We start from the raw sequence: 57671 nt of genomic DNA, 5'->3' as shown, positions 1-57671 counted from the left end.
CCCACAGGTGGAATTACAACCATTGTTTTTCAAATTAGTGCAAATAGTTTACCTTCACCAAATCCAATTCAAAATAGTGCTGCACTACAATATAGCTTTATCGCAGATCCAAATTTACCTGCTGTTGTTAGAAATGCCACTAGCAATATCGTAACGACACAAATTAACACCGCAAATCTTGTTGCTACGAAACTAACAAGTACAAATTTCGCTGATGTTGGCGATGTCATAACTTATGCAACAATTTTAACGAATAACGGCAATATCCCTGCCACTAATGTAACGTTTACAGATATCATTCCAGATGGTACCATCTTTCTTCCTAATACTGTAACGATTAACGGTGTCCCTATAGCAAATGCAAATCCTGCTAACGGCATTTTGATCGGTACGATTGTGGCAAATTCATCACGTACCGTTTCATTCCAAGTTTTTGTACCAACTATTCCTGCTGTAAATCCAATTACGAATCAATCAGGCACTACATTCCAATACACGTACGATCCATCCAAACCAGCCATCATGCAGATGGTTGCTTCTAACACTGTACAAACAGCTATTAATAACGCTACGATTACCTCTGCAAAATCTGCTGATAAACAGTTTGCGAACGTAAATGATATTATTACGTATACGACTACTTTAACGAATATTGGGAACACACTTGCATCAAGTATAGTATTTACAGATACCATTCCAAGCTTGACATCTTTTATTCCAAATAGCGTAACAGTAAATGGTACTACGCTCTCTAATGCAAATCCAGCAAATGGCATAGCAATTGATCCGATAAATCCTAATGCAAATACGACCATCTCGTTCCAAGTGCAAGTAAATTCCATTCCGAATCCGAACCCTATCCCGAACCAAAGTAACACAACGTACCAATATTTCGTAAATCCTAACTTACCTCCAACATCCTCCAATGCGTTAAGTAACGTAATAACAACTCAAATTAATAACGCTACAATCATCGCTACGAAATCAGTGAACACACCGACTGCTGCAATTGGAGATATCGTTACCTATACGATTGCAGTTACGAACACAGGAAATATTCCCGCTAGTGCAACTGTTTTAACGGATGGACTTGGCGCAGGGGCTTCATTTATCCAGAATTCTGTAACTATTAATAATGTTCCACAGCCAGGATTAGATCCATCACTTGGTATTCACTTAGCAGATATTCCTCCCGGAGATACTATATTCATTACTTTTCAAGCACAAATTTTAGCGATACCACCTAGTGGCACATTAACAAATAATGCTCTTGTAAATTATGAATATAACGTGAATCCAAACCAATCACCTGCTGTTGGTAGTACAATTACGAATACGACGGTTACTCCAATTATTGATGCTACTCTATCTATAAATAAAACTGTCAATTCAACATTCGCTACTATTGGAGATACACTCACTTTCACTTCTACCATTATTAATTCCGGGAACACTACCGCAAACAATGTTATTTTTACAGATTTAATTCCAGATGGTACGACGTTTATCCCAAATAGTTTCACAGTAAATGGAACGACTATTCCTAATGCTAATCCACAAAACGGTATCAATATTGGTAACATAAATTCAAATGCATCAGTTATACTCAGCTTTCAAATAAACATTACAACGATCCCAAATCCGAATCCAATTCCTAACAGCTCATCGCTTCAATATAGCTTTATTGTTGATATAAATGAACCGCCTGTTTCACGAACCGTTCAATCCAATAAAACTTTTACACAAGTAAATACAGCCTCCGTAATCGCAACAAAAACTGCAAGCAGTGCATTTGCTGCTGTCGGAGATACAATTACGTATACAACTACTCTCACTAATAGCGGAAATACTACCGCAAACACACCTGTTTTTATCGATATATTACCACCTGAACTTTCATTCGTTCCTGATAGCTTACAAATTAATACCATCCCAAAACTTGGATTTAGACCAGATAGCGGGATTTCTTTAGACCCCATTCCAGTTGGAGGAACAACAACAATTAGCTTTCAAGCTATCGTTGGCTCAATACCAGCTACAAATCCTACGTTGAATCAATCCAGTACGACATATTCTATCATTGTGGATCCTACCCAGCCGCCAGTGACAGAAACAGCTACAAGTAATCCAACTTTAGTGCAAATTAACGAAGCAATTATTCAAGCAACAAAAAGTGTCGATCGTCTATTTTCTGACATCGCACCCGGAAATTCATTTTTAACTTATACAGTTTTATTGGAGAATATAGGAAACACAACTGCTACTAATATCACTTTTACAGATCCGATTCCAAATAATACAGTATTTATAGAAGATAGCGTTCGAGTAGGTGGGGTTTTATTACCTGGAGTAAATCCGGCGAACGGGATACCAATTGGGGATATTATTGCAGGAGATTTTATAAACGTCACCTTTCGTGTGCAAGTGGTTAGCATCCCAAATCCTATTTTTACAATCGGACCTGGGGGACCAAACTCCCCCGTTGTAAACGGAGCTTCTATTAATTATCAATTTATGACAGGGCCTAATTTACCACTCGTTTCACGAAGTACAACATCTAATCCGGTTTCAACACAAATAAATTCCGGAGAAATTTTGGCAATTAAATCTGTAGATAAAACTTTTGCAAAGATCGGGGATACACTTTCCTATACAATTTCATTAAGCAACCCTGGAAATGTCACTTCACAAAATATACTTTTCACGGATATTTTGCCTGATGGAACGACATTTATATCTGGTACTCTTGTAAATGATTCTGGTGCTCAGCAAATTGGAAACCCCGCTAACGGAATTCAAGTTGGAAATATAAATCCTGGCAGTACGATTGCTATTACGATAAACGTACTTGTAACAAACATTCCAAGTATAAATCCAATTTCAAATTTTAGTTCTGTACAGTATTCACATGTGGTCGATCCTAGCCAACCTGCCGTATCACAAACGAATATATCTAATACTGTTTCGACAACTATTAATAGTGCTATATTAACTACTACAAAAAGTGCTGATAAATCCATTCTTTCTGTCGGAGATACGATTACGTATACAACTACTATTACAAATACAGGAAATACTGCAGCAACGAATATTACGTTCACAAGCGCTATTCCAGCCAACACTACATTTATACCAAATTCGGTCACAATCAATGGTATGCAGCAACTTGGTGCACGGCCAGCACTTGGAGTCAATATACCCAATATCGCTCCTGGCGAAACAGTAACCGTTACTTTCCAAGTAACTGTTATTTCTATTCCCCCTTCAAGTTCAATTATGGATAACGATACAATTTTATACTCTTATACCGTTGATCCAAGCGCAGCTCCTGTTACTACTTCTACTTCAACGAACAGCGTTACAAACCCTGTACTAGATGCTATGATAACGATGATTAAATCAGTTGATCAAACACTTGTAACACTAGGTGATACTATTACTTATACGACACTTTTAACGAATAGTGGGAATACAAATGCTACGAATATTACGTTTACTGACCTTATTCCAGACGGTACAACGTTCGTTTTGGATAGTGTCACAATAAATGGCATCACACAAACTGGTCTTAATCCTAATACAGGTATTACAATTGGATCAATTGCTCCTAACAGCTCAATAGCAATAGCATTTCAAGTTACCGCTACTTCTACTCCTGTTCAAAATCCTATTGCCAATTCGGCTAGTGCTTCTTACACATTTATCACTGACCCTAATGCCCCTATTGTTTCAAGGAATGTTACTTCAAACACAGTGTTCACTACAATTAACACAGCTATCATTCTTTCATTAAAACAAGTCGATAAATCCTTTAGTCGTATTGGAGACACACTCACCTATACTGTTACTTTAACAAACAATGGAAACTCATCTGCACAAAATGTTATTTTCTCAGATACAATGCCGAGCGGAACTACATTTATTGCAAACTCATTTTCTATTAACGGGGTTTCTCAAAGTGGTGCGGACCCATCGAACGGAGTAAATATTGGGCCTATAACAGCTGGGTCTACAGTAACTGTTTCATTCCAAGTAAACGTGGACTCATTACCAACTGAAAATACAATTGTAAACTTCTCATCGACATCGTACCAATTAGTCTCACCGCCTGATCCAGAAACTTCAATTAGTAATCCCGTTTCAACGCAAATTAAAGAAGCTATATTATCCATGACGAAAAATGAAAGTGTCTCCTTTGCAGATATCGGGCAAACTGCTTTTTATACTACGTCTATTTCGAATATAGGAAATACGGATGCAACTAATATTGTATTTACAGATGCATTACCAAGTGGACTCACATTTGTTCCTAACACATTAACTGTTGATGGTGTTTTACAACCTGACGCGAATCCAAATACAGGTGTAGTACTTGCAACACTTCCACCAAATGAAATATATAGTATCGTATTTCAAGTTACGGTTAACAGCATCCCACCTATTAACCCTGCACCAAATATAGCATCAACGACGTATGAGTTTACTGTTGATCCAGGGAATCCGCCAGTATCGAGTGCAGCTACCTCCAATACGACACTTCTTCAAATAAACAACGCAAATATTATTAGCACAAAAACAGCAGATCTTACTTTTGCGGATGTTGGTAATACAATAACATTTACACTTAACCTTCCTAATACCGGGAATGTGGCTGCAACTGATGTTACCGTTATCGATATACTTGATAGCAATTTAAGTTTCGTTCCAAACAGTTTCACAGTTAATGGGCAAACCATTCCAAACGCTGATTTATCTACTGGTGTAAATATCGGTTCAATTAATGGTGGAAACACATCAATTGTCACATTCCAAGCCATCGTTTCAACCCTGCCAATCAACAATCCTATTTCTAATTCGGCTCTTACCACTTACCGTTATATTGTTGATTCAGATCAGCCGTTCATTTCGCCTTCCAATCAATCTAATACAACGACAACACAAGTTAATAGCGCTATCCTTACTGCACAAAAAAATTCAAATGTGGAAACAGTAGATATTGGGCAAGATATTGTCTACTCAGTTACGATTACAAATAGCGGCAATGTTAGTGCGACGAATGTTATTTTTACCGACCTAATTCCAGACGGAACTTCCTTTGAACCGAATAGTTTTACACTTAACGGAACTACCATCCCAAATGCAGACATAATGACAGGCGTTCCAATTGGAGATATCGCACCAAACCAGTTTGTCATCGTAGCATTTCATATTAATGCCAATGAAATTCCACCTATAAATCCAATTACCAATCAAGCTATTGTTAGTTTCCAACATATCGTTAATCCAGCTAATCCTCCCGTTTCAAAAAATATTACTTCTACTACTGTTTCCACAAAAATCGAAAGTGCAATTTTAAACACAATTAAAATTGCAGATAAAGCTTTTGCAACGATTGGTGATACGATTACGTATACAACTACGATTACGAATACAGGAAATATTCCGGCTAATAACGTTATTTTCTCAGACCCGATACCATCGTGGACACAATTTGTGGCAGGATCAGTTATTGTTGATGGCACTCCATTACCATCTGCTTCTATCATTGATGGTGTTGGCATAAATACGATCACTCCAAATCAAACTGTAACAATCGTATTCCAAGTTCAAATTGTAAGCAACCCAACAACGTTCACACCTGAACTCCAAAACTTAGGATTTGTGAACTTCCAATATAACGTAGGAAATGCATTACAGGCTCAGCCTGGCAATGTGGAAACGAACGTCTTCGTTACTTCTATTAATTCAACAATACTTTCAGCCGTAAAAACTGCTAATACCGCCTTTGCAAACATCGGCGACACGATCACTTATACCGTTTTAATTCAAAATAGTGGCAATACAAACGCTACGAATGTAAATTTCTCAGATCCGATTCCAGCAGGAACAACTCTTGTTGAAAATAGTTTTACTGTAAATGGAAGTACCATTCCAGGTGCAAATCCAAATAACGGAGTGAATATCGGAACCGTTAACGCGGGTAGTTCCTTAACTGCTACTTTCCAAGTCATAGTTACATCTACTCCACCTTCGAATCCAATTACAAACGTTGCATCTATTCAATACGAATTTATAGTTGATCCGGCCTCTCCTCCTGTTACCGGCACAATAAATTCTAATAGTGCTTCCACACAAATTAATAACGCGACTGTTACAACTGTTTTAGAAGCAAATCGTACAATCGTATCTACCTTAGATATAATTACGTATACAGCAACATTAACGAATACTGGAAACTTCCCTGCAAATTCTGTATTACTCATTAACGGAGTTCCTGAAGGGGCATTATTTGTTCCAAATAGTGTCACGCTTAACGGGATTTCACTTCCAGATGCAAGTCCAACTCTCGGTATTCCAGTTGGTATTATCGCACCAGGTGATTCTGCTACTATTACGTTCCAATTTCTTGCAAGTTCTATTCCACCACAAGGAGCGATTATAAATCAAGCACTTACAAGTTACACTTATATTGTCGACCCAAGTCAACCTCCAGTTACAGCAACATCTTCATCTAATACGGTAAATACAGCTGTCGTTGATGCATCGCTATCTGTAATTAAAAATACAGATTCTCTCGTACAATCTACTGACGGTACAATCACTTACACGGTAGTGGTTCAAAATAACGGAAATACAACTGCAAATACAGTTACTTTAACAGATTTGGTCCCAGAAGGAACTGCATTTATTCCAAATAGCGTAACCATAAATGGCGTTTCAGCTCCGGGTGCTGATCCAAACGTAGGAATCTCCTTAAACGCCATTGCACCTTCAGAAATCGTCACCGTCACATTCCAAGTTATCGTTCAATCCATTCCAAACGTGAATCCAATTTCTAATATAGCCCATATTGACTATACTTTTATCGCCGATCCAACTGCTCCTATCATCTCTCGAACAATTACGTCTAATCCAGCTTTCACACAAATTTCGGATGCGAATGTTCTTTCTTTAAAAGCTGTCAATGCACAACAAGCAACAACCGGTGACATTTTGACCTATACGATAACGCTAGAAAATACCGGAAATATTCCAGCTACTAATCTCATATTTTCAGATACGATTCCAGAAGGGACTACATTCGTAGAAAATAGTTTTAAACTTAACGGAACAGCTATAATTGGTGCAAATCCAAATGCAGGTGTTACTTTGCCTAACCTAGTAGCAAACGCTACTCACCTTATTTCGTTCCAAATTCTTATTAACGATTCATTCTCGCAACAATCGATTACAAATCAATCTAATACAACATATACAATTCAACCAGACCCAGGACAACCGCCTATTACCGAAACATCTACAAGTAATATTGTCATTACAAATTTCGTGCAAGCACAATTGACAGTTACAAAAACGTCCAATCCAATAACTGTAGATATTGGCGGAACTATACTTTATATTTCTGAAGTTAAAAATATCGGCAACGTTGACGCAATAAATATTATTTTTACAGATTCTATTCCAGCTGGGACTACATTCGTTCCCTACAGTGTCACAATTAACGGTGTACTTCAGCCAGGTGTAAATCCAGAAAACGGAATACCAATTGGAACGATTACACCAAACAGTTCCAAAACAATACTATTTCAAGTACAAACAAATAATCCACCAACTGCAACCGAAATTGTAAATCAATCATCTGTAAATTACCAATATGTAAGTATTCCTACAGCTCCACCAGTGAATCGCTCTGCAAATTCTAATATCGTTACAACATCACTTCAAAATGCAAATATTATTTCTGTTAAACAGGCGGATGTTACTTTCGTAGCCATCGGGCAAAATATTACCTACACAAATACAATACAAAATATAGGAACTGTTCCAGCTAACAATACGGTGTTCATTGACAACTTTCCAGAAGGTACTATATTCATTGAAGATAGCTTATCAATAAATAATGTGATTCAGCCTGGTGCAAATCCTCAAAATGGAATAACTCTCGGCACGATACAACAAAATGAAACAGTCACTATTTCATTTCAAGTACAACTTACAAATATACCAGAGGGCAACACTGTCATTAACATTTCAGACACTTCGTATGAATACCAAATTGACCCTAGTTCTCCGATTGTTCAGCGTAGATCATTATCAAATGCAGTAAATACTGAAGTGCGGACGGCAAATGTTAGTGCAATTAAATCTGCTAACAGATCTATTACACGTATCGGTCAAATCATCACATATACAGTCGCAGTTACAAACGCTGGTACAGTACCTATTACAAATACTATCCTAATTGACGCAATTGCTGCTGGCACTACATTCGTTCCAAATAGCATCCTTGTAGACGGCATACCAAGACCTAACGAAAATCCAATTACCGGTATCAATCTTGGTATTATCCTTCCAAATAATACGATTATTGTTACGTTCCAAGTAAATGTAGTCTCTATACCTGCACAAAATACTATTAATAATATCGCTGTTATACACTATGAATATAAACCGGAACAAAGCGCACCACCAATTTCAGAAACAACCTCTTCCAATACTACAAATATACAATTTATTGATGTGATTCTTATCGCTACAAAATCTGCTAATAAAGTATTAGCTAATATTGATGACACCATTGAATATACAGTATTCATTCAAAATAACGGATCTACTACAACTAACTCCATCTTTTTTACAGATACTATAGAAGATGGAACAGTATTTATTCCGGGAAGTGTAACAGTTAACAACACTGTACTTCCTGCAGCAGATCCGAATATCGGCTTTTTCATTCCTAATATTGCGTCAGGGCAAGCGACTACAATAACGTTACAAGTTTCCGTTACGAATTTGCCAGCTTTAAATCCAACGCCTAATACTGCAAACATCGTCTACGACTTTATTTTCAATCCTGACTTTGCACCAATTCAAAAATCTACTACTTCCAATACTACTTTCGTCCAAATTAATGATGCTGATATCGTTTCACTGAAAACTGTTGATTTAACTTCTGTAACGATTGGTGACATTTTAACTTATACAACAACTTTAACGAATATAGGAAATGCAGATGCTACTACTGTTGTATTTACAGACAATATACCTGACGGAACAACCTTTATAGAAGGTAGCGTTTTAGTAAATAATATTCCTCAGCTTAACGCGAATCCAAGTACTGGTATACTTGTAGGAACGATTGCTCCTAACGTTTCTATCCCAGTCACATTTTCCGTTACTGTGGTAGCTCTTCCAGCTAGTGGTCGTATTCAAAATCAATCAACTTCTCGTTATACAATTAATAGCGAAGAACAAATATCGACTAGTAATATTACTATCACTGAAGTTATTTCTGCTCATGTAATTGCAACAAAAACAACACCTATCCAATACGCTGACCTACAAACGATTATCCCTTACACAATTTCCATCACGAACAATGGGAATATACAAGTTGAAAACATTATCGTTACAGATATTATTCCGGCGAATACGAGCTTTATAGATAATAGTGTTATTGTGAATGGAAACGCCCGTCCAAGTGACAATCCACTTAACGGGATACGAATTGATAACATTCCGCCTAATACGACAGCAACTATTCTATTTCAAGTACGGGTTACTTCGATTCCGCAAACAAATCCAATCTCTAACACGAGTACAATCGAATACCAATACACCATACCAAACCAGCCGCCTATTACCGAAACTATCATTTCATCAGCTGCCGTAACAGAAATTCATCACGCAAATTTAAATAGTAATAAAGCTGTTGACCGTGCATTTGCAACAGTCGGTGACACGTTAACTTATACGATTACACTCAATCAAACTGGTAATGTTGCAGCGAATAATGTAACCATTCAAGATATGATTCCTCAAGGTACTACATTTATAGAAAATAGCGTCATTGTAAACGGAGAAGCCCTTCCGGAAGTTAATCCAGTAAGTGGTATACCAATTGATACTATAACTGTCGGCGGAAACGCTGTCGCTTCATTCCAAGTAACCGTGACTTCTATCCCAACACCAAATGAATTGACGAACCAAGCCATTACTACTTTTAACTATATAGTCAATCCAAATAATTTACCTGTTACAAACACGACTACAACAAATACCGTCACAACAACTGTCCAAAATGATAATGTCGTTGCCATAAAGTCTGTTAATGCTTCGAATGCTTTACCTAGTCAAACTGTAACGTATACAATTACGATTACGAATAGTGGTAATGTAACGATTGAAGATATTATTGCCATAGACACCGCACCAGTAGATACAACCTTCGTTACAGGCAGCGTTACGATTAACGGAATCAATCAGCCTAATGAAAATCCTGAAAACGGTATTACATTAGGAAGCCTTACTCCTAATGAATCTACTATCCTTACTTTCCAAGTAACAATATCTCCTACAACTCTTCAACCAGCAATTAATAACGATGCTTCTGTTTCCTATACTGTTACCATTGACCCGAATGAACCACCTATTACAATTACAAAGCAAACAAATGTCGTTACAACAACAGTAGTTGATCCTATGGTTCGTATTAACAAAACAGCCGACACATCTATTGCCGTTATAGGTGATATGATTACATTCACATTAGAGGTATTGAACCATTCCCCGATTCCTACGATAAGTACTTCTATTTTAGATACCATTCCAACTGGTACAACATTTATAGAAAACAGCGTAACCATTAACGGCACTCCTGTTCTAAATGTCCGTCCAGACACTGGTATGAATATCGGTGCTTTACCAGCTGGCTCCGTAGCAAAGATAGCATTTAAAGTTCTCGTCACGTCTATCCCTTCAAACAGCACAATTATCAATTCTGCTTCCGTCACAGCCGCCTTCCAATTGACACCACAGGACCCAATTATTACTTTCATTGACAATTCAAATATCGTTCGTATACCAGTTCAATTTATAACTGCAACAGTAGTGAAAGATGCTTCCGTCAGCTCAGCTTATTTAAACCAATATTTTGATTATACGATGCGTATTACGAATACTTCTGATATTTCACTTTCAAATGTTTCATTACAAGATACCATTCCAGCAGGTTTACAATTTATGAACGGTACTGTCTTTATTAACAGCGAACGCTCTCCACTAGCGAATCCGAATATCGGTTTCCTAGTCGCTACTAATTTGGAACCAAACGAAACAATTATCGTATTATTCACAGTACAAGTGATAAGTCCACCTGTTAATAATGAATTTAAAAATACGGCGGATATTTCTTTACAACTTCAAGTCTCGCCTACCGATCCACCAATTACAGTAACCGTTACAAGCAACGAAAACATCGTCACTTTTATTCCGAAAAATCCTGATGAAACACTTCCAAATTTCAATTGTTTCTTTGACGGCGAACGTTTTATACGCATTACCCCTCGAAATATACGAAATTACTTTTGGACTTGGATTTGGTGGCGTTAATTTAAACAAAAAGAGATTGTAGTTTGGTTGAAACCAAATTACAATCTCTTTTTTATTCCCTTTATCGTAATACCTAATAACTCGTCCAAGCATTTACAACCAATCATCATCTCAAGTTATTTTAGTCGTAATAAGCTGACCAGCCTCATTAATTGTTACTTTCCATTTCGCTCCACTAGCAGTCTTCATAATGATACCTTTACTTGCTTCTATTTCAATATCTCCAAACATTCTTCCACCAGTTGTCGCTAACCAAGCATTCCCATTTTCCATCGAAGACCTTGCAAACATACGATTAATCCGAAAACGTTTATGGTCTTGAGAATAACCACTCAATGTAATTCTTACTTTATATAGTTGACTCGCCTTCATATTCGATATAATTGTATCGCCTACATTTAATGGAACATCCGATGCAACAACCCAATTTCCAGTTGCACTTAATGCATATTCAATTTTAATTTTCTGCGGGCTCTCTCCCCATCCAAAATACATTCCAAAACAATTTAACATTTGGATTGGATTTTTCGTAAAATCTAGCTCAATCACAACTGGATTACTATCTGGAACATCGATATAGTTTACACTTTGTTCATCTATTAAATTAAAGCAATTTACGAGATTCCCCCCGTAAGGTAATTTCCCACTTACTTGCTTAACAGTATACTTCTGCGGAGCGTTTACTAAAATATCATCTTGATTCCCTATTAAATGTGGTTTATTTAACGTAATCGGTAACTGAATTCGAAGAGATTCTTCATAGGTAGACGTACAAACATTGTATTGCCCTTTATCTACAATAGTTGTGGAAAGTAAATTTGAAAAAAGGTAGTTACGATGTGAATTAGAAGAAAATTCAATGACAATCTGTTCACTACTCATCCTGTACGTATCCCAAATCATACAATCAAATGTATTATAGGCACCCGTACAACGAATGACTTTTTTCGTTTGCTGTCTACATTGCACTTGAATATCCTGAAACGTATTTCCTGAACTTTCATTTGGTAAATCACTGTTTCCATCAACTTCTATCCCATACTGACATCCATCAATAAATATAGATTGAAATACATTTGCGTTAATCCAGCAAGGTGTATTTATATCATCTATATATTCTGTCTTCAAATGTATTGCAGTTTGAAAGTTTTTAATTTGAATAAAGTTAACTTGAAAGAAACTAATATAATCCCATGCTTTTTGACAATAAAAGTGTATAGCCTTACCTTTATATGACGACGTTGCATTTATTATATTAATATTTGATATAAGAGAGTGATTAGGAACTTCTATTTGTTGTGAACCGGAAACATAAATGACAGCAGATTGAAACACTGGATTTATAACTTGAACTGTACCACCTGTAATAGACGCATTTTGTTGCAGTTCAAACGCATTAAAATCTCCATCAATTTGCAACGTAACAGTAGGATCTAGCTCTAATCTTACATTTGATTTAATAACAATCGGTTTTACAATTTTGTACGTATTTATCCCTGTAATTCTAACCGTCGAAATTCGGTTCGCTACACAATAATTTATAGCTTGTTGAATTGCTAATGAGCTATCATTCCCTGAGTTCGGAACTGCACCAAAACAATCAATATGGACACTATTTTCTGGTGCACAATCTTCTTGGGAAGAAATATATTCTGACAAAATAAATTCACTCCTCATATTACCTTTTTCATATAATATGTGAGTTTTCTCTTAAAAGTTTCTCTAATAAAAAAAACAAACGACTTGCACGGTCATTTGTTTAATTCATATATACTTTTCGTTTCTTCTATCATTTTAGTTAATGAGAAATATCTCTCTGCTTTCTCTCGTGCTTTCAGTCTAATACGATTCACCTTTTCCTCATTTCCTTGTAGTTCCTCAAGCTCACTTGCAAACCCTAATTCGCAATATTCAGATACCAAAACACCTGATTCTCCATCTATTACCGCTTCATTTATTCCGCCAACATCTATTGAAACAATCGGTGTTCCTGTAGCCATTGCTTCAATTACCACCATTGGAAACACTTCACGAAAAGATAATAAAAGTAGGGCATTCATATTTCCTATAAACCTATGCGGCTCTGAAATATTCCCTAACATCTTTACACTTTGCTGCAATCCATACTTTTCTATTTCTTTCATAATAGATTCTTTTTCTGGTCCATCACCAGCAATATAAAACAAAAAGTCATCTCTTTTTTTCAACACATTTGCAATTCTTACAAATAATTGATGGTTTTTCTCCTTGGATAGCCTTGCTAATATCCCTATTTTATAAATAGATTCTGTCTTTTTCTGCTGGAATAAAAATCTTTCAATATCCACACCGTTATAAATTGTCTTTATTTTCTCTTCTGCTACATGCATTGAAATTAAATTATTTTTTTCAAACTCACTTACTGTAATAATATTATTCACATATTTATTTATAAGATAACGAAAAAGAGTTGGCATTTTCTTTTCTAATATCGTTACATTATGTTTCGTATACACGACTTTTATCTTTTTTTTCATGAACTTTTGAATTAAAAAGGCATATAATACCATTCGCAAACTATTTGCATGAATAAGTTCTATCTTTCGTTTACAAATTTCTTTTCGTAAGTAATGAATATTTCTCAAATGATTCCATCGACTAAGTAACATGAAATTTTCTTTTCTAGTAAGAGACTCATATAGTTCTCCCTCACCTGCAGCTGTATAAACCGTAAATTTCTCATCACGCAAATTGCTTTCCAATTTACAAAAATAACTCTCGGCTCCCCCAGTTATCAATTTATCTGTCATCAACAGTATATTCATAATTGCGTCTTCCCAACTACATTGATTTTATTTTTTCTATAGGCATGAAAAGCATACTTACTAAAATAGTAAAAGATTTGCAATGCATTCAGTCGTTTTTGTTCCCTTAATAATTTCCAATACCGAAAAGCCGCTCTAATTTTATTTCTCGAAACAGAATTTGCTACAATTCTATACTTCGCTAACACTTGCTGTATCCCTTTCGCTTCATGTCCTTCATCTAATAAGTTTAGCCATAGCGCTGTATCTTCCGGCTGGACACTAGGCATTTCAATATGCGGAATTTTTTCACGATCAATCATTACTGTTAAACAACCTATAATTGTATTTCCTGCCAAACGATGATAGTCAACAGATTTCGGTACATTCACTTCTCGATTTAATTCATTACCGTTTTCATCGATTAAACTATACGATGCATATGAAAAGGCCACATTCATTTCTTCCATAAATAACAATTGCGTCTGCAATTTATGTGGCAACCATATATCATCGCTATCTAAAAAAGCAATATATCTTCCTCTCGCCTCTTCAAACGCTAAATTCCGAGCTTTAGCAGCACCAACATTTTCTTTTAATGATAATAGTCTAATACGCGAGTCCCCTTCTATTATCTCTTTAATTTTTGCAAGAGATTGGTCCGTTGAAGCGTCATCAACGATAATCATTTCCCAATTTTCATATGATTGATTCTGTACAGATAAAATCGTCTCACCTATAAATCGTATACTATTATAAGAAGGTGTTATTACAGAAACATGAGGCGCATTATTATGTGCTGATAGACATTGTACCATCTACCTTTCCCCTTCCTTCATATATTGAAATGTACTTTACAACCATTGCTAAAAATAAAAAGAACGCTTCGTTAATAATGAGTGACAATGACATCATCTGAAATAAAAATGCAATCATAGTTAATAAAAGATACGGTTTTTCACGAAACAAAGTATACTGCGTTAACTTGAACATTAATATGCATAAAAAAGCGCTATATAAAAGAAAACCAATTGTACCCGATTCAGACAAAATTTCTAAAAATGTATTGTGCACATATAATTTTTCGTTAAATTGAAACTCATAATAATTCGAAAAATTAAACGCACCGATTCCGATATATGGATTGGATACATAATATTTAAAAGCAGCTTCCCATAATGTAAATCTTCCACTTCCATTATCATGCGAAAAATCAGAAATTCGTTTATTCAATATGTCATCCAATTGGCCACCCATTACACTATTCGATAAACAAAAAATCACTACACCAAACATTAGTAAACTCATTATTATTTTTATTTTTTTTGCAAAACTAGATGTACATACATATACAAAAACGACAAGCACAAGTGCTAATATTCCTCCCCTTGAAAAGGTTAATAAACTTGTCGTAACACATAAAATCAATCCTAAAATGTTCGTCATATTATGTAGGTTTGTCATATAATACATAAAAAATATTGTATTATAAAAAATAAAAATGTTAGGATCATCTAGCAAACCAATTAATCTTGGATATCCTCTATCAACTAATAGTCCAGCAAAAATTTCTCTTTCTTCTCCACCGTACAATTCAAAGTGCTGTAAACCGACTATATACAGTATTAGGCTTACAATATTAAATATGAATCCTACATAGACAATAGATGATTCAAGTGTTGCTATTTCAACATTTCCTAATAAATTTCTCATTATAAAATAACAACCTAAAACAAGTAGCACACCAAAAATCATACGAATACTAGCATTTAAATATATAGAAAGAATTCCACTGAAACAATAGATGAAATAAAATAGCAAAAATACAACTTCATGAAAATATAGCTTTTGAATATGAAAGTTTTTAACTGTTAAACAAAAATATATGACTAAAAAAATCATATATATCTTCAGCGAAAATCCAATATATATGTTGTATTTACTTAACATGACAAATAATATTAAGAGCATAATCCATTTCATCGATATTTTCATATTATTTTCCATAGGCTATATCCCCTGTTTCGTAATATAATCCTTTTTGCGTGTTTTTCTTATAAACGAAAGAAGAAGTTTTTTCAACTCATAATCATATAGGAATATACCCACTACTACGATTAACGTATTCAGAACGAGCGCAATGAAATGATATGTGTGCAATATATATTGCACTCCAATAAAAGTTACACCAAAATAAATTGTATACGGTATTACAATTTGGAATACAATTTTTTTCTTCACTACACTTACCGCTATATACCCAACTAAAGCCACAATTTCAAATAAAACCATAGCGTAAGCCGCTCCTATCACTCCACCAATACTACTAAAGCTATAAAGCATAACCCCACCTATCACTAACGCTATACATTGCACAACCGTTCTTTTATTTTGACGTCCACTCGTTGTTAAGCCGTCAGCTATAGCAATATTTAAACTTTGCAGCACAATGAGAAATGATAATATTTGGAGTGGCTCTACTGCATTTCTCCATTCTTCCTGAAAAAATATAGAAATAAAGTATGGCGCTAAATGATATAAACCTATCGTCATACATATTCCCACAATCGCCATTGATTTTATTTGAAGTAAGTTTAATTTCGTATGCTCTTCTAAATTATTCTGATTATAATGCTTAAAGAGCACTGGATAAAATGCACCTGCAATCACCCCTGGCACTTGATATAAAGCTGCTGGCATCCGATACGCCACTGCGAAAACACCTACCATACTTAATGGCAATGTATAGTTAAGTAAGATAGGTGCTAATTGTGGCGTACTCATTATTAAAAAACCACTAATAACAAAAGGTGTCAATTGCCAAAATAACGCTTTATGAATTACGACCTTCATATTCATACTCGTCTTTCTTTTCATTACATATATGCTGAATACACCACCGATCATATAACCAAATCCATATAAACGAGCAGTTATATAAACTGGTAACTCTCCGAAAATACAAAAACATGTAATGATAATGACAACTGCCGCTGATACAACTTTAATAAGCGCTATATACTTCATACGCTCCGTCAGCTGAAAGTAGGCAATCCCTATATTTTGCCAAGTTAATCCTATTAACATGAAAAACATTACGTTTATCATCATATAAATCAAATTTCTATCCGCATACATATAATGAATAGCAATATAGCCGATTATAGAAATAAAAATAAGTAGAATCATCCTTACTTTTATATACGACGATAAAATTGTCTCTAAGTCTACGCCATCTTTTGCCCCTTCTCGAAGAAACGTATTCGTAAGTCCTAAATCTGTAAAAAATAACATAACAAACGTCACTGCTATGGCAACACTAAACATCCCATAATTTTGTGCATTTAAAAAATTTGCTAAAACAATTAAACTCACAGCCTGAAGAAGATTAGCTAAAATTGTGCTATAAAATAGATGGATAATATTATTTAAAATAGATCTCCCCATACCTGCTCTCCTTTGCAAGCAACCTACTTACATATATTTATCTTGCACCATTACCGTTCAATACTATTAAAACAGTTTTACATAAAATCCGAATATCCATCTTAATCGTTTTCAATTCAATATACTCCATATCCAATTTCAACTTTTCTTTCGGATCAAGATTATATCCTCCATTTATTTGTGCCCATCCTGTCAACCCTGGCTTCACTATTAAACGATCCTTGAATTCTGGAATATACGTATCAAATTGTTTATAAAAATACTCTCTCTCTGGTCTTGGTCCGACAAAAGACATATCACCTTTTAAAATATTTAAAAGTTGCGGTAACTCATCAATTCTCGTTTTCCTTATAAACGATCCAACTTTAGTAATTCTTGGATCATTTTCATTTGCCCATTGTGGTCCATTTATTTCAGCATCTTTTACCATCGATCTTAATTTAAATACATTAAATTTCCTTCCATTAATCCCTAAACGTTCTTGAAAATAAATTGGAGCTCCTGCTGTTTCGAAAGCAATCATAATACAAAAGAACAACATAATTGGTAGCGTTAATAGTAACAATATGAGTGAAAATATAATATCAAACAAGCGCTTTATACTTCGATTCAAAATACTGGTCTTTTCTTGAGCCGGAATCGTATACAACTTGGCTTGATTTGTTTCACGAATCATAGATCGTTACCCCCACATTCAAGAATATAAAACTATACCTATTAATTCACATTCTTTCCTCTTTATATTTGCTATCACTTTTTGCACCTTACGTAGGGAATCTTTTCGCTTTTTGACTGCTAAGACCACTCCATCACATTTCCCTGCAATCATGTGCGTAGCAGGAAGCTCAAATACTTCAGAGGAATACAAGAAAATATAATCAAAATCTTCTTTCCACTTCGCCATTACATGATCAAATTCATCCGTAGCAACTAAAGGCGTTCCGGTGTGTACTGTTTTTTGGGCAGGAATACAATATAAGTATTTAGATAAATTACTAGAAAAAGATTCATAACTACAAGGGGAATCGTTTATTATATCGTTCACTGTTTTCGTATAATTGCTTTGTAATAGTAGATGTAGTTTAGGATCAGAAAAATTCACGTCGATAAGTAACACCTTTTTTTTCATCTCTGCAAACACTACCCCTAGATTTACTATAAGCGACGCGATAACACCTCTATCCTTCGTTGAAGTAACTGTGAACACTTGTTTCCCCGATTTTTTCAACTCGTGATACACCGTATAAAACTGCTCTTTCATAAAAGCATCATGCGGATTAAATGTCAGCTTTTTCTTTGTCTTAAACATCGACATGTTCACCTCGATATATAGATGATTGCGCATCAACTTCTATAGATTTCTTTTTTCTATTCGGTTTCATATTTATGTGACCAATAACAGATACTGTTGTTATTTTCTCTAAATCTTGTTCCACGTATATACGCTCATCAAAATAATCTCGAAATACAGCTAAACCTATCCCAACAAAAAAACTAACAATTAAAGAGATAGGAATGATAAGTTGAAATTTCGGAAACAACTTTTCAGCTTTTTCCTGTAACTCAGGGTCAGTTAATATTTTTATCCCCTGTACATTCGTATACTGTTGAAAACTTTTTTGAGATTGTTCTGCCAATGACTTTACAATTTCTTTGACGATTGTAGGATCCGAATCTTTTACTGTGACAGTAACGATTTGTGAGTTGTCCATATTCACCACTGAAATTTTTTGTGCTAATTCATAAGTTGATTGCTCTAATTTCAAATTTTTTTTAACCGTTGAAATAATGAGTGGACTTTTTAATATATCAACATACGACGTTACAAGTTGCTTATTTTCCTGTGTTTTATTCACTGCATTTTCCTTATTAAACCCATCTAAATTCCCAACGAGAATTTGCGTTGAATATTGATACGAAGGCTTTAATATATACATAGAAATAAGAATTAAAGAAACTGTTACACAACACATCGTCAAAATAATTGTTACTACTCTTCTTTTCAATAGCTGCTGAAAATCCTTCATACTAATTTCTTGCTTCAATTATTTCACCGCCTTTGTTTGAATGACATCCTGCAACTCACTTTCTGCAGATAGTCTTTTCTTTTCTAAATTCGATTGCTTTGTTATATACTTTCCGATCCTGAATGCAAATTTTTCTACAAACAAATAAGAAATTATTGCTAGTATAAACGAAAGAATGAGCGATAACATTAAAACAATAGGTAACGGAAATATTTCATGAAGCATATACACTAGGGAAAATAAAGATATGATGTGGTATAAATAAAGACTGTAAGAAATCTTCCCCAAATATAACAAGTATTTATTACGTAGCAAGGATGACAAAGTTGATACTGACAAGCTTAATATGACAAATAAACATGCACTTATCGCTACTACGTAGTCTCGAAATATAAAATTATTAAGCAAATTAATTTCTCCAACAAGCCCTTCATACATATAAAGTAAAACCGCAAATAAAAACCATGCAATTTTCTCATTTTTAGTACGATTACTATAAAAAACTATTAAATTTTTTTTATATTTCGCAACTAGTGCTCCTAGTAAAAACAGCACTGTGTAATGCAGAGTTAATGCATAACTAGTTAATGTTAAACTTGAGTGAAATAAAAATAAAATCACGACAGAACATATACTAAAACTAAACAATGACAATAATGAATACCTCAACGTTTTTCGTAAACAAACCATCAAAACTAACGGAAAAATTATCGATATTCGCATTTCATGAACAAGTGACCAAATTACGCCGTTATATGCATCTGTATTATATTTCCCAATTAATAAAATATGTTGCGCTATTAAGCTTAAAGAACTTTCAATCGTCCATGAGCGATTAAACCATTCACTTAAATTAAAAATACCATATTTACTCATTGTAGTCTGGCATAAAATAGCTATAATTATTGCTACGATATATGGAATATAGATTCTACATATACGCTTTAAAAGGAATGATCCATAGCTATCGTAGTTTTTTTGAATGGATCTATACAAAACAAATCCACTCAAAACAAAAAAGATAATAACAGATTCGTTACCACTACTAAAAATTAGACGAGCAGGTGTTTCTTTTAATAGATAAATAACAAATGGTTTATTATCTTCATAACTGTAATTTTGAAATACTGAAAAAATCATTAAATGATGGCCAATCATTACTATCAATGAAGAAATTCCTCGTATAGAATCCAGTTCTTCATACCTATCCATCGTTTTACATCAACTCCTACTGAAATGATAATAATCATTTCAAAGCGACACCATTATTCATATTCCTCTCCTTTCTTTTCATTCCAATTTTTCATATTAAAATGATTTTATAGCGTAATTTTGAATGTATTGTAACATTTTTTGCAATATTATGAATAGTGAATCTTCAAAATTGATATATACCAATTACAACCTCGAAAAATGAATAATACTGACAGAAAAACACTATAAAAATATCTTGCATAGTTACAAAATTAAAGAGAGGAATAGAGTTTTTTCAATATAAAATAAAAAAGATAGCCTTTAAAGGCTATCTTTTTTATTTTATTTAATTATTGGCACCACTATATGCTACATGTCGTTTCTCAATTCTCTCTTCAATTTCTTTCATATTTTCTTTATTATTTAATAGTGATTGTTTATTTTCAATTAATAATTGTTTAAAAGATTTTCTCACTTTTTTTCTCATTTTCATTGTCCTCCTTGGGGGATGGTTTATATAAAAGATAAGGAATTATCTGTGTGCCCTTATAATAATTGATTGTTGTGAATTCCATTTGAACTTCATATGAAAATTTCATTTATTTTCTGACAACTTTGTGAACATACAAAAATGTGATCATCCTAAAACCATTTTGAAATGCTTCATTTCATTATAAAAGTTGCTATTGTCATCAACTTCTATCAATATATTTTGTCGAAACATTTATATATTTAAAATTGAGTTCGATATAATTTTATTTACTACGATACTGTTCGTAAAAACCAAAAGAGAGGTGTTATATAAGTCAAAGTTTGACTTATATAACACCTCTCTTTCAAAACTATTTATAGCATATTGATTAATATTTCAGGTCTTCCCCAATTCATTTCTTCACAAACGAATCTAAGTTTTTCTTCATCCATTGTGTGTAATCCTTCTTCTAGTAAACATGAAATTGGAACTTCACAATGAATTTGTGCCAATTGTAATGAAATATTTAAGTTCTCTAAATCACTTTCAATCTTTGTGCGCTGCGCTTTCGTTAATGTTGCTACATTTTCTAGTACGTTTGCTACTGTTCCATGCTCTTGAATCAATTTATACGCTGTCTTTTCGCCGATACCTTTTACACCTGGGTAATTATCACTCGTATCTCCCATAAACGCTTTCGCATGCACGATTTGCCACGGCTCTACACCTTTTTCTTCCATGATTTTCTCTGGTGTGTAATATTCGTAATTTCCAATTCCTTTGCGCAAGAGCATAACTGTAACGTTCTTATCAACAAGCTGAAGTAAATCCGTATCGCCTGTTAAAATATAAACTTCCGCTTCATTACAGTATTGTTTTGCAAGCGTACCAATACAATCATCCGCTTCATACCCTTTCATACCGATAACTGGAATAGACAATTTCGCAGTCATTTCTTGAACTAAATCAAATTGCGGAATTAATTCTTCAGGCGGCGCTACACGATTCGCTTTATAATTCGAGAACGATTCTGTTCTAAATGTCGTACTACCCATATCCCAGCATGTTACGATATGTGTCGGTTCAATTGCTTGCATAGCTGTTAATAAATGTTTCATATAACCATGAATCCCATTTGTAGGGGTACCATCTTGTCGTTTCATAAATTGTCCGTAGACACTTGTTGCGTAAAAAGCACGAAATAATAGTGCCATACCATCAACTAATAATACTTTTTTCATAATCCCTCTCCTACCAAAAAAATAATAACCCCACGTCATCACGTAAGGTTATATAAATAGATTACCATTCTACGTTTTTTCAACTTTGTCTATTATACATTGTTTTTGTATATTTAGCATCATTTACACATTAAGACGTTCTACTACAACAAGTATGAAGAATTCCTGTATACGTATTTTTCCCAGTCGAAACAACTACAGCCTTTGCATTTCCGCCAACAATATGAGTCCCTTTGAAACATACGTTTTCAAGTTCAAGTGGATTATAGTCTTTCATTCGTTTTAAAGGAATAAATCGTTTACGCTCAAGGTGATAGCAACTTTCAAATTTCTCAATACTTGCATCTTTTCCTGTTAGCACGGATTCATTTACTAATAAATCATTCGCGTAAATGATACGTACATCTGCTGGTACTGTATCACCTTCTGAAAGAAAAATCATATCCCCAGGAACAAGCTCTTGTACTGGCACATTCATCATTTTTAATTTACCGTTTAAACCTGTTACACTAGAACATTCTACTCGAGACACAGTAATTTTCTCACATTGTAATCCATCACGCACATGTTGTTTTGAAAAACCTGGAATCATTCCACTTAGCTTCATCATTACTTCCGCAATACGCGCTCTTTTTGAAATTAATTCGTTTCGGCCGTATACTTGAATACGTTTTTGTGCCTCTTTCATAGATAATCCGTCTCTTGTTGTTTTAAAATACGCAAATACAGATTTTACATCTCTCGTTGCGATTTCAATTAATAAATCTTTATTTTTTTGAAGCATTGTTTGTTCTTTCATTGATTTTTTACTTAATTTATATGACGTGTTACCCACAGTTTTGTTTGCATATAACATATTATCGTCTCCTCCTGTACAACATAGGAAGAAACGCTTTGTTTCTCAATTTATCCACTTTACCGTAACAGTGTTTAGCGCTTAAACATGCATATAAACGCTACATTATGATAAATATAGAGGGAGGAACAAGTCGTTTCCTGCCTACATCATATATTTTTGATTTGAAGTATATGGGTAACGGAACCGAGTCAGAATTTGACATGCTCCTCACCTCCTCGTTTAATTTTATAGTTTATACTATGAAGTTACTCATAGATTTGTAACAAAAAGACCCTTACTCCGAAAAGAGTAAAGGTCATGGCATACACAAATAAACGTTTCCTAAACAATTAGAAATCTACGGACCTCTCCCTCGCCGAGTTTTAGCACTGTATAGCATAGGTACATTACCAGCTACGTTAAGAAAAACCTTAATTCGATCATTCCTGTTGACCCATTGGCGTCTCTCGACATTTTTGGGCAGTAGCATTTCTCTATACAGGAGCCTCACCTAACAGAGACTTATTTTTATTACATAGAAAATGTTACTCTTATTTAAAATAGATGTCAACAGTAGCCTACAATTTTTTCGAAAGGTATGGCGAACTAACGTATATAAAATAAAAACCTTTACGTCTAAACGTAAAGGTTTTAATAAGTTATACAACCAGCAATTACAATCCCAATGGAAAGCGATAAAAACATAAGAAAAAGACCGACTGCTTGATTATCTTCTTCAAGACTTTTGTTTATATTAAAGCGTGGTGTAAGCCACTCAGCTAAATAAAAGACGATAATTTGAGCCAAAATCCCAACGGCTCCCCACGAAAGCATATCAAGAAGTGAAATGGAATTAGCTGCTGTCGAATATAAAACAATAGCTAACCCAAGTAATCGTCCTCCAAGTACATAGCTTACCGCCTTATTCCCTTGGGCCATTAACTTAAATTCTTTTACTTTCGTTGTCACTTCCATGAGGAACAGACCAATGCATAAAAGGCCCAGTGTTACTGCTAAATATAATAAAAAATTAATCATATACTTTCCTCCTTTTTTATACCTACCGGTAAATAGTACGATTCATTCCCCGTAATTTTTTCCCCAGCGCGAATACCGATACTACTCGCTTTTCCAGCAATTAAAAACGAACCAAACACATACGACAGTTTCTCCATCCCTTTCTCTGTTTCCAAAGATACGACTGGAAGTTCTGTATACTTTTGAAATATCGGCAGTGACGCTTTATACGTTTGGTGTGCATTTTGAATCATAATATTTTCGTCCTTATCGCGAACGGTAATTGTGTCTCCTTCTCTACCAAATGAAGGTTTTTGAACGAAAGAACCTTTTCCCAAAAATAAATCTCGTTCTAAATATGTAGGTAACATATATTCTTTAATCCACTGTTGTTCCTCATTTGTATAAAAGGCCTTTTCTTCTGCTAACCCCCAAATAAGACACTGAATTGATTTTGGCTGAAGTAAAAATGCTGACAAAGGATTTATTATAAAAAGCTTTCCGGCTTTTACAAGTTGCAACAGTTCCACACCTACGAAGTCTCCTGTTTCAGGATCTTGATCCTCAATTAAATCTTCTATCGGATATGTTTGGCGATATAAAATATCAATCTGTACTCCATCCCTATCCACTAAAGCATCTTTTGTAATTCTAAGTTCTGACATTGGCACTACTTTATTTTCAACATGGCATAACTGACTCAAATACATAGTCGTATTCCAATCCTCAATATGTTCATGATGTGCTGTAAAAACAACATTTGGGTTATCTATTCCCTTTGTCGCTTCCATTACGGCCTTTGTAACACCAGAAGATAGTAATCGTTCTTGACCCAAGTTTGGATCATCATAGCCTAGTTTTCCACAAACTTTTCCATTCATTTGAAAGCATTCCATAATAAAAGTTGGTGTATCACTATTAAACTCAAGCATTTTAATTTGGTTATCACTTGTTAAAACGAAATCAAATCGTGAAATAACAGATTCAGGATATAATCCTTTCATTCTAATAAACGATAAGCTTGCAGGAGGATACCCAAGTTCAAGAAGCTGTTCGTCACTTAAATTCCGCAAAAGTTTAGCAGTCTTAAAAAATATTTTCCCCATTCGTTCAGTTGCTAATTGCAATTGTTTCATAGTCTGATTTGTTATAGAGAAAACATGAAACAAACTATACTCACATTCATATAAATCCGACCAAAAATTCGGATATTTCGAATAAAACGCTTTTCGTTCTCTTATATATTGCGACATATGTTAGCCCCCAAATCCTCCCTTTGAACCGCTTCCAATTCCACCTTTAAATTCCGCAGACGATTGATAAGATTTAAACGCCGATGAATTTTTAAAAGTGGATTTATTTTGATAGTAACTCCCACCATAAAAATAATGCCCACGATAACCTGACCTACTATCATCACACTGCCATACCCCAAGTTCATCATCCCAATCCCAATCTGAACAACTATTATCATTCGGTTTTGGGGGAAGATCTTGTGCGCAGCCAAATAAGGTGCCAGTCATTAAAGACGTTACGACACCACCTACTAGCCATTTCGTTTTTGTCACCTTCGCACTCCCCTTTTTAAATTCTATTCCTATTATATAAGATAGCATGATAAAGTAGAAGAAAAAGGAAGAAGAGGGATAAAATGCGCTTAGAATATCGACTTAATGATGAAACGAAAAGATATCCTGCTTTATGGAGCTACGCAAATATTTCTAACTCTGAAATCATCGCACGCATGACGTGTGAATATTTTATAAAGGATAACAAGACATATGTTGTTACTGCTACTTCAGTAGATCCAGACGGAACAGCAGTTATATATATTCAAAAAGAAGAGTTTGCAAATGACCCTTCAGATCCTACATACTCTCACATCGGTTTTGAGGTTAGAGAACTAAGTGAAACGAGTTCAAGCATAATAGATCGGAAAGATGTATGGAACTATGAAGAAATTTTGCCATCTCTTCATTCAGACCTTATATATATTCAGCGCGACGGCATGCATATGGAGTTCGCTTTAGATTCAAGAGAGATTGATGAAGATAGAAAGTGCTATATTTATTATGGAAACTTCACAGGTGAATCCAGATAAAATAGATATATGTATGCAACAAAAAAACCTTACGTATAAAACGTAAGGTTTTTATATAGCCCCACATATGCCGTTCTCTCTAGATGTCCATAAACCTGCTCTCACAGGTGGATGCTCTCACAAATGTTTGTAACTTCCTTCTTAAAAAGATGGCATGTTAGCTACATTTAAATATTGAACTTCCATATTAAACTTATTGGTTTAAGACATGCATAAGCTACGTACACCGTAGGAATTTTATATAATGTTAGTTGAAATAAGACCCCCGCACGTGCCGCTCCTCGTAAATGTCCAAAAACCCGCTACTCGCAGGTGGATGCCCTCACAGTTACCGTACATCTTCCTCCACAAGGAAGGCTTGATGATGGTCGCTAAATATTGAGCTTCCGTATAACTAACATCGGTTTTAGACATAAATAAGTTACGTACACCGCAGGATGTATTATTTACTTGTCGTTATATTATCACATTGTTTCCAATGTGTAAAATACAAAGTTTTTCGAGCAATTTCTTGCTTGTGACCTTATTTTAATACAAATTATTTTTGCATGCAAGTGATTAATCTTCTTCTTTTGCAATTTGATTTTCTGGATAAGAAATCCAATCACTCCAGCTACCTGCATACAATTTAACATTTTGGAATCCAGCTAATTTCAATGCAAGGATATTTGGACAGGCTGTAACACCAGAACCACAATATACAATTGTTTCCTTATCTTTCGAAAGATTTCGGAATCGTTCTTGTTGTCCAGCTTCATTCTTAAATTGCCCTGATTGTACAATTCCATCCTTCCAAAAATAGTTTACTGCTGTCGGAATATGTCCTGCTTTTGGATCAACTAGTTCCTCTACACCAGCATAACGTTTTGGCTCTCTAGAATCAATTAACGTAACATCTGCACCTGCATGAATATTCTCTCTCACCGTTTCCATCGTTACAAGCATATGATCTTGTACATTTGCTTTGAATGTTTTTCGTATAGCAACAGGAATTTCCGTTGTTATCGGTAGTCCATTCTCTTTCCAAGCTGGAAATCCACCATCTAATATATATACTTTCTCATGTCCTACATAGTTTAATAACCACCAGAGACGAGAAGCATTTGCACCCGCTTGACTGTCATATGCAATTACTGTCGTATGTTCATCAATACCAGCTTGTGAAAGCTTGTCTGCAAACTCCTCAATATTCGGCAATGGATGGCGACCACCATGTTCTGTTACAGGACTTGATAAATCTAAATTCAAATCAAAATATAATGCATGAAGAATATGTTCTTCCTCATACTTTTCTCTACCCCAATTAGGATTCGCTAAATCAAAACGACAATCGATTATACGGACATTCTCATCTTCTATATGCTCACGTAACCATTCGACTGTAACTATCATCTTTAACGACCTTCTTTCTGTTGCAAACGACTTACATACTCCATAACCATTTCTTCTGTAACATATTTACGCTCTAGTGTAACACCATTTTTTGCAAGATCATTAATTTGCTTTGTTACAACATTAATGACATCAACCGAAAATTCTTTCCCATTTGACGCAAGAGATACGGCTGCTTCAATAGCTGCTTCACGCTGCGCATCTAATTGTAAACATGCTTTTACACTTTCATTTTGTTTACGAGAATGTGCTGTAATTGCTTTATGTACTTCCATCTTCTCTTCCCCCTAAATAAGTTATACGTTCTCATTCAATTCCATTGCAAGCCGAATCATATCACGGCATACAATCCCATTTTCAATAATCTCTTCTTCATAATGCTTCGAAAAGTAATCAAAATCAATAGAAAAAATACGAAATCCACATTTTTGATATAAAGCAAGTTGTGAAACACTAGAATTGCCTGTACCAACTTCAAGTTTTGACATACCATATCCTTTAGCAGTTTCTATGGCATGACTTATTAGCTTCTTCCCAATCCCTTTTCCTTGCAAATGCTCTACAACCGCAATATTCATAATTTCCATCGTCTTCGGCCTTGTTTCCAAAAGAACATATACACCGATAACTCTCCCCTCTTGCTTAGCTACATATGTTTTCCCTCTTTGTACATATGTATCAATTTGCCCCTCACTTGGATCAGCAAGCAATAATAAAGGTTTCGGTATAGCTTCTTTCGAAATATACTCTATTACTACACACATAAAAAACTCCCCTTTCTCTATTGTTCTAAACCCTCCTTGTCTACCATAAATAATAGAAAGGAGGGATTCACCATGGACAACAATGAGAAAAAGTGCAACGTCATCTCTATTGATGGAAAGAAGAAGAAAAGCGACACGTATTCCTACCCAAAATTAGTAGTAGAAAACAAAACATATGAATTTTCTTCATTCGTCTTATGCGGTGAAACACCAGACGGCAGACGCCTCGTTCTTACTCATATGATTTCTACCGATGAATTTGCTGGGTTTGTCAAATCTTTAGATACAGTATTGCAAAAGAAAATTGAACGAATCTTTTTCTCATAACGACTATATCACATAAATTTCTTTTTCAATTTCTACTAACTGCTTTTGCAATTGTTCTTTACTTTGTTCATATAGTGATACATCAATTGTTTCAGCCAATGCAAATAATACACTTTCATAATAATTCATCACATCTTGTTGCATCACTTTTTGGAATAAGTTCCATTTCAAATCCCACTCTTGCTTATAATGATGAACAAATAAATTTTTTTCATCAGCTACATAGTTTGATACGAAAGGCTCTAATACAACTTTAGCCTCTTCTTGCATGAAAGCTTTATCATTTTTTTCAAAAAAGCTTTTTTCATTTTTAAAATGCGCCAGTGCTTTTTTGAAATCTTTTATTTCAACTGAAGGGAACGGTTCTTTATGTGCAATATCTTTATATTCATAATCCACTGTTCCACTCATAGAAATTGATTCATTTTCTACTTTACAGTTCACCACAATTTCATTCTTTGCACGCTTCATCGCTTCATCTATCCATTTCTCAAGGCGTAATGATGTCGCACGCATTTCTTGTAGTAAATCATGCTGAATAAATGCTACTAATTCCATAACGCACTGTTGCAACTGCACTTTCACATTCCCATCCGTTCGCAGCGATGCTGGATTAATAAATTCAGTAAACACATCGTTATAGCGTAGGAATAGACGCTGTTGCACGTAATAAAGCAATTCTTTCACTTCATTTTGCATCGCCTGCTCTTCAGCAAGCACACTATATGATGAAATAATATGAAGTAGCTGATCACGCTCTGCTTCATATTTTTTCGTTTGCTTCTCTTTCTCTTCATTCCCCTGCTTTGCACCGTTTATCATATTTACTAAAAGCTGATCTGCTCCTTGCAATGTACCATATAAAGCATGAACAGATACGAGCATTAAATCTCTCATCATAAAGGATGTAAATGATTCCTCGAACTTAGCAATCCCAGAGTTTTGTAAAATACCGTACTTCTCTTTTTCAATATTCTTTCCTTGCTTCTCTTCAAGTGCACATAAACTTGAAATTGCAAATAAACGCGGATTTCTAATACCATATTGCAGTAGCTGGTCTGCGATATAACCTTTTACCATTTCAAGTTCTTCTTCAGACTCTGCTAAATCGGCCGCATTAATTAAGAAGAACATTTTATCAAGTGCAAAAGTATCCTTTACACGACCAAGCTGGATTAAAAATTCACGGTCAGCACGAGAGAACACATGATTATAATACGTTACAAATAAAATAGCATCTGCGTTTTTAATATACTGGAACGCAACGTCCGTATGGCGGGCGTTAATAGAATCCGCTCCAGGTGTGTCTACAAGCGCTACTCCTTGCCTTGTTAAAGCACAATCATAATAAAGCTCCATGTACTCAACAAAACATGATTTTTCTTCATTCGCTACATAATCAGAAAACTCTTCTAATGTAACTTGTACTTGCTCCCCTAAATGAGCAGAAACCGTATCATACCCTTTTTGTACCGCTCGTAAAAAGCTAAATGTTGTTTTTTGCTTCCCAGTTGGTGAAGGATATTTCATAACTTTATCAATTTGTGCTAACGCTTCATCTAACGTAGTAATCTCATAATGAAACAACTTATAAACAGCTTTCATATCTTCTAATAGAGCTTGCTTTGATTTGAATTGAACCATTACTGTTCCGTGTGGTTTTTCCTCTGTAACCGGCAAAATTTGATTAATCGTTGCCGTCGTCGGATTTGGTGATACAGGAAGTACATTCCCACCAAGCAATGCATTGGCAAATGATGATTTCCCAGCACTAAAAGCTCCGAATAACGCTACTGTAAATTGTTTCGTTTCCACACGACGCCTTTTTTCTATTACCTCTTGTTGTACATGTTTCAGCGCTGGCAATGGCTCTAATATCGTTTCAGCTTTCTTCACTTTCTCTAATATACGCTGAATATTTAAAGCTGCCGTTCCTTTTATCTCTTCCTCACGAGCCATTACGTTATCGTTTACGCTTTCCTGCTCTTGTAGTGTGAATTTCTCACTAACAATTTGTGTTTTACTTTGCAATATCTCCTCTATTTGCAATCCTTCTGGTGTAGCAACACGCTCGTGCCAAACATTTTGCAAATAACTTTCATATGTCTCTAAATTGTTACTGTATTGCAATTGCGTTTCTTTTGCCGTTTGCAACATCATATATTTTTCAATCTCTTCTTCAATGCGTGCGACTGCTTCCTTCACCTTTTGCTTTAAAACGACTGCACTTTTATCAAAAATTTGCTGCGCTTTTGTAAAATAACGTTTCTTCAGTTCATTCGCTACATCCGCTGTATAAAGAAGTAAGTAATCACCTGTGAAACCTGCACCTTGTTTAATGACTTCAGCTAACATTTCTGGTCCAAAAGCAATTTCTAAAGCATATATGTCTTTCCCAATTTCCTCTGTGAACAATCCTTCTTCTTTTAAGAAGGCAACAATAAATTCTTTCACATGAAAATCAAGTTGCGTTTCAACAGTCTTTTGCAAAGCAGAATAAAAAGCATCTAAACGTCTCTGTTTTTCTTGCTCCGTCTTTCCTTTCGCAAACAGCAAACCGACCTTAAATTTAGTTAATTTCGTTTCTAAATACGCATTTGCCAATTCTCTCATTTCAAATGGCATTAAATACGCGTTATCTAATATAGCTTGTAAGCCTTTTATAAATTCGTTTCTCACATGAGATTCTTTACTAGCCTCGCGTTGTTTAGTTTCCGTTAGCTCTTCTTTCTTTTCAACTATCTCTGAAATAGAAAGCGGCGATGCTAGCTCTTCCTCATATTTCAAAAGAGCTTTTTCATTTTCTGAAAGAATAAACGAAAAATGTTCCCCCATTAAATATTCTGTTTCTCGCTCCATTCCATCTCTTACATACTGCACTTTTTCTTTCATAATAGAAGTAATTAATGTTTCTAAGCTCCCAATTTCATTATGTGTATGGTTCATCATTCGTAATGAAGTATAATACACTCCATCTACTTCAATATCCCAGTTAGAGAACGATTGTTTTACACTATCTTTATAATCCTCAAACGATAATTCATTTTCTTTATGTTTATCTATTTGATTTACAACGAGATAAACCGTTTTATTACGTTGTTTCAATTCTTTAACAAATTGCAAATTCACTTCCGATTGGACGTGATTATAATCCATCATATAAAAAATTACGTCTGCTAGATGTAGCGTTGATTCTGTTGCTAATTGATGGGCATCATCTGTTGAATCAATCCCTGGTGTATCAACTAACATAACACCCTCTGGAATTGGCGCATCATTCCGATAAATGTGTACACCGATTACCTCATCACCGTCTTTACAAATTTGTTTTAATTCTTCAGCTGAATATGCACCGTCATATTCGTACTGTTCACCGGATTTAACTGTTACAACAACACGATCCATTCCTTTTTCAATTTTGACAACGTTAGCGCTTGTCGGAATTGGACTTGTTGGTAACAACTGCGCTTTATATAGATGATTCATCATCGTTGATTTCCCTGCAGAGAAGTGACCGCAGAACGCTATCATAAGCTGTTCTTGTTTATATTTTTGAATCACCTCAAACAACTTTACACTATTCTCTGCATCGCCGTGTTTTTGCCACTCTTCATAAAAACAAACAAGTTTTTTCATACCGTTTGTCTGTACTATGTTTGTCATCCCCTTGTTCCCCTTTATCCAAGATGTATATACTTTTCCCGCTATTTGCGAGCTCATAATCATCAGGAAATACATCCCCTCATCGATTACAGTTTCACTTTACTATCATACTAAATTTTCAGCATATTCTCATTAAAAATAAAAAATCCCTTTCATTCTTTTTACAAATGAAAGGGATTTTATGTCATATCACTCATTTTGCTGTTCCTACTCCATTTAAAACATACTTTGCAATAACTGCATATACAGCGACTGTACCTGCTACTAATGCATATACCATACTCATGCACCAACCTTTTTTGATAATGATTATCACTTTTAAATACATTTTATCATTAAAGAGAATCATTATCAATACTTTTCATAAAGAAAGCCCCTTATAGAAAGGAGCTTTACTGCCTGTTTTGAAGAAGGTTAAAACTTGTTGTGCACTCTTATTATATCTCATAATACAAATCTTAACAGTTTTAAAAATTGGAAATTACCTATATACCCTCCTCTTTACATTTTGTATAATAAAAGGGAATTACTTAACAAGGAGGAAAATAATGACACAAAATATTTCACAAGGCGAGAGGATTCACTCCATCGATATTATTAGAGGAATAGCTGTACTAGGTATTTTTCTTGTTAACTGGCCTATTATCGCTGGGATTGACTCACGTGATCTTTCAGGAGTTTATGAGGGGCTAGATAGCTATATCCGTCTATTCTACGATATGTTTATTCAAACAAAGTTTTATACTATCTTTTCGTTTTTATTCGGCCTAGGCTTTTATATTTTTATGACTCGTGCTGAAGCGAAAACAGATCGCCCAAAAACTTTATTTGTTCGTCGCTTACTTATTTTATTATTATTTGGTTTCTTACATTACGTTCTTTTATGGGACGGAGACATTTTACATAGTTATGCAATCGCTGGATTTTTCTTATTCTTATTTTATAAGAGAGAACCTCGTACCATTTTAATATGGGCAATCGTTTTATTAAGTATTTTTCAATTTATTATGCTAATTGCTAGTATTGGTATTGCCTTTATGCCAAAGGAGGAACTTGGCTTATCATTACCAATCATGCCACTTGAAGACTGGATGTTACAAATACAAAATCGTTTCCATGCATTTTATGCTAATGGGATAGGGCTAAATATTTCAATGCTTCCAGAAACACTCGGATTATTTTTACTCGGTTTATACGCTGGTAAAAAAGACATTTTCCGTCGTACGAAAGAGTTAGATCCGAAACTAAAAAAATGGCAAATCATTATGTTCGTTTTAACATTACCGTTTTGGTTCTTTATGGTTCGTTATTTCTTATCAACATCGTCATATGAACCACTTTATATGCAAGGACTTGCAATGTTTAGCGGAAAAACATTATTCATCTTCTACATTTTCACGCTTATGCGTTTATTACAAAAAGAAAGATGGCAAACATTATTACGACCATTCCAATATGTTGGTCGAATGGCGTTAACAAATTACATCTCGCATACAATTGTTACGTTACTTGTATTCGGACTATTGTTCAAAAATGATTATCTTGCTCCATTATGGGTAGGTCCTCTATTTTGCATTAGTTTCTATACGTTACAAATCTTTATTAGCCGCTGGTGGCTGTCACGTTATCAATACGGGCCACTTGAGTACATTTGGCGTCTTGGTACTTACGGGAAAATGATGCCACTTAAAAAGAAAAGCAAGGTCTCGTAACGAGACCTTGCTTTTTTACACTTCTCTTACCGCACTTTGCATCGATTGTTCTAGTTGCAGCATTTGAAGTAGCACTAAATAAACCGTTTTAATTGATGTAAAGGGGCACAATGTAACTGGAGAAATATTAAAAGGGACTAGAGAAAAAATAACATGAGAGAACGTCACTTTATATTATATTCCTATAAGAAATCACAATGTGCGATCCAATCATTTGTTTTACTATTTTTAGCAAAATAAATTCCACCGCCATGAATAATCTTTAAATGGGCTTTGGGATCGTCTGTTATTTGAAAAATAAATTCATAATCCGCGGGCCATTGGATACCTGATTGGGCAAAGCAAGCATAGCCTCCTAATTTGTGTATGTAATGATTTTCTTCAAAAATGTCCTCGTAGTAGTCAATCTCAATTGTGTTTTCAAGTTCAATAATTCTATCTTGCACGTTGTTAGGAAAATCTTCCGTATCCCATTGTGGAAACTCATCAGCTACTAATCTTGGTATTAAGGGAAAAGGTTTTAGATTTGGAAACGTAAGTGACATTTCATTCGGTACTAGTTCCTCTAAAGAATCATATTCTCTAACACAAAAATTTCCTGATAAATTGGACAAATCTTTAGCAAAGTCTGGAGAAAGAAATACTGCAATGGCTTTCATATCTTTTACTGCTTCTGGAACAAAAGGTATTTGTGTTAAATTAAGCATCATAATCGCATACATTTTATCTTGATAACGGTCGATTGGGCAAGTTTCATTTGGTAATGAATAGGGAATCTTTCCAATCCAACTTTCATTTATAGATAAATCAGGTCTTTTTCCGCCTGTTTGAAAGATAGTTGCTCTTTTTCTTAAGATATTCTTTATTTGATCTATTTCCAAAATATTTCTCCTCCTAAATATATATTTTGGTTTCTCCTTATTTTAACGAATAATTATATTCTAACAATAATGTACATTTTTTGTTATAACGATTCTTTTGAAAGCTGTTGTTAAGCAGCAATTTCAAGGGTCTTTTTCTAGTTTTACTGTCGATTTAAAACAAATTTGTACTGTTTATAAAAAAACATACCTTTTTGAATAAAGTTACACCGTTTTGCATCATCGGGTAAAACTTCTGAAGTAATGAAGCTTTAGAATTAAAAGTAGATCTGGAAATTGAGACATTATAAACTTATTAAACTAGCTCAGTAATAAAAACGATGGGTTCAATTTGACTGGTGTTTTAAACATCACCACAAATTAAAAACCTATCTCAAATGAGATAGGCTTAATTACATACAATTCGTATTGTGTCTACTTACTTTTTACGCTTCCCTTACTGCACTTTGCATAGACACTGGCTCTTCTTTTACTTTCACTTTACGCTGCGGCACCATATTAAATACTATATTTAAAAGTACTGCTGACGCACTTCCAAGTACAATTCCGTTATCTGTTAAAATACGAATGTTTTCAGGAAGTTGTGAGAATAATGTAGGAACAACTGTAACCCCAAGCCCAATTCCGACAGAACATGCAACTATTAATAAGTTTTCTTGTTTACCAAAATCAACGCTACTTAACATTTTAATACCATATGCCATTACCATACCAAACATCGCTAACATTGCACCGCCAAGTACTGATTTCGGGATAATAGTTGTAATAGCTGCGATTTTTGGAATGAACCCAAGAACGATTAACATACCACCACAAGTATAAATAATAACGCGATTTCTTACTCCAGTTAATTGAACAAGTCCTACGTTTTGAGAGTATGTTGTATATGGGAACGCGTTGAAAATACCACCTAACACCATCGCTAATCCTTCTGCTCGATAGCCTTTTGTTAATTCTTTTTCACCGATCTTTTTATTGCAAATATCAGATAATGCGAAATATACACCTGTTGCTTCTACAATCCCTACGCAAGCAACTAAAATCATCGTAATAATTGGCGTTAATTCAAATGTTGGTGTACCGAAGTAAAATGGCTGAATACCGTGGAACCAATCCGCTTCTCCAACCGCTTGCAAACTTACTTTCCCCATAAATGCTGCAACAATTGTACCGAACAATAGACCTAGTAAAATAGAGATTGAACGAATAAACCCGTCAAAGAAACGATACATAATGATGATAAATAATAATACACCAAATGCTAAAGCTAAATTCTCAAGACTACCGAAATCCTTACTTCCTACTCCCCCAGCCATATCATTAATCGCTGCTGGAACAAGTGTAACTCCAATTACGGTAACGACAGATCCTGTTACAACAGGTGGAAACAGTTTTACAAGCTTTCCAAATAATTTCGCAAAAATAACAACGAATAACCCGGCAGCAATAATCGCTCCATAAATAGAAGACACGCCATATTGTTTCCCGATTGCAATCATCGGCCCAACCGCTGTAAATGTGCAACCAAGTACAACGGGAAGTCCAATACCGAAAAAGCGATTTGATAATGCTTGTAAAATCGTCGCAACACCGCACATTAATAAATCAATCGAGACTAAATATGTTAACTCTTTTTGATTTAAACCAAGTCCGCCGCCCACAATAAGCGGAACAATAATTGCACCAGCATACATCGCCAGCATATGCTGCATACCAAGCGATGCGATTTTAAATGGATGTTGCTTCATCGTTTATTTCACCTCCGCAGTTTCTTGCTGTACAAATGTAACTGTGCCGTTATCAAGTGATGCAATTTCTGCTAGTGACTCAACACGAACTCCTTGTTCACGAAGCTTCTTTCCTCCATCTTGAAATGCTTTTTCAATAACAATACCAATTCCTGCAATACTTGCTCCTGCTTGCTCTACTAAACTCATTAAACCTAAAGCAGCCTGACCATTTGCTAAAAAATCATCGATAATTAAAACACGATCATTTTCATCGATATGATTTCGAGATAATGAAATTTCATTCGTTTCTTGTTTCGTAAATGAATATACGTTTGCAATGTACATATTATCTTGTAACGTTAACGATTTACGTTTTCTTGCAAAGATTACTTTTACACCAAGCTCTAATGCAGCCATAACTGCTGGTGCAATGCCTGAAGATTCAATCGTCACGATTTTTGTAATGTTCTCTTCTTTAAAACGTTTAGCAAATTCTTTTCCGATCTCTTGCATAAGTACTGGGTCAATTTGATGATTTAAAAATGAATCTACCTTTAATACGTCACCAGATAAAACCTTTCCTTCGTTCAAAATCTTTTCTTGTAATACTTTCATGTTTGTTCCCCCTCTTATGCAATAAAAAACTCCAAAAGCCGCCACCACTCGTTACAAGTGAGAGACGCGCTTTTGGAGTTTCGCAAAAAAGAATGCTAAACAAGCAAATATATTCGTCCTCACTCATAGTCAAAGTATTTACGGTACTTCGGTAGAAACTTGCAGGCCATATCCCCGCGATTATATGAGTGTAGCTAACTATTTATTTTATAGATGGATTATAACGCACTTTTTATACTTTGAAAAGCATTTCTTAATAAAACACGTACAAATTTTATAAAAACATCATTTTTGTTCGAGTTTTGTAAACTCTTACATATTATTTCAAAGTGTCGTTAAAATAATCGGCCCATCTTTTGTAATCGCAATTGTATGCTCATATTGCGCTGATAATTTCCCGTCCATCGTTCTTGCAGCCCATCCATTTAAATCTACTTTCGAATATCGCATACCTACATTGACAATAGGCTCAATTGTAATTACCATTCCTTCTTGTAGTTCAGGCCCTTGTCCTTGTTTCCCAAAATGAAAAATTGCTGGTTCTTCATGAATCTCTTTACCAATCCCGTGCCCCGTAAAGTCTCTTGCAACCGAAAAACCTTCAGTAGCTACATAACTTTCAATTGCATATCCAATGTCTCCTACATGATTACCGATTACCGCCTGATCAATCCCTTTATATAAAGCATTCTCAGCTACTAACAATAACTTTTCTGCTTCATCAGAAACATTTCCAATTCTATACGTCCAAGCAGAATCTGAAAGACCACCATTTAAGTTTACTACCATGTCAATTGTTACAATATCCCCCTCAGTTAAAGGAACATCGGCGGGAAACCCATGGCACATTTCAGCATTTACAGATGCACATATCGCATATGGATACCCGTTGTAACCTTTCTGCTGAGATGTTGCACCATGCTTTTCTAAATATGCTTCAACAAACGTATCAATTTCTTTTGTCGTAATACCTGGTTTCATCATTTTGGCAATTTCCCTATGACATGAAGCAAGTAATTTCCCAGATTCATGCATCAAATCTATTTCATTTTTCGTTTTAATTGTAATCATTCTACCTCTCCTTGCTAAACCTGCTATTTGCTACTAAAGTTCAATCATACACATCCTCTGTCAAAATTTCAAAACTCCCAATTACAACAAGTACAAAAATATGTATCCTATACTTCTAAATCAAAATAAAGAAACAGAAAATCCCCTCTGTTTCTTAATCATTTTTTACATATATAATTCATTTTCAAAAACTCAAAACAACTACCATTTCTTTTCTGTATAAACGTTCCAACAGCTTCAAATCCTGCTCTTTTATACACTTTAATCGCTCTCTCATTACATGTCGCTACTGATAGTGTTATATAATTGCAACCATATTTTTCTTTACTAAAAGCTAGTCCAGCGTTTACGAACTGTAAACCAAATCCATTTCCAGTTATATCAGGTCTCATTCCAAGACCTATATCAACCGTTCCATCATTTATTTTACAAACAGTAAAAAAACCAATGAGAGTGCCGTTTTCCTTCACAGAAAATGTATGATTTCCTCTACTCTCATCATGTAAAAACTCAGCTAAATCTTCTTCATCTGCACCTATATCGTAAAAGGAATACCTCCCTTCATAATGCCAGTTATATGCAATTTCTTCTGCTTCTTCTTGCGTCATTACTGTATATGTATAATCCATTCTTCTATCCCCCCTTGAAAAAAAGAGCTCCAATTAAGCAGCTCTTTTTTATAACTCATAGATTTCTTTATACTTCGCTTCTAAATAATCTGCTAAGTAGTTTGCATTTAATCCTTCACCTGTCACATCTTCTAAAATTTCAAGTGGCTTTTTCGTTTTACCGTATTGGTGAATATTTTCTGTTAACCATTCACGAATTGGTGTTACGTTTCCTTCTTCTAATAATGCATCAAAGTTCGGAATGTCTTTTAACATTCTTTGCTTAAATTGCGCTGCATACATATAACCAAGCGCATAAGATGGGAAGTATCCAAATGAACCACCAGCCCAGTGAACATCTTGCAATACACCTTGTGCATTGCTTTCCGGACGAATTCCTAAATATGCTTCCATCTTATCATTCCAAGCCGCTGGCAAATCCTTCACTTGTAATGTACCATCAAATAATTCTTTCTCAAGTTCATAACGAACCATGACGTGAAGCGGATATGTAAGCTCATCTGCTTCTATACGAATGAACGATGGCTTCGATTCGTTAATTGCATCATAAAACTCATCTACTGATATATCATTGAATTGACCATCGCTATACTCTTTTAATAAATCATAATTTTTCTTCCAGAATGATTTATTACGACCGATAAAGTTCTCAAAGAATAATGATTGTGACTCATGAATACCCATAGAAGTTCCACTACATAGCGGTGTACCTTCGAATTTCTCTGCAATATTTTGTTCATATACAGCATGGCCACATTCATGAATTGTTCCAAACACTGCCATACGGAAATCTTTTTCATCATAGCGTGTTGTAATACGAACGTCCCCTCTATTTAATGTAATCTCAAATGGATGTACCGTTTCATCAAGACGACCTGCTTCAAAGTCATAATTCAATTGCTTTAATAACTCTAATGTAAAGTTCTTTTGTTTTTCTTTTGAAAAATGTTCTGATAAAGCACTTGTCTTTAATCTCTTTTGTGACTCCGATATTTCTTTTACGAGCGGAACGATACGCTCACGAAGTTGACCAAATACGTGATCTAACACTTCTACTGTAATACCTGGCTCATACATATCTAATAATGTATTATATTTATATGTTTCGTAACCCCAATATGTAATGAATTTCTTTTTAAATTCAACTATTTGTTCTAAATACGGACGGAACATTTCGAAATCAGATTTTTCCCGAGCTTCTTCCCACACACTTTCCGCTTTCGCTTCTAATTTCACATACGCCTCGTATTCCGCTTGTGGAATTTTCTTATTTCTATCATATTCTTTACGACACTCTTCAACCATTTTCTTCGTCGTTTCAGAAAGTTTATCTTCACTTATTAAAGCTTCAAGCTCAGTTAAATAATTTCCCATCTCATCTGAAGTTGACATGACAAACACTTCTGATGAAAGCATACCAATTACTTCTGAACGCTGGTCTACACCTTTTTTAGGCGCACCTGTTCTTAAGTCCCAAAACATTAAGCTTAATGCTTCACCGTAATTTTGTATCTTCTTCACATATGTTAAAAATTGTTTTTCTACTTCATATGTAGCTACTGTCATCGTATAAAACCTCCCTTTTCTACCTCAAACTTAATTCGACATGGAAACCTAAATTCCTTTTATAATAGAAAAAAAGCTTGGCAAGCGCCAAGCTTTCTCCTTATAATTCTTTACCTTCTACTGGTAGTACGTTTTTCACCGCTTCTATCACTTTCTCATCTTCTGTATCAGATAAGAAGATTGATATAGCCCCTTTATCGTCGCTCGTACGAATTAAACGTCCAATCCCTTGACGAAGACGTAAAATCATATACGGTACATCTACATCCCAGAATGGATCATTTACATGTTTACGCTTCGCTTCAAACACAGGATCGTTTGGAGGGAATGGTAATGACCAAATAATAACATGCGATAATGATGAACCAGGAATATCTAAACCTTCCCATAAATGAACAGCACAAAGTACAGTCTCTTCTTCATTTTGGAAACGAGAAACGAGCTGACTAATTTCTTGATCCCCTTCATATAGGAACGGAACGGACATTTGTTCTTTACTTACATATTCTTTAAACGCTGCAAGTTCTTGTGTTGTACGGAATAATACAAGTGTACGTCCATTTGTTTTCTGTATATTTTCAAGTGTATATTGACACTTTCTTTCCCATTCATTTTCTTTCGTATGCGATAGTAAGTTTACTGCCATTTGCTCCTCATAATCAAACGGTGAGGCAACTGAGAATGATAAGTAATCTTTTACCCCTAGGCTATTTGCTGTAAATGCGAATGAATCGTTGTTAGATAATGTAGCAGAAGAGAAAATATACGGGATTTTCTTCGAAAATACTTTCTCTTGTAATACTTCTTCAACTGCACGTGGCATAATCACTAACGTGAAGGCTCCATCACCTTCTTCACCCCATGTAATTACATTTTTCTCGTGCATGAACAGACGAAGTGAATGTTCTAATACATCTAAATGTTCATCAACAATATTTAAATCATACGTGTTTACTGTATGCATTTCACTTTCAAATACTAATGCATCACCGACTTCACCAATTTTCGCATAAAGTCTATTCGCTTCAGCTGTTACTTTTTCTGTTACAGTAATTTCTAAACGATCAGAACCGGCGATTTCCTTTTTATTTTCTTGTAACACATCAAAGAATCGCTCTGTTTGCCAAATTGTTTCTTCTACTAAATGTGCAAACTCTTCACGAATATCATTTTGCAACAATCTTGTTAAAAGTTGCTCCATCATCGTTTGCTTTAAACGATATGTTAAAGCTTTTTGAGCTGCATATTCTACAAGATGTCCTTCATCGAATACAACGCAGCTACTTTCAGGTAATAACGGAATTTGCCCTTCACGCTTACGAGCATCGTACGTCCAAATATGATCCATGTAGAAATCTTGAGAACAAATAATTAAATCTGCCGCTTTACGATAATGTTCACGAGAAAGAGTTTGACCACAACGATGACGAGAATCACAAGTGAAGCAATCTTGGAAGTAATCCCAATTTACTTTTGACCATTCCTCATCATTTAAAAGTGGAAATTCTTTTCTGTCGCCGTAGTGAGTAAAGTTTTGCATCGTACCATGATCGAATACAAACTGTGGTAATTCGTAGTATACATCTTCAATTACTTCTGGAGCTCGTCCACTCATAACATCTTCAAGTTTACGTAAACATAAATAATTATCCATTGATTTCGCAAGTCTAACATCAACAGATAGTCCTAATGCTTCAGATAACTTAGCAATGTCTCCTTCTTCTTTCACAAGCTGCTCAATTAACGTTTCATCAGCACAAGCGATAATAGCTGGTTTTCCAGTATAACGCGCATAGCAAATTGCATATAGAAGATATACAATTGTTTTTCCTGTTCCTACACCCGCTTCTGCGAACATTACTTTCTTTTCTTGGAAAGCACGCTCTAATTGAAACGCCATAAAAATTTGTTCATCACGCTCTTCAAAGCCTTTTTCCGGAAGGATATCGTAAAACACATCTCCAATCCATTCATTCAACTTATCATAAAAATTATCTTGTTTTCCTACTTCAAATGGTAATCTCTTCTCAGTAAACATCCTTAGCCTCCAACCAAAAAGTTTTTCTATAAAAAGATATAGCAACTGCTACTCATATGTGTGCAGCCACTTTCCCCTGTTGCCATACATAGAAATACACGAAAAAAAATTTTCCTTTCGAAAAAGGAAAATTTTTTTCTATATTAATGACTTTAAATACCGTTTATCAATCGCTGTTTCGTGTGAAAGAGCTGACAAATATTCTTCTTGTGCTTTTTGTATTTCCTCTACAATCGCACCTTGGCTATCCACTTCTTTCCCGATCTCATCATACGTACGATGAATAGCTTTTTGAATCATAGATAATTGGAAACTATCCATATCACGGCCTCCTTTACGCATTACATAATAGCCAGTATATGCGCGCTGGAGGAGTTTTATACTATGAATTACGCGGTGGACGTTTTCCGAAGTATTGGTAGTAATCTGTACGGATAAATCCATTAAACAGTTTACGTTTCTTCGATGCATCTTTTCCATAACACTTTTCAAATGCTTCGTAGCTTGTTAATACATACGCTGACCATGTATCTAATGGGCGGAATACTTGTCCCATTTCTTTGTACAGTTGTTCAACGAGTGCTTTTTCACTTAAACGTTCTCCGTATGGAGGATTCGTTACAACATAGCCATAATCCTCTTTTGTCGTGAAATCTTTTACTTGCATTTGTTTAAATGTAATTAAATCACTTAAGCCCACTTCTTCTGCATTATCTTGAGCAACTCGGATCATACGATGATCAATATCTGATCCAATGATTTGTAGTGGTTGATTATAATTCGCTAAATCTTCAGCTTCTTGACGAGCTTCACGCCAGTTTTGTTTACCAACCCAGCCCCACTCATCTGATGCGAAGCCACGGTTAAATCCTGGTGCAATATTTTGTCCAATTAATGCTGCTTCAATCGGAATTGTACCTGATCCACAGAAAGGATCCACGAAAGGACGATCCGGCTTCCAGTTTGTTAACTTAATTAAAGACGCAGCCAATGTTTCTTTTAATGGGGCTTCCCCTTGATCCATACGGTATCCACGTTTATGAAGTCCAACACCACTTGCATCAATTGTTAATGTTGCAATATCCTTGAGCATTGCGATCTCAATACGGAATAACGGACCATCTTCTTCAAACCAAGTTGTACGTTTATATGTTGTTTTTAATTTTTCAACGACAGCTTTTTTAACGATACGTTGGCAATCTGAAACACTGAACAATTCAGATTTTAACGATTTACCAATTACAGGGAACTCTCCGTTCTCTGGAATATAATCTCCCCAATTTAATGCTTTCGTTTTTTCAAACAGCTCATCAAATGTTGTCGCTTTGAATTCGCCAACTTTAATTTTCACACGGTCCGCAGTACGTAACCATAAGTTCGTGCGACAAATCGCCTTTTCATCTGCTTCAAATGTTACTTTGCTGTTTTCCACTTGGCATTCATAACCAAGATCACGAACTTCTCGGGCAACTAACGCTTCAATACCCATTGCCGCTGTTGCAATTAAAGTAACTTTTCCCATTTGCATTCACCTCTTATGTATAGTTAAACAATAATTAATAGCAATTTGTCCTATTAATCATTACATTTTACGAAGAATTTTCTCATTAACCATTTTAACTCATAATTTATAACTTCATACAAATAAAAAGCCCTCCTCTAACAAAGGAGAGCTGAGTTATTTCATAGTTGGTTCATAACGTTCTGTAAGCCATGTTCTGTTCCTTTGTACTGCAAACGGCCCACGCCTCGTACTCCGGTGGCAATCATCTATCTACAGGTTATACAACCTGTCCTTTCCCATCGTTCATTTCCTTGGAAAAGATTCCCCTACCATTATTTGGGTTTCTCGCTCGTGGGGTTTACCTCGTTCCACTCCTATCATTTCTTCAAGGACTTCGTCACTGTGGCACTTTAAAGGTAGTCAAACCATATCCGAAAGGACTTAGGTTTTTTCCCTGCCGTTAAACCAGCCTTACAGCCAGAATACCCTAGCTTATGAATTGGCTAGGCACGAACACTACAGCCATCTCAGGCCGTGCGAGCATGGACTTTCCTCTACAACGTTGGCGTTGCAGCGATTACCCAAACGTTATGACATCCATTAGTATAGTGGAAACAAAAAGATTTTGCAATGTTTTTTTCTATGTAAAATGCTTTAACCTTTTTACCACTAGAAATTATTCGTATAACTTACTTCCAAATACAGCTTTTTCTAAATTAGATAGACGTTTTAAAATGTCCGTATTCGTGTTGTTATATACAGGTTGTGCAACTGGTGTTTGTACAACTGGTTGTTGTGGCACTTGCGTTGCTACTAATTTTTGTTCCTCTAATTCACGCTTTAAACGAGCATTTTGTTGCTTTAATTGATCAAACTCCTTGTGGAAAGCTTCATAGTCTTTAATGATCATATCAAGAAACTTGTCTACTTCTTCTTGTTGATAGCCTCTCATGCCTGTTTTAAATTCTTTTTCTAAAATATCTTTCGCCGTTAATTTAATTTTATCCGAAATCATTTTCTTCACCTCAAATTTTTGCCAAAACTTTCATTACCTAAATTTTTTCAGAAACAATGCTTTTTGTCAATCATATATACGAGTACTATATTACATATTACTCAGCATTATTCCACTGTTCCTCTTCTATTATATCTTGTAAATCAGAAAAAAGAATGAAATAACTGTGATAATTTTCTATTTCTCCTTTTTTCTTTGCTGCTTCTACAATATATTTGGGACTCCCTGGTTTTTCTTCATCATATACAGCTAAAAGTGCATCACTTTTTTCAATAAAAAATTGATTTTTTAATTTAAATTGTTCCGGACTTTCGTACTTCCGTTTCGTAATACTATCAATATGGTCTGCTTGAGAGAGAATACATTCGTAATATTCACGGTTATCTTCCTTCCAGCTTTCTTCTTGTTCTAAAAACGGAGTAAATACCGCTAATTTTAGATCTGGATATTCTACTTGAATTTCAAAAACAACTTCAGCAGCCCATAATTCGACTCCTAACTGCCCACTTATTATCACCCATTCCAAACCTTCTTCTACAAAAGTAGTTAATTTTCGATGCAATGCTTTTTTTATACATTCCACCCCTGGATGATCATTTTTAAATATACCAAGTTCAAATGGCTTATATCCCGTTACAGCAATAACTTTCATATCAACACTCCAATTACAAAAAAAGAACTAGCATTTCGCTAGTTCTAACATATCATTTACTTTTTAAATATTCCACCAACGTTTGGTCCAATATTCGGACCTACTGGTGATACGTTATTCGGTAAGAATGGTGATACATTTGGTCCTGGACCAAATGGAGATATTTGATGTCCAAAATGTCCATGATGTCCAAAATGTCCATGATGTCCATGACCACATGGTCCACATCCGCCGCCGAATCCTGGATCAACTGGGTCTACCACATTTACATTCGAGTTTGTTTGTGGGAAGAAGTTTTGGTTTTTAATTTGTTGATGGTGTACATGTGTTGTATGCGTTGGGAAAATGTGTGGCACCACCGTTGTTGAAAAAGAGTGTGTTACGCATTGTTTCGTCGGATGAATGACAGGAGCAGTTGTACAAATAGGTCCTACAGGCTTATGCCCTCCAAAACAAGGATGACAATGATGCATAGTTTTTTCTCTCCTCTCTCGTTAAAAAAATCTGACTACACTTTACAATATGAGAAAAGAGAGAAAGCCGTTTGTTATATATACCCATTTATTACAAGGAAATTTGTCTAGCTTTCTGCTTTATACGTAATGCTTTTTATAGACAACCCCCAAAATTACTTACCAAAAAAACCTCCAACTTGCTTTACAATACCTGTCACTTGGTTCATCGCATTCATCATTTGTCCAGCTGTATTCATCATTTTATTTACATCATAGTTACCATCTGCGTTTTTAAATTGGGAAACAAAACTAGAAAATTGACTCGGTTGCTGTTGTTGTTTTTGTTTATTCTGCGTCGGGTACGGTTGTTTTGGTGGATAAAACATCGCTTGTTGATTTCCATAGGGAGATGGTGGTGGCATATAGTATTGTGAATTCATATAAGGTTGCTGTTGTTGATTCGTATAGGGTTGTTGCTGTTGCTCCATATAGGGCTGCTGTTGTTGATTCGTATGGGGTTGCTGCTGTTGCTCCATATAGGGCTGCTGCTGTTGTTGTGGTTGATTCATAAACGATACTTCAAATGGCTGGTAATAATTTTGATTTCCATAATTAGGCTCGAAAGGATACATATTATACCGTAAATATGTATCCGTATTATATTGGTACATATTTTGCTGTGCATATGGATAAGATTGCTGATATACGTTAGATTGTTGAAACATGCATTCTCTCCTCCTTCACATAAGTTTCTACATATATAATATGTACTTGTAAAATAATTTGTGTGACGGAGTATCTGTCTATTTTTGTCGGAAGTTTAAATTTTTAAAAAATTAAAAAAGAAAACCCTTCCATGCTATGATAGTGAAGAAGAAGATTCTCATGGGGGAGGAATCAACATGGTATTAGGGGATTTAAAACAAGCGTTTTCTCAAAAAAAGGGGTATTACACAGAGAATGTAAATGAATTGTTAGACTTTGCGAGACATTGGTATCTCGAAGGGAAAATATGCATTTCAGATTACCGAACATTAATAAAAGAATTAGAAATAAACGGTGCAACAAAACCTACAACAATGACAGAAGCATAAAAAAAAACAAGAGGGTTTCCCCTCTTGTTACTTACATTGCTCAATTATATTTTGCAAAGTATACGAAATGGCTTGATGTGTTTCAAAGAATCGCTTACCTTTACCTTTATTTACAAAACATTGCAACACATTTGTCTGTAAATTATCGTATACTTGATCAATTTGCTGTACATGTATATACTTCGGTTTTTCTTCCTTAATCCATTTATAAGCTAATTCTTTCCACACTTTTAATTCCTCATCTACCATATCTACAAATGGTTTCATATCCTTATAAAAATCGTACTCAATCATTTCTCTTTTTTTCACATTCGCTTCATTATTATACTGCATGAGTTTTTCTGAAGATTGTATCAATGCTTCATACTTCATTTTATTCCCACCTTATTATGCACTCACTACGACGTTTTGAAATGCCTTCACCCAATTCCCTTTTTCTTCGTGATGCACTAATTTATTTTCCATATGCTCAATATGCATTTCTGTTATTTCTATCTTATTGCATATTTTTTCACCCGTATCCTTCAATGCATGATTCATTCTAATCCCTATATTCATTTCCAGCAAATCGAGAGAACTTAACATTTGATCCATTGTTTTCATTACATCTTCCTTCTGAACCATCGCCATATACAAAACGCCCCCTTCTTTGCTTTTCCTTTGTCATGTAATTTCGCCGAATGACTCCTCACTCCTGCTCACATGACAAAACTAGTTGTTATTCGTCAAAGAAATCATTTTGTATGTCATTTATAGAAATGGTAACAATACAAAAAGGAGGTGTATGAAAATGACAAAGAACAAAAACGAAAAAAAGAAAAAACAAAACAAACAAAATAAACCCGAGACTGGCAACCCTAAGTTAGATGGTCCAAACTTCCCTGCTACATAAAGTGAAACTTTAATCAGCGGGGTTTTGTTCATCCCCACTGATTATTAGCCTTCTCAATCGGGCTTTTACGGGCAGTTGATTCACACCTAAATTCTTTGCTTTCACTGAATTTTGAGACGTGGGTCTTACTGCCCGGCAAGTAGCGGGATAAAGTGAGACTTTAGCGCTTTTACAAAAAGCTAATTTCTGAAGCATCCTTAATCTCCTATATTCATTACGTTTTGCGATTAAATTGTTAGCATACACGGCAGGATTACTTCACATTAAGAAGTCCCGTCTTCATAAATGAAGACGGGACTTCTTTTTTATTATATCACGAACTCATCCATCCTTTTAACAAAACGATTTACGATAGAAGCAACATAGATTTGCTCCCTCTTTCTTTTATACCATTCTGTTATATCAACTTCACCCTTATACTCTTCCAGTAGAAACAACTCATTTATTTCCATATCTGTACAAAACCAATCTCTCATACTTATTTCCTTATGTGCAACGACAGGATAAACCTCTCTAAGGGCTGGCGTACAAGATTTTCTAGCTTCTCTTACATAATATTCATAATCTGCTCTTGATCCTGTGTGTATAGTTTGCAATGCAAACCTATGGAATAAACTTTTATAATTCGGATGAAACAGTAACTCCGCTAATTTCTGCCCTAGTTCTATACGCTTTTGTAACGTTTCAAATTGATAAACTGAAAAACCATACATCCTCCCTTCAACAGTCGGAAAAATAACAGCACTAATATGAAGCATTTCTTGCAATTTAAAAAGTGCAGTATGGAATACATGTTTTTTAAAATATGCATTCTCAATAACTGGTTTTTGAATTTTATTTTGCTCATTTATAATAAGCGCTGTCATGAGCCTATTTATATCTTTTTTTTCCCAAAAATAAATCCATTCTTTTTCCATAAAAATTGATACGTTAAAATATTGTAACAAATAGAATAGTGGTACCTGCCTCCTCTTACTTTCTTCGTATAACAATAGCTGAGGAAATGCATCTAAAAAAATAATCCAATTCGCTTCTTCATAAGTCAGAAACAAATGTTTTTTTACTGTTTGAGGTAAAACAGTAGCATAATATCTCCCTTTTAAATCAGTCATATTCCATCCAGCATTTCTCGAGACCATACTTGCTAAAAAGGCCCACCTAATTTCACTGTTCCTTACATAATATTCTTGATAAGACTGTGTTCGAGAAATATTGTCCATATTAGCCATTTCTATTTTCCTCTTAATGTTATAAACGATTGTTTTTTCTTCGTCTGTACAAACCATATTTTTACGATATTGTTTAATTTTCTCATAATCATTCCATGTAAACATAAATAAGTCATCATACCTTTCTTCAAAAAGGTCACATCTTTTTTCATTTTTTGTTATAATCACCTTTGTAAGTAATTCTTAGCAAGTTGGGAGTGGACACACTATGACCATTCGTTACCCAAACGGAAAACGGTACAATCAAGCTTCACAACCTCATAAAACACCAATTAAAAAACATACTTATAGTAATAGAGGTATGTCCCTTGAAGAGGAATTGAATGAAACAAATGAATATTACTTAACCCATAATATTGCATGTGTACATAAAAAACCTACACCTCTTCAAATTGTAAAAGTAGATTACCCCGCTCGAAGTGCTGCAGTGGTAAAAGAAGCGTATTTTAAACAACCTTCTACAACAGATTACAACGGTGTATACAAAGGGAAATACATCGATTTTGAAGCGAAAGAAACAAAAAATAAAACCAGCTTTCCACTTCAAAACTTCCACCTTCATCAAATTGAACATATGAAGCAAGTAATCGTTCATGATGGAATTGCATTTGTTATTATTAAATTTACACTTTTTGATGAACTTTATTTACTAGATGCAAAACATATTATTGCATTTTGGAATCGTCAAAATACTGGTGGACGGAAATCGATTACGAAAGAAGAAATAGAAGAGCATGGATCTTTATTATCATGCGGTTATCACCCTCGGATTGATTATATCCGTGTACTAGACACGGTTTATTTTTCGTGATAGAGTCATCACTAAGGCTCTTTTTTCGACTTTTGGGGAGAGAATGAAAGGTAGGAGAAAGTATAATGTCAGATAATTATCGTTCTCGTACAGAACGAAATCATGTAAAAAATCAAAATCAAAAGCAAGAAACAAATAAAGAAAAAAAACCAAAGAAAAAAGGCTCCTTTTTTAAAAAATTCCTTATAGGTTGTCTACTTCTTGGTATCGTTGGTCTTATAGCTAGCGTTTCCGCTTTCTTTGTTATGGTGAAGGACGCTCCAAAATTAGACAAATCAAAACTTGTCAATCCTTTATCAACAAAGTTTCTTGATAAGAATGGGAACTTTTTCTATGAATACGGTGCTGAAAAACGAACCCACGTTACGTATGATCAAATTCCAAAGGTAGTTGAAAGTGCATTCCTTGCAACTGAGGATTCACGTTTCTATGATCATAATGGAATTGATTTTAAACGAACTACAAAAGCAGTTATGGAAAATGTCACTGGAGGGTTCGGATCTCAAGGTGGTAGTACGATTACACAACAAGTAGTCAAAAACTATTTTCTAACGATGGACAAAACTGCGAAGAGAAAAGTACAAGAATGGTACCTATCTTACAAATTAGAGCAACAATACTCTAAACATGAGATCTTAGAAATGTACTTAAATAAGATTAACTTAGGTAACCGTTCGTACGGTATTGCAACAGCAGCCAAAAAATATTATAACAAAGATTTAAAAGACTTACAGTTACATGAAGCTGCAATGCTTGCAGGTTTACCACAAGGTCCTAATATTTATGATCCAACAAAAAAAGACAACGTTGAACGAGCTACACAACGTCGTAACGTCGTATTATCATTAATGAATCGACATGGTTATATAACAAAAGATGAAATGAATAACGCAATGAAAATCTCTGTAACTGAGGGTCTTCAACCGTCTTCAGAAATAACTGAGATGAAGTATCAAGCATTTTTAGATGCTGTTGTAAAAGAAGTTGAAAAAGAATATCCCGATGTAAATATCGGTTCAGATGGTTTAACAATTCATACAACACTTGATCAAGATGCTCAAGATTACGCTGAAAAAATTATGGATGGCAACCTTATTAAGTATCCGAACGATCAATTCCAAGGATCATTCGTATTTATGGATACACAATCTGGCGAAGTTCGAGCAATTGGAGCTGGGCGTAAAGAAAGTAAGTCTACTTTCAAAGGTCATAATATGGCAACTGATTTAAAACGCCAAGTCGGTTCAACGATGAAACCAATTTTCGACTACGGTCCAGCATTTGAGAATTTACAATGGTCTACATACCATCAATTAAACGACTCAGAGTATACGTATTCCAATGGTAAGAAAATACGAAATGCAACAAAAAGTTACAAAGGTGACGTTTCACTACGTGAAGCTTTGAAAAAATCATTAAACATCCCAGCTTTAAAGACAGCTCAAGCGGTTGGTCTTCCTAAGTCACAAGCGTTTGCTGAAGGCTTAGGTATGACATTTAAAGACGGCAAAACATATGAATCAACAGCAATTGGTAGTAACGATAGTTCTCCATTAGAATTAGCAGGTGCATATGCAACCTTTGGTAATGATGGTAACTATAATAAACCGCACTTCGTAAAAGAAGTCATCTTCCCAGACGGTAAAAAGAAAAGTTTTAAACCGAAAGAACAACGTGCAATGCAAGACTACACAGCTTACATGGTTACTGACGTTCTTCGTGACGTAGTAAAACCTGGTTCTGGTGGTACAGGTCCAACAGCATACGTTTCTGGTTTTGACGTAGCTGGTAAAACAGGGACACAAAACTTTGATGAAGACGTTCTTAAAAAATATGGTATTCCAGCTGATGCAAACAGAGATAGCTGGTTCGCTGGATATACACCACAATATACAATGGCTGTTTGGACTGGTTACGAAAAGGATGGTCCAGAAAATTACATTGGTGATCGCTCTACTAGAATTGCACAACAAATGTTCCAAGTAATGATGAGCAAATTTGCTACAGATAAATCTCGCTTTGAACGTCCTTCTTCTGTACAAGAAATAAACGGAGAATTATACGTAAAAGGTGCGAAAAAAGATGCAATTAAACAAATTAAAGTAGATGCACCTAGTGGTCTTAATGTTACTTTCGATGGCGCTAATACTGTTACACTAAACTGGTCTGGACCAACAGAAGTTGATGCGTATGCAGCAAGCTATAAAGCGACTGACGGTTCAAGTGGTAGCCTATCAATAAGTGGTACGAAAGCTACTCTTGGTGGTATTAAACCAGGCGTTACTTACAGCTTCTCTGTAGTAGCGAAAAAAGGTACTGGAACAAGCCCTGCAGTTGGTGCATCCTTCACTGCACCTGGCGGAACTCCAGACCCTAAGAAAGCTGAAGAAGAGGCTAAGAAGAAGGCTGACGAAGAAGCTCAGAAAAAAGCTGATGAGGAAGTACAGAAAAAAGCTAATGAAGATAAACAAAAACTAGAAGAAGCTCAGAAAAAAGCTGCTGAAGAGCAGCGTAAACAACAAGAGCAACAGCAACAACAAGAACAACAACGTAAACAACAAGAAGAAGCTCAGAAAAAGGCTGTTGAAGAAGAAGCCGCTAGAAAGAAAGCCGAAGAAGAAGCTGCTAGAAAGAAAGCCGAAGAAGAGGCTGCTAGAAAAAAAGCTGAAGAAGAACAACACAAGCAACAAGAACAACAACAAAATACCGGAGGAGATACACCTCACGCAGACGGAAATGCTGTTACAACAGAGTCTTAATACAAAAAAAGAAGTCCTTTCTCTTAACGAGAAAAGGACTTCTTTTTTGTTATCATTTTCTTAACATATAGCTTTTCTATTTCAATATACAACTGCGCTAACTGAATATAGGAATGATAATTATTCGGTTTCTTTATAATGAACGAATATCGCTCCATAAAATTAACTGGTTGTACTTCCAATTTACTCGTATAAGCTTCCATTTCATTCAAACTATGAACAGGTTGCTCATTTAGCCAATATACAATCGATAACAAATGTGCCGCAAAAAGAATCATTGGACCTTCAGCTTCTTGCTTATTTCTGTTTCGAAATAGTGTAGCAATGTCTTCATGCTTACTTTTCCATACATTCAACAGTATAGGAATACTATTTTCAATTTCATTCCACGGCTCATATTGTCTTTCAATATCAAATATAAAGTAAGTATTTTGTATTATTTCTTCAAAAGACTGATCTGTATGATACGTAATCGAAGTTACGCTTTCTGTAAAAAATGGTAAGCACCGAAATTCTTTCGGTATTTCTATAACTCGCTCCATCCTTTATTTCCCCTTCATTCGCTTCTTTCCTTCACGACACAATTCTAGTAATCGGCACTCTTCACATTGTGGTCGCTGTGCTTTACAGTGGTAACGCCCAAAGAAAATCATACGATGATGTGTAACGCCCCATTCATCCATCGGAACTTTCTTCATTAATGTCTTTTCTACTTCTAACACCGAATCTTTCCACTTACAAATCGCTAACCGTTTACTCACTCTCTCTACATGCGTATCAACAGCAATCGCTGGAATTCCAAATGCAACCGAAACAACTACATTCGCTGTCTTTCTTCCTACTCCTGGTAATTTCGTCAGCTCGTCACGGTCTTCTGGAACTTTCCCGTTATAATCATCTAGCAACATCTGGCACAATTTTTGAATATTTTTCGCCTTATTTCTAAACAATCCAATGGAACGTATATCTTGTTGTAATTCTTCTAAAGACACGCTTAAATAATCTTCTGGTGTTTTATATTTTTGAAATAAATTTTTCGTCACTTTATTTACAAGTGCATCTGTACATTGTGCAGATAACGCCACCGCGATTACTAATTCAAATGGATTATCATGAATTAATTCACAATGTGCTTCTGGATACATATCCGCCATTGTGTCTAAACAATAGCGAATTTGCGTTTTATTTAACATATACTTCCTCCTACATTACTGCTCCAACCAATTATAAAAAGGCACTTTCCCAGTAAATTTCGTCTCTTGTTTTGTCGTTTGCTGCGTTCGTTGTTGATTTGCTCTAAATTTTCGTCCTTGGTTTTGGGCTTGATCTACTGTTTTAATACCATTCTTTTTCCACTCAAATAAAATACGATCAATATATCGGAAATTAAGCTTACCGCTCATTACAGCTTCCCTGAGGGCCGCTTGAATTAAATTCGGATGATGTTGATCTTGATCTTCCCACATACCCAACGTTTCACATTCAAACGGAGAAAGTGGTCTTCCAAATTCTTTTTCAAATACTGTATATAAATTTACTTGCAGTTGTTTTATTTCTTTTTGTTCTTCCTCTATTGATTCGTTCATTAAGAAATGCAATATTTTTTCCCATAGCGGTTGTAAAGAATAACTTTCACACATCATCGCTTCTGATTTTTGTCCACCTTCTAGTGATAAAAAACCTTTTTGAATCAATGTCTGAATTACTTCCATACATTTCATTTCAGTAATCGTCATCCGTTCTGAAATCTCTGACGGAGTCGGAAACGAATTGCCCGATTCTAAAAATGTGTGTACATGAAGTACAACCATAAATTCCATTTCATTTAGCCCTAATTTTTTATAATGCATCATAAGTAATTTTGGAATTGCAATGCTTCCCTGCTCAAACCACTGTAACATCATTTTCTTTTTCATCACCAAACACCTCGCTCTCTAGTATAACACACCTTTCGCTATTTCTTTTTGCCACAATTCGTCAAAAAAACCTTCCTATTATGTAGGAAGGTTTTTTGTATTGCGTTAATAAAATATACAATTAAGCTTGCACTTTACTTTTCATAAACGTATGAATGCGTTCTAATGCTTTCTCTACTTGTTCAAGAGATGTCGCATATGATAAACGAACGTTATTTGGAGCACCAAATCCTGTACCTGGTACAAGAGCCACTTTTTCCTCTTCTAATAGAGCTTTTGCCCAATCATCCACAGTTTCGTATCCTGATAAAGCTACAGCTTCTTTTACATTAGGGAATAAGTAAAATGCACCTTGTGGTTTAATGCAAGTAAAGCCAGGGATTTGAATTAATTTATCATAAATAATGTTTAATCTGTCTTCAAATGCTTGACGCATTGTTTCTACAGGTTCTTGTGAGCCTGCATATGCTGCAATTGCGCCGTATTGAGCGATTGAAGTAGGGTTTGACGTACTATGACTCGCTAAGTTCGTCATCGCTTTAATAAGCTGCTTATTTCCTGCTGCATATCCAATACGCCATCCTGTCATAGAATGAGATTTAGATACACCATTAATAATAAGTGTTTGTTCTTTTAATGCATTAGAAAGCTGGGCAATCGAAGTATATTCTGCTCCACCATAAATTAATTTTTCATAAATTTCATCTGAAACGATTAAAATATCGTGTTCTAAACATATTTCTCCAAGCTGTTGTAATTCCTCTTTGCTATAAATCATTCCTGTTGGATTGCTCGGTGAATTAATAATAACTGCTTTCGTTTTCTCTGTAATTGCCTCACGCAGCTGCTTCGCTGTAATTTTGTACTCATTGTCTTCCAGGCCTTCTACGTAAACTGGCTTACCTCCAGCAAGCTTTACTTGCTCAGGATAACTTACCCAATAAGGAGTTGGGATGATAACTTCATCTCCTTCATCAAGTAACACTTGGAATAATGTATATAATGCATGCTTTGCACCGTTACATACAATAATTTCAGATGGATCATACGCAATTCCTTGATCACGTGTAAACTTCTTCACAATTTCTTGTTTTAACGCTTGTAATCCACCTGTTGGTGTATACTTCGTATGTCCTTCTAACATCGCTTTATGTGCAGCATCCATAATATGTTCTGGCGTATTAAAGTCAGGTTCTCCTGCCCCTAATCCAATTACATCATGACCTTCTGCTTTTAATGCTTGTGCCTTTGCTGTAATTTCTAAAGTTGCAGATGGTGTTAAAGCAGCTACTCGCTTTGCTAATTTCATTTGTAGTTCCCCCTACATCTATTTTTCAATGCTGTAGTGACCAGCATAAGCCCCATTTTGAAACTCTAAATAATAATACGTATAACGATCTTCCTGATCAATATATGTAATTTCCCACAACGGAATATCGTTTTGAGCACCTAATTTTACTTTTATAATTTCTTTTGGCTTTGGCTTTGGCTCATCACCTTTTCCTGTAGCTTGTTCAGCCAACTTTTGCAAAGCTTCTTTTTCAGGAATACCTTCACTCTTTTTCTTCACAAGGACATTCCCTTTTTTATTAGGCACCCAAACAATAATTTGTTCTCCTTTTTCGTCTACACCTTGTACGACTGTATATGAAGAATTTCCATTATAATAATCAACAGATTTTACTTTTGTAAGCTTTGCCTTTTCTTTCGCAATTTCTACAGATTTTGCCTCTTTATGGATTTTCTTTTCCATTGCTTTATTGTAAACATACGCCCCATATATTCCGCTAGCAACGATTACGATAACGATTGCAAAGATCCACTTTTTCATTGTATCACTACGTTCTGTAAATCGTAAATACAGCTATTTCTTTATCTTTTTCGTCTAATGCTAATCCGAACATGAGGTCCTGTTCTTTTAACGTACGATTCAAACTATCAACAATTTTATACAAGTCAGACGAATATTTAATACGCGTCGTTGATAGGACTTCGATTTTCTTATCCATGAAAAAACTCCTCCGTTACACAAAAATTTCTAATTATAGAAGAACGCAATACGGTTACAATAAGAGTACATTCTTTACAACCCCTGCTTCATCACCCATCTATTATAGCAGGACATGTACTGCAAAAAAAGGTTTCAAGTCGAAAACCAATACATTTTGTATACAAGAAGTAAGAAAAATAAAATTCCTCCTACCCACATTTTTTACGCCTGAAGCTTAAATGTACTTCAGGCGTATTTTTCTTCCAATTTTATTTATTTGGCCATGCCTTTAATTGTTCTAATAATTCTTCTAGAGGGCCTTCATAAAGCGGAACAGTTGGGATTGATTGTAAAAAACGTTTTCCATAAGAAGCGCTTATCAAACGACGGTCTAATACAAATACTGTTCCGGTATCTGTACTTGTTCTAATCAGACGACCAAATCCTTGTTTGAA

General features: G+C 35.1%; 50 protein-coding genes, 3 other RNA genes and 2 riboswitches (2 of these 55 running past the window's edge). Of the genes, 8 read left to right on the top strand and 45 right to left on the bottom strand.

The window, feature by feature from the left end:
- Positions 1 to 11391 carry the 3' portion of a DUF7507 domain-containing protein gene (locus DT250_RS19860; RefSeq protein WP_149213590.1) on the top strand. It extends 3642 nt beyond the left edge of the window, so the window shows 11391 of its 15033 coding nt (coding positions 3643-15033); its start codon lies beyond the left edge, outside the window; its stop codon occupies positions 11389 to 11391.
- A 111-nt stretch (positions 11392 to 11502) separates the two neighbouring features.
- Here the strand turns inward: DT250_RS19860 and DT250_RS19855 are convergent, their stop codons facing one another.
- From DT250_RS19855 to DT250_RS19785, 15 genes are all read right to left on the bottom strand, one after another.
- On the bottom strand, positions 11503 to 13050 hold the full coding sequence (locus DT250_RS19855; protein WP_141555622.1) for a glycoside hydrolase family protein: 1548 nt from the start codon (positions 13048 to 13050) through the stop codon (positions 11503 to 11505).
- Between the two features lie 92 nt (positions 13051 to 13142).
- A complete protein-coding gene (locus DT250_RS19850; RefSeq protein WP_149213589.1) occupies positions 13143 to 14195 on the bottom strand; it encodes a glycosyltransferase family 4 protein in 1053 nt (350 codons plus the stop codon).
- The gene (locus DT250_RS19845) at positions 14192 to 14992 is read right to left on the bottom strand and encodes a glycosyltransferase family 2 protein (RefSeq protein ID WP_149213588.1); all 801 of its coding nucleotides are present in this window, start codon (positions 14990 to 14992) and stop codon (positions 14192 to 14194) included. Before DT250_RS19845 ends, DT250_RS19850 begins: the two co-directional genes overlap by 4 nt.
- Complete coding sequence (locus DT250_RS19840; protein WP_149213587.1) at positions 14967 to 16181, bottom strand: O-antigen ligase family protein; 1215 nt, start codon at positions 16179 to 16181, stop codon at positions 14967 to 14969. The genes DT250_RS19845 and DT250_RS19840 overlap by 26 nt, the downstream gene beginning before the upstream one ends.
- 3 nt (positions 16182 to 16184) lie before the next feature.
- Positions 16185 to 17621: an oligosaccharide flippase family protein gene (locus DT250_RS19835; protein WP_149213586.1), complete on the bottom strand. Its 1437-nt coding sequence runs from the start codon at positions 17619 to 17621 to the stop codon at positions 16185 to 16187.
- A 37-nt stretch (positions 17622 to 17658) separates the two neighbouring features.
- A complete protein-coding gene (locus DT250_RS19830) occupies positions 17659 to 18297 on the bottom strand; it encodes a sugar transferase (RefSeq protein WP_060489669.1) in 639 nt (212 codons plus the stop codon).
- An 18-nt stretch (positions 18298 to 18315) separates the two neighbouring features.
- Positions 18316 to 18936: a CpsD/CapB family tyrosine-protein kinase gene (locus DT250_RS19825; RefSeq protein WP_142287536.1), complete on the bottom strand. Its 621-nt coding sequence runs from the start codon at positions 18934 to 18936 to the stop codon at positions 18316 to 18318.
- Positions 18923 to 19666 carry a YveK family protein gene (locus DT250_RS19820; RefSeq protein WP_149213585.1) on the bottom strand — a complete coding sequence of 248 codons (744 nt, stop codon included), beginning with the start codon at positions 19664 to 19666 and terminating at the stop codon, positions 18923 to 18925. The genes DT250_RS19825 and DT250_RS19820 overlap by 14 nt, the downstream gene beginning before the upstream one ends.
- Positions 19667 to 20860 (bottom strand): acyltransferase family protein, encoded by a 1194-nt coding sequence (locus DT250_RS19815; RefSeq protein ID WP_149213584.1) that lies wholly within the window; start codon positions 20858 to 20860, stop codon positions 19667 to 19669.
- Positions 20861 to 21188: 328 nt separating this feature from the next.
- Entirely contained in the window at positions 21189 to 21329 is a 141-nt protein-coding gene (locus DT250_RS19810) for an FbpB family small basic protein (RefSeq protein WP_046955196.1), read from the bottom strand.
- Positions 21330 to 21688: 359 nt separating this feature from the next.
- On the bottom strand, positions 21689 to 22555 hold the full coding sequence (locus tag DT250_RS19805) for a 5'-3' exonuclease (protein ID WP_149213583.1): 867 nt from the start codon (positions 22553 to 22555) through the stop codon (positions 21689 to 21691).
- Between the two features lie 130 nt (positions 22556 to 22685).
- A complete protein-coding gene (locus DT250_RS19800; RefSeq protein ID WP_048543464.1) occupies positions 22686 to 23411 on the bottom strand; it encodes a P-type ATPase actuator domain-containing protein in 726 nt (241 codons plus the stop codon).
- A 342-nt stretch (positions 23412 to 23753) separates the two neighbouring features.
- Positions 23754 to 23919: riboswitch (M-box (ykoK) riboswitch) on the bottom strand.
- Positions 23920 to 24044: 125 nt separating this feature from the next.
- The gene (locus tag DT250_RS19795; RefSeq protein ID WP_149213582.1) at positions 24045 to 24431 is read right to left on the bottom strand and encodes a DUF350 domain-containing protein; all 387 of its coding nucleotides are present in this window, start codon (positions 24429 to 24431) and stop codon (positions 24045 to 24047) included.
- Complete coding sequence (locus DT250_RS19790) at positions 24428 to 25663, bottom strand: glutathionylspermidine synthase family protein (RefSeq protein ID WP_088062737.1); 1236 nt, start codon at positions 25661 to 25663, stop codon at positions 24428 to 24430. The genes DT250_RS19795 and DT250_RS19790 overlap by 4 nt, the downstream gene beginning before the upstream one ends.
- 3 nt (positions 25664 to 25666) lie before the next feature.
- Positions 25667 to 25978, bottom strand: coding sequence for a hypothetical protein (locus DT250_RS19785; RefSeq protein WP_000169026.1), 312 nt, complete (start codon positions 25976 to 25978; stop codon positions 25667 to 25669).
- An 83-nt stretch (positions 25979 to 26061) separates the two neighbouring features.
- On the opposite strand from DT250_RS19785, the gene DT250_RS19780 reads away from it, so the two are divergent.
- A complete protein-coding gene (locus DT250_RS19780; RefSeq protein WP_088062736.1) occupies positions 26062 to 26511 on the top strand; it encodes a hypothetical protein in 450 nt (149 codons plus the stop codon).
- A 54-nt stretch (positions 26512 to 26565) separates the two neighbouring features.
- Here the strand turns inward: DT250_RS19780 and ssrS (DT250_RS19775) are convergent.
- The 5 genes from ssrS (DT250_RS19775) to DT250_RS19755 all read right to left on the bottom strand — a co-directional run bounded on the left by ssrS (DT250_RS19775) (position 26566) and on the right by DT250_RS19755 (position 28667).
- Positions 26566 to 26749, bottom strand: a non-coding RNA gene (gene ssrS / locus DT250_RS19775) — 6S RNA.
- Positions 26750 to 26770: 21 nt separating this feature from the next.
- A non-coding RNA gene (ssrS, locus tag DT250_RS19770) (6S RNA) lies at positions 26771 to 26953 on the bottom strand.
- Between the two features lie 116 nt (positions 26954 to 27069).
- Positions 27070 to 27903 carry a sulfurtransferase gene (locus DT250_RS19765; RefSeq protein ID WP_064056757.1) on the bottom strand — a complete coding sequence of 278 codons (834 nt, stop codon included), beginning with the start codon at positions 27901 to 27903 and terminating at the stop codon, positions 27070 to 27072.
- A gap of 2 nt (positions 27904 to 27905) precedes the next feature.
- Complete coding sequence (locus DT250_RS19760; RefSeq protein WP_149213581.1) at positions 27906 to 28178, bottom strand: YpbS family protein; 273 nt, start codon at positions 28176 to 28178, stop codon at positions 27906 to 27908.
- Between the two features lie 21 nt (positions 28179 to 28199).
- Positions 28200 to 28667: a GNAT family N-acetyltransferase gene (locus tag DT250_RS19755; protein WP_149213580.1), complete on the bottom strand. Its 468-nt coding sequence runs from the start codon at positions 28665 to 28667 to the stop codon at positions 28200 to 28202.
- A 72-nt stretch (positions 28668 to 28739) separates the two neighbouring features.
- Here DT250_RS19755 and DT250_RS19750 point away from each other — a divergent pair, with 72 nt between their 5' ends.
- On the top strand, positions 28740 to 28994 hold the full coding sequence (locus DT250_RS19750) for a DUF3931 domain-containing protein (protein ID WP_000369740.1): 255 nt from the start codon (positions 28740 to 28742) through the stop codon (positions 28992 to 28994).
- Positions 28995 to 28997: 3 nt separating this feature from the next.
- Here DT250_RS19750 and DT250_RS19745 read toward each other — a convergent pair whose 3' ends face one another.
- Entirely contained in the window at positions 28998 to 32657 is a 3660-nt protein-coding gene (locus DT250_RS19745; protein ID WP_149213579.1) for a dynamin family protein, read from the bottom strand.
- A gap of 548 nt (positions 32658 to 33205) precedes the next feature.
- On the opposite strand from DT250_RS19745, the gene DT250_RS19740 reads away from it, so the two are divergent.
- A complete protein-coding gene (locus DT250_RS19740) occupies positions 33206 to 34369 on the top strand; it encodes a DUF418 domain-containing protein (protein ID WP_149213578.1) in 1164 nt (387 codons plus the stop codon).
- Between the two features lie 182 nt (positions 34370 to 34551).
- Here DT250_RS19740 and DT250_RS19735 read toward each other — a convergent pair whose 3' ends face one another.
- The 14 genes from DT250_RS19735 to DT250_RS19665 form a co-directional block, all read right to left on the bottom strand.
- On the bottom strand, positions 34552 to 35250 hold the full coding sequence (locus DT250_RS19735) for a YwqG family protein (protein ID WP_149213577.1): 699 nt from the start codon (positions 35248 to 35250) through the stop codon (positions 34552 to 34554).
- Between the two features lie 425 nt (positions 35251 to 35675).
- Positions 35676 to 36998 carry a xanthine permease PbuX gene (gene pbuX / locus DT250_RS19730; protein ID WP_000809222.1) on the bottom strand — a complete coding sequence of 441 codons (1323 nt, stop codon included), beginning with the start codon at positions 36996 to 36998 and terminating at the stop codon, positions 35676 to 35678.
- Positions 36999 to 37001: 3 nt separating this feature from the next.
- Positions 37002 to 37595: a xanthine phosphoribosyltransferase gene (locus DT250_RS19725; RefSeq protein WP_149213576.1), complete on the bottom strand. Its 594-nt coding sequence runs from the start codon at positions 37593 to 37595 to the stop codon at positions 37002 to 37004.
- A 106-nt stretch (positions 37596 to 37701) separates the two neighbouring features.
- A riboswitch (purine riboswitch) is annotated at positions 37702 to 37803 on the bottom strand.
- Positions 37804 to 37919: 116 nt separating this feature from the next.
- The gene (locus tag DT250_RS19715; protein ID WP_149213575.1) at positions 37920 to 38666 is read right to left on the bottom strand and encodes a type I methionyl aminopeptidase; all 747 of its coding nucleotides are present in this window, start codon (positions 38664 to 38666) and stop codon (positions 37920 to 37922) included.
- Between the two features lie 158 nt (positions 38667 to 38824).
- Positions 38825 to 39295: a GNAT family N-acetyltransferase gene (locus DT250_RS19710; protein WP_149213574.1), complete on the bottom strand. Its 471-nt coding sequence runs from the start codon at positions 39293 to 39295 to the stop codon at positions 38825 to 38827.
- A gap of 48 nt (positions 39296 to 39343) precedes the next feature.
- Positions 39344 to 40861 carry a carboxypeptidase gene (gene ypwA, locus DT250_RS19705; RefSeq protein WP_149213573.1) on the bottom strand — a complete coding sequence of 506 codons (1518 nt, stop codon included), beginning with the start codon at positions 40859 to 40861 and terminating at the stop codon, positions 39344 to 39346.
- Between the two features lie 100 nt (positions 40862 to 40961).
- Positions 40962 to 42899 carry an ATP-dependent DNA helicase gene (locus DT250_RS19700; protein WP_000493718.1) on the bottom strand — a complete coding sequence of 646 codons (1938 nt, stop codon included), beginning with the start codon at positions 42897 to 42899 and terminating at the stop codon, positions 40962 to 40964.
- 138 nt (positions 42900 to 43037) lie between these two features.
- Positions 43038 to 43220 (bottom strand): DUF3921 family protein, encoded by a 183-nt coding sequence (locus DT250_RS19695; protein ID WP_000376888.1) that lies wholly within the window; start codon positions 43218 to 43220, stop codon positions 43038 to 43040.
- A gap of 61 nt (positions 43221 to 43281) precedes the next feature.
- Positions 43282 to 44421, bottom strand: coding sequence for a THUMP domain-containing class I SAM-dependent RNA methyltransferase (locus DT250_RS19690; RefSeq protein WP_000521230.1), 1140 nt, complete (start codon positions 44419 to 44421; stop codon positions 43282 to 43284).
- Positions 44422 to 44601: 180 nt separating this feature from the next.
- An RNA gene (gene rnpB / locus DT250_RS19685) (RNase P RNA component class B) lies at positions 44602 to 44992 on the bottom strand.
- A gap of 87 nt (positions 44993 to 45079) precedes the next feature.
- Entirely contained in the window at positions 45080 to 45418 is a 339-nt protein-coding gene (gpsB, locus tag DT250_RS19680) for a cell division regulator GpsB (RefSeq protein WP_000622425.1), read from the bottom strand.
- A 97-nt stretch (positions 45419 to 45515) separates the two neighbouring features.
- The gene (locus DT250_RS19675; protein WP_000862919.1) at positions 45516 to 46070 is read right to left on the bottom strand and encodes an SLOG family protein; all 555 of its coding nucleotides are present in this window, start codon (positions 46068 to 46070) and stop codon (positions 45516 to 45518) included.
- Positions 46071 to 46126: 56 nt separating this feature from the next.
- Positions 46127 to 46543 carry a CotD family spore coat protein gene (locus DT250_RS19670; protein WP_088608764.1) on the bottom strand — a complete coding sequence of 139 codons (417 nt, stop codon included), beginning with the start codon at positions 46541 to 46543 and terminating at the stop codon, positions 46127 to 46129.
- A gap of 155 nt (positions 46544 to 46698) precedes the next feature.
- Positions 46699 to 47250 (bottom strand): YppG family protein, encoded by a 552-nt coding sequence (locus DT250_RS19665; RefSeq protein WP_149213572.1) that lies wholly within the window; start codon positions 47248 to 47250, stop codon positions 46699 to 46701.
- 177 nt (positions 47251 to 47427) lie between these two features.
- On the opposite strand from DT250_RS19665, the gene DT250_RS19660 reads away from it, so the two are divergent.
- Complete coding sequence (locus DT250_RS19660; RefSeq protein WP_000242661.1) at positions 47428 to 47619, top strand: YppF family protein; 192 nt, start codon at positions 47428 to 47430, stop codon at positions 47617 to 47619.
- Positions 47620 to 47646: 27 nt separating this feature from the next.
- Here DT250_RS19660 and DT250_RS19655 read toward each other — a convergent pair whose 3' ends face one another.
- Positions 47647 to 47991 carry a YppE family protein gene (locus tag DT250_RS19655; protein ID WP_000872967.1) on the bottom strand — a complete coding sequence of 115 codons (345 nt, stop codon included), beginning with the start codon at positions 47989 to 47991 and terminating at the stop codon, positions 47647 to 47649.
- Positions 47992 to 48006: 15 nt separating this feature from the next.
- Positions 48007 to 48249 (bottom strand): hypothetical protein, encoded by a 243-nt coding sequence (locus DT250_RS19650; RefSeq protein WP_001252041.1) that lies wholly within the window; start codon positions 48247 to 48249, stop codon positions 48007 to 48009.
- 85 nt (positions 48250 to 48334) lie between these two features.
- On the opposite strand from DT250_RS19650, the gene DT250_RS31755 reads away from it, so the two are divergent.
- Positions 48335 to 48511, top strand: a complete 177-nt coding sequence (locus DT250_RS31755; protein ID WP_002020884.1) for a hypothetical protein — start codon at positions 48335 to 48337, stop codon at positions 48509 to 48511.
- Positions 48512 to 48819: 308 nt separating this feature from the next.
- Here DT250_RS31755 and DT250_RS19645 read toward each other — a convergent pair whose 3' ends face one another.
- On the bottom strand, positions 48820 to 49845 hold the full coding sequence (locus DT250_RS19645; RefSeq protein ID WP_149213661.1) for a DUF2515 domain-containing protein: 1026 nt from the start codon (positions 49843 to 49845) through the stop codon (positions 48820 to 48822).
- 103 nt (positions 49846 to 49948) lie between these two features.
- Here DT250_RS19645 and recU point away from each other — a divergent pair, with 103 nt between their 5' ends.
- Both recU and DT250_RS19635 read left to right on the top strand, forming a co-directional pair.
- A complete protein-coding gene (gene recU, locus DT250_RS19640) occupies positions 49949 to 50551 on the top strand; it encodes a Holliday junction resolvase RecU (RefSeq protein WP_046958934.1) in 603 nt (200 codons plus the stop codon).
- Positions 50552 to 50616: 65 nt separating this feature from the next.
- A complete protein-coding gene (locus DT250_RS19635; protein WP_149213571.1) occupies positions 50617 to 53310 on the top strand; it encodes a penicillin-binding protein 1A in 2694 nt (897 codons plus the stop codon).
- A 23-nt stretch (positions 53311 to 53333) separates the two neighbouring features.
- Here the strand turns inward: DT250_RS19635 and DT250_RS19630 are convergent, their stop codons facing one another.
- The 7 genes from DT250_RS19630 to dinG all read right to left on the bottom strand — a co-directional run.
- Positions 53334 to 53852 carry a YpoC family protein gene (locus DT250_RS19630; protein WP_149213570.1) on the bottom strand — a complete coding sequence of 173 codons (519 nt, stop codon included), beginning with the start codon at positions 53850 to 53852 and terminating at the stop codon, positions 53334 to 53336.
- A 3-nt stretch (positions 53853 to 53855) separates the two neighbouring features.
- Entirely contained in the window at positions 53856 to 54503 is a 648-nt protein-coding gene (gene nth / locus DT250_RS19625) for an endonuclease III (protein WP_149213569.1), read from the bottom strand.
- A gap of 15 nt (positions 54504 to 54518) precedes the next feature.
- Positions 54519 to 55226 (bottom strand): DNA replication protein DnaD, encoded by a 708-nt coding sequence (dnaD, locus tag DT250_RS19620; RefSeq protein ID WP_000728534.1) that lies wholly within the window; start codon positions 55224 to 55226, stop codon positions 54519 to 54521.
- A gap of 121 nt (positions 55227 to 55347) precedes the next feature.
- A complete protein-coding gene (gene aspB, locus DT250_RS19615; protein WP_149213568.1) occupies positions 55348 to 56535 on the bottom strand; it encodes an aspartate transaminase AspB in 1188 nt (395 codons plus the stop codon).
- 18 nt (positions 56536 to 56553) lie between these two features.
- A complete protein-coding gene (locus DT250_RS19610; protein ID WP_046955209.1) occupies positions 56554 to 57057 on the bottom strand; it encodes a cell wall elongation regulator TseB-like domain-containing protein in 504 nt (167 codons plus the stop codon).
- A gap of 7 nt (positions 57058 to 57064) precedes the next feature.
- Complete coding sequence (locus tag DT250_RS19605; protein ID WP_000358351.1) at positions 57065 to 57235, bottom strand: YpmA family protein; 171 nt, start codon at positions 57233 to 57235, stop codon at positions 57065 to 57067.
- A gap of 250 nt (positions 57236 to 57485) precedes the next feature.
- On the bottom strand, positions 57486 to 57671 hold the end of the coding sequence (gene dinG, locus DT250_RS19600; protein WP_149213567.1) for an ATP-dependent DNA helicase DinG. It continues 2619 nt past the right edge of the window; 186 of the gene's 2805 nt are visible here — the last part of the coding sequence; the start codon falls outside the window, past its right edge; it ends in the stop codon at positions 57486 to 57488.

This window comes from Bacillus sp. AR2-1, assembly GCF_008368755.1.
Taxonomy (GTDB): Bacteria; Bacillota; Bacilli; order Bacillales; family Bacillaceae_G; genus Bacillus_A; species Bacillus_A wiedmannii.
The sequence above is the reverse complement of the archived record's forward strand: the minus strand, read 5'-3'. Positions and strand labels throughout refer to the sequence as shown.

Coding starts and splice junctions, on each gene's coding strand:
- DT250_RS19780 (WP_088062736.1), top strand. CDS start 26,062: ATGCGCTTAGAATATCGACTTAATGATGAAACGAAAAGATATCCTGCT.
- DT250_RS19665 (WP_149213572.1), bottom strand. CDS start 47,250: ATGTTTCAACAATCTAACGTATATCAGCAATCTTATCCATATGCACAG.
- gpsB (WP_000622425.1), bottom strand. CDS start 45,418: ATGATTTCGGATAAAATTAAATTAACGGCGAAAGATATTTTAGAAAAA.
- dnaD (WP_000728534.1), bottom strand. CDS start 55,226: ATGAAAAAGAAAATGATGTTACAGTGGTTTGAGCAGGGAAGCATTGCA.
- ypwA (WP_149213573.1), bottom strand. CDS start 40,861: ATGACAGTAGCTACATATGAAGTAGAAAAACAATTTTTAACATATGTG.
- DT250_RS19690 (WP_000521230.1), bottom strand. CDS start 44,421: ATGGGAAAAGTTACTTTAATTGCAACAGCGGCAATGGGTATTGAAGCG.
- DT250_RS19755 (WP_149213580.1), bottom strand. CDS start 28,667: ATGTGTGTAGTAATAGAGTATATTTCGAAAGAAGCTATACCGAAACCT.
- pbuX (WP_000809222.1), bottom strand. CDS start 36,998: ATGAAGCAACATCCATTTAAAATCGCATCGCTTGGTATGCAGCATATG.
- DT250_RS19790 (WP_088062737.1), bottom strand. CDS start 25,663: ATGTCGCAATATATAAGAGAACGAAAAGCGTTTTATTCGAAATATCCG.
- DT250_RS19750 (WP_000369740.1), top strand. CDS start 28,740: ATGGACAACAATGAGAAAAAGTGCAACGTCATCTCTATTGATGGAAAG.
- DT250_RS19760 (WP_149213581.1), bottom strand. CDS start 28,178: ATGGAAGTACATAAAGCAATTACAGCACATTCTCGTAAACAAAATGAA.
- recU (WP_046958934.1), top strand. CDS start 49,949: ATGACCATTCGTTACCCAAACGGAAAACGGTACAATCAAGCTTCACAA.
- DT250_RS19635 (WP_149213571.1), top strand. CDS start 50,617: ATGTCAGATAATTATCGTTCTCGTACAGAACGAAATCATGTAAAAAAT.
- DT250_RS19810 (WP_046955196.1), bottom strand. CDS start 21,329: ATGAGAAAAAAAGTGAGAAAATCTTTTAAACAATTATTAATTGAAAAT.
- DT250_RS19650 (WP_001252041.1), bottom strand. CDS start 48,249: ATGGCGATGGTTCAGAAGGAAGATGTAATGAAAACAATGGATCAAATG.
- DT250_RS19850 (WP_149213589.1), bottom strand. CDS start 14,195: ATGAATATACTGTTGATGACAGATAAATTGATAACTGGGGGAGCCGAG.
- DT250_RS19825 (WP_142287536.1), bottom strand. CDS start 18,936: ATGTCGATGTTTAAGACAAAGAAAAAGCTGACATTTAATCCGCATGAT.
- DT250_RS19645 (WP_149213661.1), bottom strand. CDS start 49,845: ATGTTTACATGGAATGATTATGAGAAAATTAAACAATATCGTAAAAAT.
- DT250_RS19845 (WP_149213588.1), bottom strand. CDS start 14,992: ATGGTACAATGTCTATCAGCACATAATAATGCGCCTCATGTTTCTGTA.
- aspB (WP_149213568.1), bottom strand. CDS start 56,535: ATGAAATTAGCAAAGCGAGTAGCTGCTTTAACACCATCTGCAACTTTA.
- DT250_RS19740 (WP_149213578.1), top strand. CDS start 33,206: ATGACACAAAATATTTCACAAGGCGAGAGGATTCACTCCATCGATATT.
- DT250_RS19765 (WP_064056757.1), bottom strand. CDS start 27,903: ATGATAGTTACAGTCGAATGGTTACGTGAGCATATAGAAGATGAGAAT.
- DT250_RS19695 (WP_000376888.1), bottom strand. CDS start 43,220: ATGGATAGTTTCCAATTATCTATGATTCAAAAAGCTATTCATCGTACG.
- nth (WP_149213569.1), bottom strand. CDS start 54,503: ATGTTAAATAAAACGCAAATTCGCTATTGTTTAGACACAATGGCGGAT.
- DT250_RS19725 (WP_149213576.1), bottom strand. CDS start 37,595: ATGAAAGTATTACAAGAAAAGATTTTGAACGAAGGAAAGGTTTTATCT.
- DT250_RS19840 (WP_149213587.1), bottom strand. CDS start 16,181: ATGGAAAATAATATGAAAATATCGATGAAATGGATTATGCTCTTAATA.
- DT250_RS19795 (WP_149213582.1), bottom strand. CDS start 24,431: ATGATTAATTTTTTATTATATTTAGCAGTAACACTGGGCCTTTTATGC.
- DT250_RS19800 (WP_048543464.1), bottom strand. CDS start 23,411: ATGTTATATGCAAACAAAACTGTGGGTAACACGTCATATAAATTAAGT.
- DT250_RS19700 (WP_000493718.1), bottom strand. CDS start 42,899: ATGTTTACTGAGAAGAGATTACCATTTGAAGTAGGAAAACAAGATAAT.
- DT250_RS19715 (WP_149213575.1), bottom strand. CDS start 38,666: ATGATTACAATTAAAACGAAAAATGAAATAGATTTGATGCATGAATCT.
- DT250_RS19830 (WP_060489669.1), bottom strand. CDS start 18,297: ATGATTCGTGAAACAAATCAAGCCAAGTTGTATACGATTCCGGCTCAA.
- DT250_RS19745 (WP_149213579.1), bottom strand. CDS start 32,657: ATGACAAACATAGTACAGACAAACGGTATGAAAAAACTTGTTTGTTTT.
- DT250_RS19675 (WP_000862919.1), bottom strand. CDS start 46,070: ATGAAAGTTATTGCTGTAACGGGATATAAGCCATTTGAACTTGGTATA.
- DT250_RS19655 (WP_000872967.1), bottom strand. CDS start 47,991: ATGAAGTATGAAGCATTGATACAATCTTCAGAAAAACTCATGCAGTAT.
- DT250_RS19710 (WP_149213574.1), bottom strand. CDS start 39,295: ATGGATTATACATATACAGTAATGACGCAAGAAGAAGCAGAAGAAATT.
- DT250_RS19815 (WP_149213584.1), bottom strand. CDS start 20,860: ATGGATAGGTATGAAGAACTGGATTCTATACGAGGAATTTCTTCATTG.
- DT250_RS19605 (WP_000358351.1), bottom strand. CDS start 57,235: ATGGATAAGAAAATCGAAGTCCTATCAACGACGCGTATTAAATATTCG.
- DT250_RS19630 (WP_149213570.1), bottom strand. CDS start 53,852: ATGGAGCGAGTTATAGAAATACCGAAAGAATTTCGGTGCTTACCATTT.
- DT250_RS19660 (WP_000242661.1), top strand. CDS start 47,428: ATGGTATTAGGGGATTTAAAACAAGCGTTTTCTCAAAAAAAGGGGTAT.
- DT250_RS19835 (WP_149213586.1), bottom strand. CDS start 17,621: ATGGGGAGATCTATTTTAAATAATATTATCCATCTATTTTATAGCACA.
- DT250_RS19610 (WP_046955209.1), bottom strand. CDS start 57,057: ATGAAAAAGTGGATCTTTGCAATCGTTATCGTAATCGTTGCTAGCGGA.
- DT250_RS19670 (WP_088608764.1), bottom strand. CDS start 46,543: ATGCATCATTGTCATCCTTGTTTTGGAGGGCATAAGCCTGTAGGACCT.
- DT250_RS19805 (WP_149213583.1), bottom strand. CDS start 22,555: ATGAAAAAAGTATTATTAGTTGATGGTATGGCACTATTATTTCGTGCT.